This is a genomic window from Xanthomonas campestris pv. badrii (genome assembly GCF_012848175.1).
Lineage (GTDB): Bacteria > Pseudomonadota > Gammaproteobacteria > Xanthomonadales > Xanthomonadaceae > Xanthomonas > Xanthomonas campestris_C.
In genome coordinates, this window is sequence record NZ_CP051651.1 from 172666 (window position 1) to 230336 (window position 57671).

The 57671-nt window shown below is 67.2% G+C and carries 44 protein-coding genes (2 of these 44 only partly in view); 24 read left to right on the plus strand and 20 right to left on the minus strand.

The features are described 5' to 3' along the window. Positions 1-637: the 3' portion of a hypothetical protein gene (locus HG421_RS00775; RefSeq protein ID WP_429001930.1), read on the plus strand. The gene continues 158 nt to the left of window position 1, outside the view; 637 of the gene's 795 nt are visible here — the last part of the coding sequence; the start codon falls outside the window, past its left edge; its stop codon occupies positions 635-637. After that, on the plus strand, positions 634-999 hold the full coding sequence (locus tag HG421_RS00780; RefSeq protein ID WP_168968375.1) for a hypothetical protein: 366 nt from the start codon (positions 634-636) through the stop codon (positions 997-999). The genes HG421_RS00775 and HG421_RS00780 overlap by 4 nt, the downstream gene beginning before the upstream one ends. Positions 1000-1362: 363 nt before the next feature. Here HG421_RS00780 and accC read toward each other — a convergent pair whose 3' ends face one another. From accC to HG421_RS00810, 6 genes are all read right to left on the minus strand, one after another. Then, positions 1363-2730, minus strand: coding sequence for an acetyl-CoA carboxylase biotin carboxylase subunit (gene accC, locus HG421_RS00785; RefSeq protein ID WP_104621603.1), 1368 nt, complete (start codon positions 2728-2730; stop codon positions 1363-1365). Between the two features lie 136 nt (positions 2731-2866). Next, positions 2867-3358, minus strand: a complete 492-nt coding sequence (accB, locus tag HG421_RS00790) for an acetyl-CoA carboxylase biotin carboxyl carrier protein (RefSeq protein WP_168968376.1) — start codon at positions 3356-3358, stop codon at positions 2867-2869. A gap of 97 nt (positions 3359-3455) precedes the next feature. Then, positions 3456-3902, minus strand: coding sequence for a type II 3-dehydroquinate dehydratase (aroQ, locus tag HG421_RS00795; RefSeq protein ID WP_168968378.1), 447 nt, complete (start codon positions 3900-3902; stop codon positions 3456-3458). Between the two features lie 468 nt (positions 3903-4370). Beyond that, positions 4371-6689: a protein-disulfide reductase DsbD family protein gene (locus HG421_RS00800; RefSeq protein WP_168968380.1), complete on the minus strand. Its 2319-nt coding sequence runs from the start codon at positions 6687-6689 to the stop codon at positions 4371-4373. A 16-nt stretch (positions 6690-6705) separates the two neighbouring features. Then, positions 6706-7029, minus strand: coding sequence for a divalent-cation tolerance protein CutA (cutA, locus tag HG421_RS00805; protein WP_168968382.1), 324 nt, complete (start codon positions 7027-7029; stop codon positions 6706-6708). Positions 7030-7275: 246 nt separating this feature from the next. Next, the gene (locus HG421_RS00810) at positions 7276-9051 is read right to left on the minus strand and encodes an endonuclease (protein WP_168968384.1); all 1776 of its coding nucleotides are present in this window, start codon (positions 9049-9051) and stop codon (positions 7276-7278) included. 450 nt (positions 9052-9501) lie between these two features. Between HG421_RS00810 and HG421_RS00815 the strand changes: the two genes are divergently transcribed. Together HG421_RS00815 and groL are read left to right on the plus strand one after the other, a co-directional pair. Beyond that, positions 9502-9789, plus strand: a complete 288-nt coding sequence (locus HG421_RS00815; protein ID WP_003483210.1) for a co-chaperone GroES — start codon at positions 9502-9504, stop codon at positions 9787-9789. A gap of 145 nt (positions 9790-9934) precedes the next feature. Further along, positions 9935-11575 (plus strand): chaperonin GroEL, encoded by a 1641-nt coding sequence (groL, locus tag HG421_RS00820; protein WP_017155924.1) that lies wholly within the window; start codon positions 9935-9937, stop codon positions 11573-11575. Between the two features lie 120 nt (positions 11576-11695). Here groL and xopX read toward each other — a convergent pair whose 3' ends face one another. Beyond that, positions 11696-13819 (minus strand): XopX family type III secretion system effector, encoded by a 2124-nt coding sequence (gene xopX / locus HG421_RS00825; RefSeq protein WP_168968386.1) that lies wholly within the window; start codon positions 13817-13819, stop codon positions 11696-11698. A 500-nt stretch (positions 13820-14319) separates the two neighbouring features. On the opposite strand from xopX, the gene HG421_RS00830 reads away from it, so the two are divergent. Then, positions 14320-17133, plus strand: coding sequence for a TonB-dependent receptor plug domain-containing protein (locus tag HG421_RS00830; protein WP_169708048.1), 2814 nt, complete (start codon positions 14320-14322; stop codon positions 17131-17133). A gap of 59 nt (positions 17134-17192) precedes the next feature. Here the strand turns inward: HG421_RS00830 and yjjJ are convergent, their stop codons facing one another. Beyond that, on the minus strand, positions 17193-18578 hold the full coding sequence (gene yjjJ, locus HG421_RS00835) for a type II toxin-antitoxin system HipA family toxin YjjJ (RefSeq protein ID WP_168968388.1): 1386 nt from the start codon (positions 18576-18578) through the stop codon (positions 17193-17195). A 777-nt stretch (positions 18579-19355) separates the two neighbouring features. Here yjjJ and HG421_RS00840 point away from each other — a divergent pair. The 3 genes from HG421_RS00840 to HG421_RS00850 all read left to right on the plus strand — a co-directional run bounded on the left by HG421_RS00840 (position 19356) and on the right by HG421_RS00850 (position 25806). Continuing rightward, complete coding sequence (locus HG421_RS00840) at positions 19356-20429, plus strand: 3-deoxy-7-phosphoheptulonate synthase (RefSeq protein ID WP_168968390.1); 1074 nt, start codon at positions 19356-19358, stop codon at positions 20427-20429. 407 nt (positions 20430-20836) lie between these two features. Continuing rightward, on the plus strand, positions 20837-23014 hold the full coding sequence (locus HG421_RS00845) for a hypothetical protein (protein WP_168968392.1): 2178 nt from the start codon (positions 20837-20839) through the stop codon (positions 23012-23014). A 365-nt stretch (positions 23015-23379) separates the two neighbouring features. Then, a complete protein-coding gene (locus HG421_RS00850; RefSeq protein WP_168968394.1) occupies positions 23380-25806 on the plus strand; it encodes a hypothetical protein in 2427 nt (808 codons plus the stop codon). 228 nt (positions 25807-26034) lie between these two features. On the opposite strand, the gene HG421_RS00855 is transcribed toward HG421_RS00850, so the two are convergent. Together HG421_RS00855 and HG421_RS00860 are read right to left on the minus strand one after the other, a co-directional pair. Next, positions 26035-26958, minus strand: coding sequence for an SMP-30/gluconolactonase/LRE family protein (locus HG421_RS00855; protein WP_168968396.1), 924 nt, complete (start codon positions 26956-26958; stop codon positions 26035-26037). Next, a complete protein-coding gene (locus HG421_RS00860) occupies positions 26958-27473 on the minus strand; it encodes a hypothetical protein (RefSeq protein WP_168968398.1) in 516 nt (171 codons plus the stop codon). The genes HG421_RS00855 and HG421_RS00860 overlap by 1 nt, the downstream gene beginning before the upstream one ends. 396 nt (positions 27474-27869) lie before the next feature. Between HG421_RS00860 and glnE the strand changes: the two genes are divergently transcribed. After that, positions 27870-30695, plus strand: a complete 2826-nt coding sequence (gene glnE, locus HG421_RS00865) for a bifunctional [glutamate--ammonia ligase]-adenylyl-L-tyrosine phosphorylase/[glutamate--ammonia-ligase] adenylyltransferase (RefSeq protein WP_168968400.1) — start codon at positions 27870-27872, stop codon at positions 30693-30695. Positions 30696-30850: 155 nt separating this feature from the next. Here the strand turns inward: glnE and HG421_RS00870 are convergent, their stop codons facing one another. The 3 genes from HG421_RS00870 to HG421_RS00880 form a co-directional block, all read right to left on the minus strand. After that, a complete protein-coding gene (locus HG421_RS00870; RefSeq protein ID WP_168968402.1) occupies positions 30851-31408 on the minus strand; it encodes a VUT family protein in 558 nt (185 codons plus the stop codon). Positions 31409-31500: 92 nt separating this feature from the next. Next, complete coding sequence (locus HG421_RS00875) at positions 31501-32970, minus strand: nitrilase-related carbon-nitrogen hydrolase (RefSeq protein ID WP_168968404.1); 1470 nt, start codon at positions 32968-32970, stop codon at positions 31501-31503. A gap of 333 nt (positions 32971-33303) precedes the next feature. Next, positions 33304-34251 (minus strand): mitochondrial fission ELM1 family protein, encoded by a 948-nt coding sequence (locus HG421_RS00880; protein WP_168968406.1) that lies wholly within the window; start codon positions 34249-34251, stop codon positions 33304-33306. Positions 34252-34385: 134 nt separating this feature from the next. Between HG421_RS00880 and HG421_RS00885 the strand changes: the two genes are divergently transcribed. Together HG421_RS00885 and HG421_RS00890 are read left to right on the plus strand one after the other, a co-directional pair. Continuing rightward, positions 34386-34976, plus strand: a complete 591-nt coding sequence (locus tag HG421_RS00885; RefSeq protein WP_168968408.1) for a malonic semialdehyde reductase — start codon at positions 34386-34388, stop codon at positions 34974-34976. Between the two features lie 321 nt (positions 34977-35297). Beyond that, positions 35298-36029, plus strand: coding sequence for a YceI family protein (locus HG421_RS00890; protein ID WP_168968410.1), 732 nt, complete (start codon positions 35298-35300; stop codon positions 36027-36029). Between the two features lie 95 nt (positions 36030-36124). On the opposite strand, the gene HG421_RS00895 is transcribed toward HG421_RS00890, so the two are convergent. From HG421_RS00895 to HG421_RS00905, 3 genes are all read right to left on the minus strand, one after another. Next, on the minus strand, positions 36125-37429 hold the full coding sequence (locus HG421_RS00895) for an IS4 family transposase (RefSeq protein ID WP_168968412.1): 1305 nt from the start codon (positions 37427-37429) through the stop codon (positions 36125-36127). A gap of 416 nt (positions 37430-37845) precedes the next feature. After that, positions 37846-38634, minus strand: a complete 789-nt coding sequence (locus HG421_RS00900) for a siderophore-interacting protein (RefSeq protein WP_168968414.1) — start codon at positions 38632-38634, stop codon at positions 37846-37848. A 524-nt stretch (positions 38635-39158) separates the two neighbouring features. Next, complete coding sequence (locus HG421_RS00905) at positions 39159-39686, minus strand: PadR family transcriptional regulator (protein WP_168968416.1); 528 nt, start codon at positions 39684-39686, stop codon at positions 39159-39161. Between the two features lie 195 nt (positions 39687-39881). Here HG421_RS00905 and mdcA point away from each other — a divergent pair, with 195 nt between their 5' ends. The 9 genes from mdcA to HG421_RS00950 all read left to right on the plus strand — a co-directional run bounded on the left by mdcA (position 39882) and on the right by HG421_RS00950 (position 48732). Further along, on the plus strand, positions 39882-41528 hold the full coding sequence (mdcA, locus tag HG421_RS00910; protein ID WP_168968418.1) for a malonate decarboxylase subunit alpha: 1647 nt from the start codon (positions 39882-39884) through the stop codon (positions 41526-41528). A gap of 8 nt (positions 41529-41536) precedes the next feature. Then, a complete protein-coding gene (gene mdcC / locus HG421_RS00915) occupies positions 41537-41854 on the plus strand; it encodes a malonate decarboxylase acyl carrier protein (protein ID WP_168968420.1) in 318 nt (105 codons plus the stop codon). Between the two features lie 127 nt (positions 41855-41981). Next, positions 41982-42902, plus strand: coding sequence for a biotin-independent malonate decarboxylase subunit beta (locus tag HG421_RS00920; RefSeq protein ID WP_168968422.1), 921 nt, complete (start codon positions 41982-41984; stop codon positions 42900-42902). Then, positions 42893-43597, plus strand: a complete 705-nt coding sequence (gene mdcE, locus HG421_RS00925) for a biotin-independent malonate decarboxylase subunit gamma (protein WP_168968424.1) — start codon at positions 42893-42895, stop codon at positions 43595-43597. The genes HG421_RS00920 and mdcE overlap by 10 nt, the downstream gene beginning before the upstream one ends. Before the next feature lies 1 nt (position 43598). After that, positions 43599-44240 carry a malonate decarboxylase holo-[acyl-carrier-protein] synthase gene (gene mdcG / locus HG421_RS00930; RefSeq protein WP_168968426.1) on the plus strand — a complete coding sequence of 214 codons (642 nt, stop codon included), beginning with the start codon at positions 43599-43601 and terminating at the stop codon, positions 44238-44240. A 161-nt stretch (positions 44241-44401) separates the two neighbouring features. After that, the gene (gene mdcB / locus HG421_RS00935) at positions 44402-45385 is read left to right on the plus strand and encodes a triphosphoribosyl-dephospho-CoA synthase MdcB (RefSeq protein WP_429001931.1); all 984 of its coding nucleotides are present in this window, start codon (positions 44402-44404) and stop codon (positions 45383-45385) included. 184 nt (positions 45386-45569) lie between these two features. Next, entirely contained in the window at positions 45570-46490 is a 921-nt protein-coding gene (gene mdcH, locus HG421_RS00940; protein ID WP_168968428.1) for a malonate decarboxylase subunit epsilon, read from the plus strand. Between the two features lie 87 nt (positions 46491-46577). Continuing rightward, on the plus strand, positions 46578-47933 hold the full coding sequence (locus HG421_RS00945; protein WP_168968430.1) for an SLC13 family permease: 1356 nt from the start codon (positions 46578-46580) through the stop codon (positions 47931-47933). Positions 47934-48012: 79 nt separating this feature from the next. Next, positions 48013-48732, plus strand: coding sequence for a GntR family transcriptional regulator (locus tag HG421_RS00950; protein ID WP_064507493.1), 720 nt, complete (start codon positions 48013-48015; stop codon positions 48730-48732). Positions 48733-48971: 239 nt separating this feature from the next. Here the strand turns inward: HG421_RS00950 and HG421_RS00955 are convergent, their stop codons facing one another. The 4 genes from HG421_RS00955 to HG421_RS00970 form a co-directional block, all read right to left on the minus strand. Beyond that, the gene (locus HG421_RS00955) at positions 48972-49595 is read right to left on the minus strand and encodes an HAD hydrolase-like protein (protein ID WP_168968432.1); all 624 of its coding nucleotides are present in this window, start codon (positions 49593-49595) and stop codon (positions 48972-48974) included. A 95-nt stretch (positions 49596-49690) separates the two neighbouring features. Then, positions 49691-50110 (minus strand): STAS domain-containing protein, encoded by a 420-nt coding sequence (locus tag HG421_RS00960; RefSeq protein WP_168968434.1) that lies wholly within the window; start codon positions 50108-50110, stop codon positions 49691-49693. Then, a complete protein-coding gene (locus HG421_RS00965) occupies positions 50107-50538 on the minus strand; it encodes an ATP-binding protein (protein ID WP_168968436.1) in 432 nt (143 codons plus the stop codon). The genes HG421_RS00960 and HG421_RS00965 overlap by 4 nt, the downstream gene beginning before the upstream one ends. Then, complete coding sequence (locus HG421_RS00970; RefSeq protein WP_343204223.1) at positions 50535-52607, minus strand: SpoIIE family protein phosphatase; 2073 nt, start codon at positions 52605-52607, stop codon at positions 50535-50537. Before HG421_RS00970 ends, HG421_RS00965 begins: the two co-directional genes overlap by 4 nt. Before the next feature lie 185 nt (positions 52608-52792). Between HG421_RS00970 and HG421_RS00975 the strand changes: the two genes are divergently transcribed. The 4 genes from HG421_RS00975 to aceE form a co-directional block, all read left to right on the plus strand. Then, positions 52793-53392: a hypothetical protein gene (locus HG421_RS00975; protein WP_168968438.1), complete on the plus strand. Its 600-nt coding sequence runs from the start codon at positions 52793-52795 to the stop codon at positions 53390-53392. Continuing rightward, positions 53389-54711 (plus strand): XVIPCD domain-containing protein, encoded by a 1323-nt coding sequence (locus HG421_RS00980; RefSeq protein ID WP_168968440.1) that lies wholly within the window; start codon positions 53389-53391, stop codon positions 54709-54711. The genes HG421_RS00975 and HG421_RS00980 overlap by 4 nt, the downstream gene beginning before the upstream one ends. A 409-nt stretch (positions 54712-55120) precedes the next feature. Next, positions 55121-56134 carry an arabinogalactan endo-1,4-beta-galactosidase gene (locus tag HG421_RS00985; protein ID WP_168968442.1) on the plus strand — a complete coding sequence of 338 codons (1014 nt, stop codon included), beginning with the start codon at positions 55121-55123 and terminating at the stop codon, positions 56132-56134. A gap of 1490 nt (positions 56135-57624) precedes the next feature. Then, a protein-coding gene (gene aceE / locus HG421_RS00990) for a pyruvate dehydrogenase (acetyl-transferring), homodimeric type (protein WP_168968444.1) crosses the window boundary here: on the plus strand, positions 57625-57671 show its start. 2641 nt of this gene lie beyond the right edge of the window; the window shows 47 of its 2688 coding nt (coding positions 1-47); the start codon lies at positions 57625-57627; the stop codon falls past the right edge of the window.

Genomic DNA, 57671 nt, shown 5'->3' on the forward strand with positions numbered 1-57671 from the left:
GTGGCGCTTGAGCCGGGTGTACGACTATTGCGCGCCCTACGCCGCCAGCCCGGCCGGGTATGCCGCCGATAGCGCGTGGATCGCCGCGCACGCCACGCCAGGCGTGGCAGCCATGCACGCCGCGCGCGATCGGGTGGCGCAGCGGTGTGCCGGTTTTGCGCCCAGCGATGGGCTCGGCCCGCGCCTGGTGGCGCAACAGCGCCTGCGTGCCGCGCGCGGCGGCAGCCTGGCCGCCGAGGCGGCCTTGCTGGCCCTGGGCGAGCCGCTGCAGGCAACGCCGACCTACAAGCGCGCGCTGGTGCAGCGCGTGCTGGCCTCGCGCGACCCGGAGGCGTATCTGGCGCTGTCGCCTGCCATGGGCGCACGCGCCAGCGGCGACGACAGTCTGCAAGGGTATGTGGCTGGCGACCAGTTCGCCGAGCTCGCCTGGCAGGTGGCCGCATGCCGCCTGGGCCTGGACTGCAGCGCCGACAGCACGCTGGTCACCAGTTACTGCGCCAACGCGGGCATCTGCTCGCGCGAAGGCGCACAGGATTTTGTGTCGTTCGTATTCGATGCCGCGGTACCGCGGCAGGGAGCAGACAGGGTGGATGAGATGGTCGATACACTGGTATCCGGGCCGGGAGCGCAGTCATGAATTACCGTCGATGGGCGCACGGCGCCAAGTTCTGGTTGTGGGTGGCGCTGTTCGTGGCGTATTCGGCTGCGGCCGTGGGCATCGTGATGATCGATACCGCCGATCACCGCTATCAGCCCTTGTCGATCAGGTCCACCACCGTCGGCGCCGACGAACAGCAGCGCCGGCATGGCGCCAGCCAGGTGGCGGCGGTGTATCGCGCAGGCAGTGCGATGCCGTTCTCCACGCTGCCGGCGGGCTCCACCTTCCAGGTGGTGTGGCCGGATGGGTCCACCGAAACCATGACCGTGGTCGATCCGGCCTCGTCCAGCGGCATCGTGCCGGTGCCGGGCAGCCAGCAGGCGCCTGCGCCGCGGCGTTGAACGGTGCAGCGCGTCGCGCGTGGACACGGCCGCAGCCGCTGTATCTGCGGTCGCGCAGGCGGCAACGGTGGCTAGGTGCGGCTGCAGCGGTAGCCATTTCACGTGTGCAGACGACCGAGCGCCTGCACCTGGGATCCGGCGCTGGCGTGCGCCATCCGGGCGTCGAACCCTCGGACTCCGTGGGAGCGCAGCCGGGCGCGACCGGGCTTTATCGCCAGAGCCCGGCGGCGCCCTGGAGCGCTCCCACGCATGGACCGGCTGGCTGCAGGGCTGGCGGCGAAACGCGGTGTCGGCGCGATGCACCGGGGAGCAAACAAAAAAGCCCGGTTTCCCGGGCTTCGTTGCACGCCATGGCGCTTGTGATCAGGTCAACGCGATCGACTTGTTCTTGCGCTCGGCCAGGCGCTTCTCCAGGTAGTGGATGTTCTGCCCACCGGCCTGGAAGCCCTTGTCGCGCATGATGCGCTGCTGCAACGGGATGTTGGTCTTGATGCCGTCCACCACCATCTCGCTCAGTGCCACGCGCATGCGTGCGATGGCGGTCTCGCGGTCCGGGCCGTGCACGATCAGCTTGCCGATCATCGAGTCGTAGTTCGGTGGCACCTTGTAGCCGCTGTAGATGTGCGTATCCACGCGCACGCCCGGGCCGCCCGGTGGATGGAAGGCGGTGATCAGGCCCGGGTTGGGCATGAAGGTTTCCGGGTCTTCGGCATTGATGCGGCATTCGATCGCATGCCCGCGCAGCACGATGTCGCTCTGCTTGATGCTGAGCTTGTGGCCGGCGGCGATGCGCAGCTGCTCGCAGACCAGGTCGATGCCGGTGATGCGCTCGGTGACCGGGTGCTCCACCTGGATGCGGGTGTTCATTTCGATGAAGTAGAAACGCCCGTTCTCGAACAGGAATTCGAAGGTGCCGGCGCCGCGGTAGCCGATGCGGATGCAGGCATCCACGCAGACCTTGCCGATCTCATTGCGCAGTTCCTCGGTGATGCCCGGTGCCGGGGCTTCTTCCACCACCTTCTGGTGGCGGCGTTGCATCGAGCAATCGCGCTCGCCCAGGTGGATCGCACCGCCCTGGCCGTCGGCGAGCACCTGGATTTCCACGTGACGCGGATTTTCCAGGAACTTCTCCATGTAGACCTGATCGTTGCTGAAAGCGGCCTTGGCTTCGGACTTGGTGGTTTCGATCGCCGCCTTCAACGCCGCTTCCGAATGCACCACGCGCATGCCGCGTCCGCCGCCGCCGCCGGCGGCCTTGATGATCACCGGGTAGCCGATTTCGCGCGCGATCTTGGTGTTGGCCACGATGTCATCGCCCAGCGGACCGCCCGAGCCGGGCACGCACGGCACGCCGGCGGCCTTCATCGCGCGGATCGCTTCGACCTTGTCGCCCATCAGGCGGATGGTGTCGGCCTTGGGGCCGATGAAGATGAAGCCGGATTCTTCCACGCGCTCGGCAAAGTCGGCGTTTTCCGACAGGAAGCCGTAGCCGGGGTGGATGGCCTGCGCATCGGTGACCTCGGCCGCGGCGATCAACGCCGGGATATTGAGGTAGCTGTCGCTGGAGGCGGCCGGGCCGATGCACACCGACTCGTCGGCCATGGCCACGTGCTTGAGGTTGCGGTCGACCGTGGAATGCACCGCGACCGTGCGGATGCCGAGCGTATGACACGCGCGCAGGATGCGCAGCGCGATTTCGCCTCGGTTGGCGATGACGACTTTATCTAGCATGGGATGGGATTCCGAACGCAGGGGGTGTTCGGGACCGGGGACCGGGGACCGGGGACCCGGAAAAGCAGCTGTCGCGGTGATCAGCGTCGCTTTCGCTTTTCCGGGTCCCCGGTCCCGGGTCCCGGGTCCCGCCAAATCAGCCAATCACAAACAACGGCTGATCGAATTCCACCGGCTGGCCGGTTTCGCCGAGGATGGCGACGATGGTGCCGGCGGCATCGGCTTCGATCGGGTTGAACATCTTCATCGCTTCGATGATCGCCAGGGTGTCGCCGACCTTGACCTGCTGGCCCACGCTGACGAAGGCCGGCTTGTCCGGGGACGGGGAGGTGTAGAAGGTGCCGACCATCGGCGCGCGCAACACGTGGCCTTCCGGTAGCGCGGCGGCGTGCTTGGCGCCACCGGTGGAGGCCTCGGTGGGCGAATGCATCGGCATGCTGGCCGCCGCCGGGGCCTGCGCCTGCACGGCCGGCGCGGGTGCGTATTGCTGCACCGGTGCGCTCATCACCTGGGTGCCCTTGGGCACGCGGGCCAGACGCACGCTTTCTTCGCCTTCCTTGATCTCGATTTCGGCGAGATTGGATTCTTCGAGCAGGTCGATCAGTTTCTTGATTTTGCGGAGATCCATGAGGGCCTCTTGAGGTGAATCGGTGGAGAGTGCCGGCGGGTGCCGGCGGAATGGGGTCAGACCGTCGGCGCGGTGGCCGGCGTCGGGATGGCAGGGGTCATGCGTCGCGCTCCAGGCGCGCGATCACCGCTTCCAGCGCCAGCCGGTAGCTGTCGGCGCCGAAGCCGCAGATCACCCCGTCGGCCTTGTCGCTGAGATAGCTGTGGTGGCGGAACGGCTCGCGCGCATGCGGATTGGACAGGTGGATCTCCACGAACGGCAGATCCACGCCCAGCAGCGCATCGCGCAGCGCCACCGAGGTATGGGTAAAGGCGGCCGGGTTGATCAGGATGTAGGCGGTGCCGTCCTCGCGGGCGGCGTGGATACGCTCCACCAGCACGTGCTCGGCATTGGACTGCAGGCAGCTCAGCACATGCCCGGCCGCCTGCGCGCGGTCCACCAGGGCGGCGTCGATCTGCGCCAGCGTGGTGCGCCCGTAGACCTCCGGCTCGCGGGTGCCGAGCAGGTTGAGGTTGGGGCCATGCAGCAGCAGCAGGTGGGCCATGACATCCAGCATGGTGGAGAGGCCGGAAGTCTGCGCGATGTCGCCGATGCTGTCCAGATAGCAGAAGTTATAGCTGTTTTAAACGATCGATTGAATCGCGGCGGTGGTTGCCGGCGGCGTCAGGCGCGGCGGGCATTGCGACCTGACTGGTCAGGTTTGAGGGGCCTGACGGCCGCGACGGGTTGCGGCCACCGATCATGGCCTGTGTTCAGCATTGCCGTGTCGTTGCGCGACGATGCATGCCTCCAACGACTGAGTGGTCGATGTGCCGCCAGTGGATGGTCCACTGCAGCGTGTCGGCGTTGTGTGCGCGCGGCAGCAGTTCGGGTGTCGCCCGCTGATGTCGTGCAGTGCCATCGAGGTCGGAGCGCAGGGGCATCACCGCCTCCGGTGCAGATCACGCATATGGCCCGCGCTACCGCGCAGGCGCTGTGGCGCGCCGGATGCGGGCCCATTCCAACCGCTGCGTCAGCGCGCCGCGCGCAGCAGCGCATCCTCGGTGATCGCGCCGGTCAGCACGGTGGGCAGGATCGCCGGCGGGGCACCGGGGCCGTACACCACGTACAGCGGCACGCCCACGGCCTGGTGCTGGTCCAGGAAGGTGCTGATGGCCGGGTCGACATTGGTCCAGTCGCCTTTCATGTACACCGCATCCACGCGGCGCAGCGCGTCGCGGAATTCGGCGCTGCCCAGCACGTTCTTTTCGTTGGCCTTGCAGGTCACGCACCAGTCGGCGGTCATGTTGACGAACACCACGCGGTTGTCCGCGCGCAGGCGGTCCAGCAACTGCGGCGAGAACGCCACCACGCCGTCGCTGGCGGCGGTGGCGGCCGGCAGGCGCAGGCGGGTGACGCCGACCACCGGCACGATGGCCAGCAGCAGCATCACCGCGGCCAGACGCATGCCGGGGCGATGGCTGCGCCAGCGGCTGCGCTCGAAGCACCACAGGCCCAGTGCCAGCAAGGTGGCGCCCACCAGCATCAGCGCCACGGCGTCCACGCCGCGCTGCTTGCCCAGCACCCACAGCAGCCAGATCGCGGTGAGGTACATCGGGAACGCCAGCACCTGCTTGAGCGTTTCCATCCACGCGCCGGGCGTGGGCAGACGCCGGGCCAGCGAGGGGATGAAGCCGATCAGCAGGAACGGCAGCGCCAGGCCCAGGCCCAGCGCCAGGAACACCAGCATCGCCAGCAGTGCCGGCGCGGTGAACGCATACGCCAGTGCGGTGCCCATGAACGGGGCGATGCAGGGGCTGGCGACCACGCAGGCCAGCACGCCGGTGAAAAAATCGCCCAGCGGACCGTTGCGCGCGGCCAGGGACTGGCCGATGCCGCCCAGGTTGCTGCCCAGGGTGAACACGCCCGACAGGCTCAGGCCGACTGCGAACATCAGATAGGCCAGCGCGGCCACGAACCATGGCTGCTGCAATTGAAAACCCCAGCCGGCGGCCTGTCCGGCCGCGCGCAGCGCGATCACCAGCCCGCCAACAGCCGCAAAGGACACCAGCACGCCCAGCGAATACCAGATGGCATGGCTGCGCGCGTGGCTGCGGCTCTCGCCGCTGTGCGCCAGGCCCAGCACCTTCAGCGACAGGATCGGCAACACGCAGGGCATCAGGTTCAGCACCAGCCCGCCCAGCAGCGCCAGCGCCAGCATCGCCAGCAGGCCCTTGTCGGTATGCGGCGGCTGGGTGCGTTGCGGGTTGCCGGCCGAAGCGTCGGCCGTCGCACGCGTCGCGCCCTGCGTGGCCGGGGCCGGTTCGGCAGGCGTCTGCCCGGCGGCCAGCGGCGAAATCATCAGCGGCGCGGCCTGCGCCTGGTTCTGCGGCGACACCGTGCCGGCGGGCAGGTCCAGCGCCACGCGGCGGGTCATCGGCGGATAGCAGATGCCATCGGTCTGGCAGCCCTGGAAGGTGGCCACCAGGGTCACCCGTGCCGGGTCGGCGCGTTCGCGCAGCAGCGGCAGGGTGACTTCGGCCTGGTCGAAATACACCACCACATCGCCGAAGTGCTCGTCGCGGTGGGTCTTGCCCTGCGGCCAGCGCGGCAGGCCGGTGCGCACGCCGCTGCTGCCTTCTACCGCCAGCGAGGTGCGGTCGCGGTAGAGGTAGTAGCCTGGCGCCGGGGTGAAGCGCAGCAGCAGGCTGTTGCCGTCGCCGACGATGGCTTCGAACGTGAACGCCTGCTCGGCCGGCAGCGGCAGTGCCTCCATGCCGGCGGCCTGGCCGCTGGCGCCGAACAGCCGGGGGCCGGAGGGGTTGCGCGGCACCAGTGCGCCCAGGTTCTCGCGCCGCGGGGCGGTGGCAGATGCGCCGGATGCCGCGTTGGCGGGCAGGCTGACGCGGATCTCGCGGCGCTGCGGCGGGTAGCACACGCCGGCGTCGGCGCAGCCCTGGTACTGCACCTGCAGCACCGCGGTCTGCAGCGACGGCTCGGCCCTGCCGGCCAGGGTGGCCTGCAACTGCTTGCGGTAGGTCTGTACCTGGCCGAAGAACTCGTCGTGCTTGCTCTGGCCCTCCGGCAGCGCCAGTTCGCCGGCGGCAAAGCCCTGGCCGGATTTGACGCTGATGCGGTGGCGGTACAGGTAATAGCCCGGCGCGATCTTCCATTGCAGCGCAATGCTGTCGCGGCTGTCGGCCTGCGCGCTCAGCACGAAGGCCTGGTCCACCGGCAGCAGGTCGGCTTCGCTGACCGCCTGCGCGGCGGGCGCCACCAGCGCCAGCGACGCGGCAAACAGGGGGGCGGTCAACACGATGCGGCGGGCGATCCAGCGGGACAGGGACTTCATGGAGGTTGAGGATTCCTTAGCGGGTTTCGGCCCGGACCCAGTCGAGATAGGCCGGCAGCCCGGCGCTGGCTTGGACCGCCACCGCCTCCGGCAGTTCATACGGATGCAGCGCCTGCAGCCGCGCGATGGCGTCCGGCAGGCGGTCTTCCCAGGTCTTGATCAGCAACTGCACTTCGGTGCTGCGCTCGATCACCCCGTTCCAGCGATACAGCGACTGCACGCCGGGCAGCTGGGTGACGCAGGCGGCCAGGCGTTCGTCCAGCAGAGCATGGGCGATACGGTCGGCGCTGTCGGCATCCGGGCAGGTGCTGAGCAACAGATGGAGGCAAGAGGCAGTCATCGGACCCGGCAGTGTAATCCCCTGCCTGCGGGGGATCGACCGGGGGTTCCGGATCGCGGCATCCATTTCGCCCCCGGTTGGCGTGGCAGTGGGGGTGCGAAAAGCCAGCAGAAACTGAAGGTGATCACCCTGCAGTGATCGACCCGGGTGCCCGCACTGCCGGCGTGGCAGCACGTGGTCATCGCAAGAACGGCTCCGCAGGCACGGCGCACCGGCCCGACGCATCCCGCGCCGGGCCGGTATCGCTCAGTTGGCCAGCTGGCAACTGGCCGGCTTGGCCGAATTGAACAGGCCGGCGGTGGCCCATTCGGGGTGATCGACGAACGGGTTGCGGTTGCCCTGGAAGCTGAAGATCACCTGGTTGCGGGCGCGCTCGGCATCGTCCGGCGGATCGGCCTGGTGCCAGGCCAGCAGCGTGGACAGCAGGCCCATGTAGGCCGGCGAGGACGCGGTCTGCACGATCCGGCTGCGGTCGTCGGTGAGCTCCAGGTCCGGCTCGGACTGGCCGCTGGCCGCATCGGTACCGCCTTCGTAGCGGATCGCCATGTACATCACCGCGCGCGCCATATCGCCCTTGCGCCGGCCCCACACCTCGAAGCTGCCGCTGTTGCCGTCCGGCGTGCGGACCCAGTTGGAATTGCCCGGATAGCGCCCGCTGCCGCCGCCACTGCCGTCGTTGACCTCGGTCACCCGCTCGCCGCAGCTGCTGGTGCAGGTGGCATAGGGCTTGTTGCCGCGGTCGGCGTTGAAGGCGGTGTCGGTCAGGTACAGCATGTGGGTGTCGGTGTAGGGCGCGTACGGCAGGCCGCGGTCGCCGGTGGCGCTGCCGAAGCCCAGCGAGTTGGGCCAGGTGTGCTCGCGGTTGTAGGTGAGCCCGCTGCCGGTGCCGGCCCGGTCGCTGACCTTGGCATAGCTGCGGTTGCGGTAGGCGTCCAGGATGCGGCCGCTGTTGTTGGGGTCTTCGTCGGCCATCTCCAGGATGGTCCAGGTGCTGGTGCCGGTGCCGCTGTACGGGTAGACCGTGTGGCCGCGGATGGTGGCGTTGAGCGAGCAGCGCAGCTGGCTGGGGCTGGTGGTGTTCACCCGCGCGTAGTAGCCGGTGCCGCCGCCGGCGGCGGTGGCCACGGTGAAGGCGATGGATTGATTGGCCGCCGGGCTCAGCCCGCTGGCATCGCGGATGGCGCTGGCGGTGATCGCCAGGGTGCAACGCTCGCCGCCCACCAGCGCGGTATTGGTGGACAGGGTGAAGCGGGTGCCGCTGGTTGGATGGCTGAGCGCCACCGTGCCGGAGCTGGCGCAGCTCAGCGCAAAGGCGCCGCTGCCCAGCGTCACCGCCTCGCTGAAGCCCACTGCCAGATCGCCGGCGGCCGGGAAGCCGGTGGCGCCCTGGGTCGGGGTGGTGCTGGTGATCGTCGGTGCGGCGCCGGTTTCGCCACCACCGCCACTGCCGTTGAAGCTCTGGCCGCGGTTGCAGGCGCCGAAGGTCTGCGCCGCCGAGCCGGCCCAGCTGAAGTTGGCTGCCGCGCTGCCGGTGCCGGTGAGCTGCAGGGAACTGCCGACCGCACTGCTGTTGCTCTCGCTGACCGGCAGGTTCTGGCTGGTGACCCCGGCCGCCGCGCCGCCGCTGCCGGTGATGGTGCCTTCGTAGCTGAGGAACTGCACCAGCCGCCCGCTGGGATCCATCAGCGCCACGCCGTCGTTGGGGCCATTCTGCACGCCGTTGCTGGCGTAGCTCACCGTGGCGATGCGCACCTGGCTGCCACAGCTGACCAGGTTGCCGGCCGGTACCGCGGTGGTGGCATAGACCGTGGCCGCACCCGGGGTACTGCCGTTGTAGAGCTGGATGCGGTAGCCGCTCAGCGATTCGCCGGCGGTGGCCACCACTTCCACGCCTTCGCCGGTGTCGCCGGAGGCGCCCGCGTCGTCGTAATGCAGTTCGTTGATGAACACCGCGGCGTGGGCGGTGGGGACGGCCAGCGCAACGGCGCAGACCAGCGGAAGACGACGCAACGGCAACCTCATCGACAGCTCCTTGTGATCGGGAATGCGCTGCCGACTGTAGAGCCTGTGCATGACAACCGGTGGAACCTGGTTCCACTTCAGGGCAATGGTCACTCGGAGGGCAGGGTGCCACGGCGTGGCGAGATCCGGTGCAGCGCGCCAAGCCGCCCCGATCACCGGCGCCGGCTGCACGCCAGGCGAGCGCCCGCGCGTGGCTATGCCCGGCACGTCGCGGCGCATGCACCCGGCCCCATCCTTCATGCCTTGCCCGGCTGCACGGTGGCCCCCGCGTGTCGAGCGGATGAAAATTTTTTGCGCCCAGCCCTTGAAACCCGCCTGCCCAGCACAATCTCTGGCCCGCACCCGCTCTGTCGGGTTTTTTCCGCGCGCTGTGCTGGCAGTCGTCATGTACGAGTGCTAACATCGCCGATAATTTCCAGACCAATCAATCACTTAAGAGGGTCTTTCTCAATGAGCATCAAGCCGCTTCACGACCGCGTTGTAGTCAAGCCGATCGAAGCCGACGAAGTTTCCGCCGGCGGCATCGTGATCCCGGACTCCGCCAAGGAAAAGTCCACCAAGGGTGAAGTCGTCGCCATCGGCGCCGGCAAGCCGCTGGACAACGGCAGCCTGCGCGCGCCGGTGGTCAAGGTTGGCGACAAGGTCATCTACGGCCAGTACGCCGGCAGCAGCTACAAGTCCGAAGGCGTCGAGTACAAGGTGCTGCGCGAAGACGACATTCTGGCCGTCATCGGCTGATCAGGCGCTATGCGCCGGGAATCGGGAGTAGGGAATTGGGAATCGGTAGAGCGGCCAGCGCCCTCGCCATCCCGCCCCGCCCCGATCTCCGCCCTTGATTGACCGATTCCCCATTCCCCATTCTCAATTTCCGGAGTAACAACCAATGGCTGCTAAAGACATTCGTTTCGGTGAAGACGCACGTACCCGCATGGTTCGTGGCGTCAACGTGCTTGCCAATGCCGTGAAGGCCACCCTGGGCCCGAAGGGCCGCAACGTCGTGCTCGAGAAGAGCTTCGGCGCGCCGACCATCACCAAGGACGGCGTCTCCGTCGCCAAGGAAATCGAACTGGCCGACAAGTTCGAGAACATGGGCGCGCAGATGGTCAAGGAAGTCGCTTCCAAGACCAACGACAACGCTGGCGACGGCACCACCACCGCCACCGTGCTGGCCCAGGCGCTGATCCGCGAAGGCGCCAAGGCCGTGGCCGCCGGCATGAACCCGATGGACCTCAAGCGCGGTATCGACCAGGCCGTCAAGGCCGCCGTCGTCGAGCTGAAGAACATCTCCAAGCCCACCACCGACGACAAGGCGATCGCCCAGGTCGGCACCATCTCGGCCAACTCGGACGAATCGATCGGCAACATCATTGCCGAAGCGATGCAGAAGGTCGGCAAGGAAGGCGTGATCACCGTCGAAGAAGGCTCGGGCCTGGAAAACGAGCTGGACGTGGTCGAGGGCATGCAGTTCGATCGCGGCTACCTCTCCCCGTACTTCATCAACAACCAGCAGAGCCAGTCGGCCGACCTGGACGACCCGTTCATCCTGCTGCACGACAAGAAGATCTCCAACGTGCGTGACCTGCTGCCCGTGCTGGAAGGCGTGGCCAAGGCCGGCAAGCCGCTGCTGATCGTGGCTGAAGAAGTCGAAGGCGAAGCGCTGGCGACCCTGGTGGTCAACACCATCCGCGGCATCGTCAAGGTCGTGGCCGTCAAGGCACCGGGCTTCGGCGACCGTCGCAAGGCGATGCTGGAAGACATGGCCGTGCTGACCGGCGGCACCGTGATCTCCGAGGAAGTGGGCCTGGCGCTGGAAAAGGCCACCATCAAGGACCTGGGCCGCGCCAAGAAGGTGCAGGTCTCCAAGGAAAACACCACGATCATCGATGGCGCCGGCGACACTGCCGCGATCGAATCGCGCGTGGGCCAGATCAAGACCCAGATCGAGGACACCTCCTCCGATTACGACCGTGAGAAGCTGCAGGAGCGCGTGGCCAAGCTGGCCGGTGGCGTTGCAGTGATCAAGGTCGGCGCCTCGACCGAAATCGAAATGAAGGAAAAGAAGGCACGCGTCGAAGACGCCCTGCACGCCACCCGTGCAGCCGTCGAAGAAGGCGTGGTCCCGGGCGGCGGCGTGGCCCTGGTGCGTGCGCTGGTGGCCGTGGGCGAGCTCAAGGGCGCCAACGAAGACCAGACCCACGGCATCCAGATCGCCCTGCGCGCGATGGAAGCCCCGCTGCGCGAAATCGTGGCCAATGCCGGCGAAGAGCCGTCCGTGATCCTCAACAAGGTCAAGGAAGGCAGCGGCAACTACGGCTACAACGCCGCCAACGGCGAGTTCGGCGACATGGTGCAGTTCGGCATCCTGGACCCGACCAAGGTCACCCGTTCGGCGCTGCAGAACGCCGCCTCGATCGCCGGCCTGATGATCACCACCGAAGCCATGGTGGCCGATGCACCGAAGAAGGACGAGCCGGCGATGCCGGCCGGCGGTGGCATGGGCGGCATGGGCGGCATGGATTTCTGATCCACGCCACTTCGGCTGTTGCAGCAAAAAGGACCCCGCCGAAAGGCGGGGTTTTTTTATGCGCCTCACCCAGGCTTGGCGCATGCACGCGGCGGTTGCCGATGACCGGCGCTCGTCCCGTCAGGACGACGGCGCTGTGCTGGTTGCGGCCCGATCCGGCGACCGATGCGCGTGCGCAGGCGAGCGTTGCTCAGGCGAGTCACTGGCTGCGGCCAACGCGGCGGCATCGTTCGTCTCCTCGATATCGGCGATCTCGTCGATCTCGGTGATCGTGACGCTGCTGCTGGGCCTGGTCTGCGCCTGCGCGCCGGCGTCCTCGATCACCTGCAGGGCGATCTCGCCGACCCGCTGCGCGTACTCCTGTGCCTGGTCCGGCGACAGGCTTTGCACATAGCTGGCCGTGTCTTCCACGTTCTGGATGAGCTCCTCGGGCGAGGACGGCATGCGGGTTGCGAGCGTGGTGCCGTCGGGCCCTCTGAACACCCGCATGACTTGAGCGCCGCCCCAGTTCATCGCCAGCTCTGCGCCACGCGCCATCGGGCCCGGCATGGTCATCGACATCAGCGACATGATCGCGCCGGCGTAGTAGGGCGATGCCGACGAGGATTCGATCAGGCTCTTGTCTGCAAAGGTCTTGGACAGTTTCTCCACGCCCAGGGCCAGCGCCATCACCAGGCTGCCGGAGCACATGGCCTTGAAACGCTCCATTGCGTCCTGGCGGGTCGCATGTGCGTTGAGCGCCGACTGCATCATCACGGTCGTTACAAGGATGGAGTCGGCAACCAGATCGACCGTGCCGATCCGATCCGGTTGGATCAGGTAGACCGTCAGCCCGGTTACTCCGGCCGCAAGCGACGCCAGTGCCAGCTTGGGTGCAATGTCGTGGTTGGTGACCTGGCGCGGGATGGTGGCTGGCTGGTCCTGGTTCTGGTCCACTTGTAGCGCCGTGCTCAGTCGCTTGCTGCATTGGTCCAGCGTCTCCAGCAGGTGCGTGCACTGGGCATTGAGCGTACGGGTGAGCTCGTGCCCTTGGCTCGGGTCGGTGAACGCGCGACGTGCCTGTTGAAACGCTTCTCGGCCGTTCTCCAGAGCGGCGCAGATCTCGTTGAGTTGCGTACGCAGTTGCGCGCTGATCTGGCCGGGCGTCAGGCGTGCACGCAACCGCTGCGCCTGGCTCTGAAAACCGGCGCTTTCTGCAATGCCGGCGCCCAGATGCGACACCTTGTGTTGCAGTCGATTGCCGAGCACGTTCAGGCTGTTCCAGAGGAAGGGCGTGAGCACCATCGCCGCGCACGCGGTCGATGCGGCCGCGGCAAATCCCGGGTTGTTTTCCACTGCTTCGGCCTGGTGCCGCATGGACGGGTTGCCGAATTTCTTGGGCAGTTCGGTGGTGAGGAACAATCCGTTGAGCAAAATGGCGTAGAAGTGCATCTCGTTGGCGTCGCGCCCCAGCTGCCCGCCCATCAGCGGGAACGGAAGCCCGTCGGCGGTGGGGCGCAGCGCAGAGGCCGAAAGCGTCATCACGCCCTTGGTTGCCGCGGCGATGGAATAGGCGAAGGTCTTGGCCTGGTTGCCCAGAAACGGACTGGGGACGACCAGGGGCCACAGATTGACCAGGTTGGCCAGCGATTTCAGCGCCCGTCCGGCCGCAGGTGTGCCGTGCTCCAGCGGCTGCAGCGCGTCTTCCACGGCCTTGATGTCGCCGAGCAATTGCTGACGGAAGCGTGCTTCCAGACCGGTTGCCGCTTCGATGACATCGCGCAGCTGGGTGATCTGCTGGCGGCACGCGGCCAGACTGTGCGGCGCGTGCTGTTCCGGGTCGGTGTGACGCACCATCTGCAGGAATGCAGGATCGTCTGCATGGATCTGCAGCATGGTGCGCAGATCCGCCAGCGACCAGAGATTGGACGCCCCCTTCGATACCGCAGCGTAAGCCTGCTGAACGCCGCTTGCCAATGCCGCGTTTGCACGTGCGGCAAGTGTTGCGGCGGTGGACGGGCCGGAGGCGCGTTCGGGTGAATCGGCCTGCGTTTCAGCGGCGTGCGGCGCCACCGGCGAGGCGTCGTGCTCGGAGTCGGCGGTGGACGCGCGCGAACGGCTGCGCGGAGTGAGCGCCGACAGGCTGGGGTGGAGCGGTGTTTGCGTCGGCGACGTGGCGTCGGCGACCGGAGCGTTGTCGGTATGAGTGTCGTGCAATGGCGCCGGGGAAGAGGGGCCTGCGGTTTGCTGTTTCTTGATCTCCATGCTGGGTTTCCTTGATGGGAGGGAGCGGCCAGCGGGTACTGGCTGGCGCACATGCATCATTCGAACAAGCATGCCCGGCCGCATAATCCGATGCGAACTCCCGCGTTGCAGGAAGAACCAACCAGGCAGGACGGTGGTAACTTGTGATCGCATGACCCGTTGCCACCTGCGCAGGGTCGAGTGCGCTGGGTTCGCAGAAATCGTGGTGGAGGCAACCCCAGCCCGCCGCATCGTTGATCGCCGCCGCACTCCGTGACCACCTGTTGACACCGATGTCATCGCAGTCTTAGCCTCGCTGGGCAGGCGTTTGCGCCGAGCGGTCGGGGGGCCATCGGACAAGGGGCAGCGATGCATGCATCGCTGGCAGGCGTCGTTGCAGTGCACTGCCACGCCGGCTGCGTCCGGCTTCTCCCGGGGATCTTATGAACTGCCGCAGTCATCGCCTTGCCTTGTCGATTTCCGTGTCCCTCGCCATGACCGCCGCGTTCGCGCCGCCGCTCATGGCCCAGCAAACCGAACCGGACGCAGCGCGTGCCACGTCCACCCTGGATGCGGTCAGCGTCACCGGCTCGCGCATCAAACGCGCACAGGTCGAAGGCGCGCAGCCGGTGGTCACCATCTCCGCGCAGCAGATCCAGCAGGAAGGCTTCGCCACCGTCTACGACGTGCTCAACAGCATGAATCAGCAGGGCTCGGTGGAAGCCGACACGCAGTGGGGCTCGCACACGCCCAACGCCTCGCCGATCAACCTGCGCGACCTGGGACCGGGCCGCACGCTGCTGCTGGTCAACAGCCGCCGCGTGGCCGATTACCCGCTGCCCTATGGCGGCGAGAGCAACTTCTCCAATTACAGCAACATCCCCGCCGCTGCGGTAGAACGCATCGACATCCTCACTGGCGGCGCTTCGGCGATCTACGGCTCGGACGCGGTGGCTGGCGTGATCAACGTGATCCTCAAGCGCGACTACCAGGGCGACCAGCTGCGCCTGCGCGGCGGCACCGCCACCGAAGGTGGACGCGACAGCTTCGACGTGTCCTGGGCCGGCGGGCGCACCGGCGAGAACTGGAGCGTGACCTATGCGCTGCAGGCCACCCGGCGCGATCCGTTGAGCGGGCGCGATCGCCCCGAAATGGATGATTCGGACGACATGTCCTACTCCAACTGGACCGGGCAGAACCGCCGCTACGGCTTCAACCCGTTCACCGGCCTGAGCCTGGTCGATGCCAACACCAACGAGCGCCTCGCGCCGCCGGCCGGCACCTGCGCACGCTTCGGCGGCGAATTCATCGACGGCCAGCGCCTGAGCTACGACCAGAACACCGGTGCGCTCACCGACGCCGGCAGTTACTGCGGCATGGCGCGCGATTACGGCGACTGGGGCCTGGTCACCGGCAGCGAGGATTATTCGGCGTATCTGTACGGTACCTGGAAGTTCGGTCAGGCCACCGAGGCCTGGGCCACGCTGTCGGCCAACCGCAGCATCGGGCGCTGGACCTACGACCCGCCGTATGTGCTGCTCGGGCCGTTTCAGGATGCGCGCACCGGGCGTCAGCTGAATGCCATCCGCCAGCTCACCCGCCGCGAAGCCGGTGGCTGGGATCGCCTGGCCAACTACAACAAGGAGCAGTCCTGGGATCTGGGCGCCGGCCTGCGCGGGGTGTGGGCCGACCGCTTCGACTGGGAACTGAGCGTGGGCCGTTCGCGCTACACCGTGGACGAATACATCCGCACCGTGGATACCGCGCGCGCCACCGATTACTTTCTCGGCAGCCCGCTCGGTACCGGTGCCGATGGCAACCCGATCTACGCGGTCAACCAGGCGCGCTGGTACACGCCGTTGTCCGGTAACGAGTACGACGACCTGGTGGCCAAGTCGCATAACTCGGCCTATTCGTGGGTGAACCAGGCCGCTTTCAGCCTCAGTGGCGACGTGGTGCAGGGCTGGGCCGGGCCGATCCGCTTCGCCACCGTGGCCGAAGTCGCCAAGCAGGGCTATCAGCTCTCGCCCGACCCGTGCGCCAACGAGTGCTACCCGGTTGATGTGGTCGACAGTGGGGGCGGCGAGCGCCTGCGTAGTTCGGCCGGTCTGGAATTCCAGATCCCGCTGCTGTCCACGCTCAGCGCCAACATCGCCGGGCGCTACGACCGCTACAGCAACTATCGCTCGTCCGCGGCCATCCAGACCGAGGTGGGCGAACAGAGCGACACCACCTGGAGCGCCGGCCTGGAGTGGCGGCCGGTGGAGAGCCTGCTGGTGCGCAGCACCCTGGCCACCAGCTTCCGTGCACCGGACATGCACTACGTGCTGGGCGAACCCAGTTCCACCAACCAGACCGTGATCGACCAGTACCGCTGCATCACCTCCGGCGCGTACCAGACCGGCGGCTGCAACGACGAGAACAACAACATCTTCTACACCGTGGACGTGAACCGGCGTGGCACGCCGGACCTGCGCTCGGAAACCGGCCGCTCGTTCACCGGCGGGGTGGTGTGGGACATCGTGCAGGGGATGTCGCTGAGCGTGGACTACTACCGCATCCAGCTGGAGGACATGATCAAGGATCTGGACCGCGACGAGATCCTGTCGGCCGAAGCCGGCTGCCGCACCGGCACCACCATCAGCGGCGGTGCCTGGAACAACCCCGGCGGCGCCGGCTACTGCGACACCATCACCTCGCGCGTGACGCGCAATGCCGACGGCACCATCGCCAGCATCGAACGCGGCCCGATCAACCTGGCGCAGATGGAAACCTCCGGCATCGATGCGTCGTTGAAATACCGGCTGAGCACGGCCGGCTGGGGCAACTTCCAGCTGTCGCTGGACTACAACAATCTGCTCGCCTACCGCGAACAGATCTACCGTACCGACAGCGACGAGAACCGTCGCGACGAACGCGTGCGCAGCCGCGTGCGTGGCAGCGTGCATTGGGACAACGGCGGCGCCTGGGACTGGACCGTGTACTTCCGCCGGCTTGGCTCGATGCGCGCGGTCAACTGGGGCACCTGCGCCCGCTTCGATGACGGCTACCAGCCCAGCGCCTCCGACGAGTGCCTGGTCACCGACACCGGCAACGTGAATCTGGGCCAGACCAGCAAGCGCTACTTCGGCCGCGTGGGCCCGGCGATCTACTGGAACCTCAGCACCGGCTACAGGATCACCGACCACGCCAAGGTCAATTTCTACGTCAACAACGTGTTCAACGAAGTGGGCTACGAGAACAAGGAGCGCTTCTACGGCTACGGCTTCTACAACACCACCTTGTTCAACCCGATCGGCCGCGAAGTGGCGGCGGAGTATGTGTTCACGTTCTGAGTGAGGGTCATTGCAGCGGACACGCCACGGCATCGCTGCCGTGGCGTGTGGCAGAGCGATCAGGCAAGGCGCGATGCGGTGCGGCGCAAGCTTGCCAACGCGCGGGTGGCGATGCCGCGCATCTGATCGCTCAAGGCCGCGTCGTCCATGCAGCGCTGCCAGAACTGTTCTGCCATCTCCGCGGCGCGTCGCCATTGTGCGAATTGACCGACCGTGGGCGGTGGACTCTCGATGTCCCTTGGCACGATTTCGCCACTGGATGCCGGCCGCAGCGCCATCGGCAACATGTCGTACACCGGCGCGAGCCGCAGTGGCAACGTGTCGGCAAGCATCAGTGCTGCGTTGCCCAGATGCATGTCGGTATTGCCGATGAGCGTGCCGAACCAGCTGATCACCTCAAGACGCTCGGCATCTTCCGCGCTCAGCCAACCATCGCGTTTGAGCAGCGGTGCAAGCGCGCGCCATGTGCCGACCTCCGACTGCCCATAGAACGCGGCAAAGATCGCCATCAACGAGACAAAGCCGTGGCGGCCCAGCGTCGGGCTGCGATCGAAGCGCGTGGATTCGAGAAAGACGCGCTCGCCGGCCTGCAGCCGCTGCGTCGTTGCGGCTGCGATGCCACCGGCAAGTAGCACCTGGTTGGCCAGGTGCTCCATCTGCAGCAGGTCCGCCCAGCGCCGCCCGGCCGGCTGATCGATCCGGTCGGAGAACTTCACGATGACCGGACGATACATGCCATGTTCGCGCAGTACGGCAGTGAACTTCGGTTGCTCGCCTGCAGCGGACGAACCGACGTCCTCGCCGCGCAGTGCGGCATCGGCACGCTGGAGATACGCCTGCGGGCGGGCTTGGATATCGATGCACTCGGGCTGCTCGATCGACGACAGTGCGCGAGCCAGCGCATGCTCGCCAACGAGCAGGTCGCCGAGCTGGTCGTGACCATCGGACAGCAGCGCGACGAGTGTGTCACTGGGCGACCACAGCATGAGATTTTCCGGTAGCCGCAACGGCCCGGAGACGCGATGTGCCAGATTGCGCCCGAGAAATCCCTGCGGGCGTTGGTCATCCAGAAACCAGGGCAGCGACTCGAACACACCCAGCTGCATCGGCGGATGCAGGAGCACCGGGTTTTCCTGCAGCAGCTCCACGAAGAAGTGGTCGTGATGCAGTGCATGCAGCTGGCCCAGCGCCACAACGCGGGCATGGCTGTCGATGCGGTAGAGCGGCCACGCGCGCGCGCCCCGCACCTCGCCCGCGGCGGCATAGCGGGTGGCGCGCGCGCTGCCGTAGCGGCGCACCGCCGTTCCTGCGGCGGCAACCAGGCGGGAAAGGGTTGCCTTGCTCACGCCCAATCGCCCGGCAAGATCGGCGCCGCGCAACGGGCCGTTGACGCGCAGCGTGGCGACCAGGCGTTCTACTGCTTCGGACTGGGGCATGTCAATCACGAATGAAACGATTTGTGAAACGATATATCAGGTTTGTCCGTATAACAAATACATGAATTTTAAGGTAAATTTAAGAATCTAGGGATGCATCAAGCGTTGGGGGTGAAACGATATTACGGCGTTCCTGGGCTGAAAATAGTGCCCGTAGCGCACCTTGCACAGAGCCGGACGGCCCCAGCCACACTTGAGGACTGACACGTCGGCAGTGCAACACCGTTCATGTCACAGCTGCTGGACACTGTATCCGCCTCCGCTTGCCACGAAGCGCAGGCCCGAAACGCACCTTGGTGTGCCGGGTGAAGGCGCACCCTGCGCTTGGTGCGCGTGCCGTCAGGCGGATGAACCTCCATGCCAGCGCCTTGATCGCACCGCGCCAGTGGCGCGCCGCACTATCCCGCGACACTGCCGCTTCACGGAAGGCCATCGGCGGCCCAGCAGCGATCGGATTGCATTCCGTAGCCCTGATCAACCGTTGCTGCCGTGCCCCTGACGACTTGCCGCGCCACGCAAACATTGCGTCGATGCACATGGTCCGTTGCCGATGAAACAGTAGCATCGCGCAAAAACGCGTGGTATCAATGCATCCCATGAACGCACCCCGCAGCCAGTTTTATTTTTGGTACTACGGTTTTCCGATGCCGCTGGCGGAGGACGGATTGCGCTCACCCTGAAGAAATCTTCAGCAGCATTCCCGAAAAGCCGCCAGCGCACACTGGCGGCTTTTTTGTTGCCGCCTTGCCTGGCTTCCCTGATGCACTGCCGACCCGAGACAACGTTATGCCGCCTGTGACCGATGACCTGCGTATCCGCAAGATCGAAGCCCTTGCCCCTCCCTCGCAGCTGCTGGCGCTGCTGCCCTGCGACGAACGCGCCTCCGAGACCGTGACCCAGTCGCGGGCCGCGCTGCATGAGATCCTGCATGGCCGCGACGACCGCCTGGCAGTGGTGATCGGGCCCTGCTCGATCCACGACCCGGTGGCCGCGATGGACTACGCGCAACGTCTGCGCCCGTTGCGCGACCAGTTCGGCGATGCGCTGGAGATCGTGATGCGGGTGTACTTCGAAAAGCCGCGCACCACCATCGGCTGGAAGGGCCTGATCAACGATCCGGATCTGGACGGCAGTTTCCAGATCAACAAGGGCCTGCGCGTGGCGCGTGGCCTGCTGCGCGACATCAACAACCTGGGCCTGCCGGCCGGCGTCGAGTTTCTCGACATCATCTCGCCGCAGTACATCGCCGACCTGGTGGCCTGGGGCGCAATCGGCGCGCGCACGACCGAAAGCCAGGTGCATCGCGAAATGGCCTCGGGGCTGTCGTGCCCGGTGGGGTTCAAGAACGGCACCGGCGGCGACGTCAAGATTGCGGTGGACGCGGTGGGCGCGGCCTCGCATCCGCACCATTTCCTGGCCGTGACCAAGGACGGCCACACCGCGGTGGCGGCCACGGCCGGCAACCCGGATTGCCACGTGATCCTGCGCGGCGGCAAGGTGCCCAATTTCGATGCGGCCAGTGTGGAGGCGGCCAGCCAGGTGCTGAATAAATCCGGCCTGCCGGCGCGCCTGATGATCGATGCCAGCCACGCCAACAGCAGCAAGAATCCCGAGAACCAGCCCAAGGTGGTCCAGGACATCGCAGCGCAGCTGGAAGGCGGCGAAACGCGCATTGTCGGCGTCATGGTCGAAAGCCATCTGGTCGGCGGCCGCCAGGAACTGGTTCCCGGGTGCGAGCTGACTTACGGCCAGAGCATCACCGATGGCTGCATCGACTGGGACTCCTCGGTGCAGGTACTGCAACGGCTGGCGACGGCGGTGCGCACGCGTCGCGCACGCCGCATCGATGAGGCTGCGTGAGGCAAGGATGCCGGCCGAGTCGAAGGTGCTGGATGCGCCGATGCGGGCATGCGTGCGCTGAGCAGATGCGCGCCCGCCTGGCGGCCGCGCAGGCGGGCTGCCCGCCGTTCAAAAACACCGGGCCGACTGCAGTAGCCGGCCCGGCGGGTCGAACACACCACCCACGGTGACCTGTCGCTGCGGTGGCCAGGAGGAGGGCGCCGTCTGCACCGCGACCGAACAGGTGGCCACACCATCCGCCGCGCACATGACCTGCGCATGTCGTTACGTGGCGCAGGCGGACATGAAGTTCCAAAACGGTTAACCGCACGCCCTGCCCGTGCTCGCTGCGCGCCTGTGGCCGCATTCACGCTGCTGCGTCGGCGCACCCGCGATAGTGGTTGCAGACTCGTCTTGCACCCGTGCCCATGCCCTCTGTTCGCGATCGCTTCCAGCGCTGGCCCCGGCCGTGGCGTCTTGCAGTGGTCGTGGTGTTGGCGCTGTACGTGCTGTACCTGCTGGCCGGCAACATCTATCTCAATACCCCGTTGTTCGATGCCAGCACCAACCGGCAGCCGCACAAGTTCACCATGCAGACCGGCCCGGCACTGACGCTGTTCCCGGGCGAGGTGATGGCCTGGAACGTGCGCATGCGCGGGCAGGCCAACCGCACCGTGTACGTCTTCCACGCCGATCGGGCGCATGCGCGCATCGCATTGCTGGCCCTGTTCCGGCGCGAAGTGCGCCTGCCGTGGTTGCATGCCACCAATGTCAGCGCAGAAGTCGATCGCTCCGGCACCCCCATTGCGCCACCACCGCGCGGCAACCGGGGCTGGACGCTGCGTTTCGATGCGATCACCAGCAACAGCATCCGCAGTGCGCGCCTTGGCAAGTTGCTGATCGCCGGCAATGGACACGGCAAGGTCGGCTTTCTGAAGCAGCTCAAGGGCGGCCCATCGGAGCTGTTCGCCTCCGAAGCCGGCTTCGAGAACGCGGTGGTCAGCTACGACGGCGTACAGGTCTTCAATGGCGCCCAGCTGGACGCGCAGTTTCAGTTTCCGCGCCATTACCGCGACCAGGCCCCGGGCCTGCGCAAGCTCGGCATCACCCAGGCGCGGCTGCAGCTGAAAGCCAGCACGGTGGCGCTGAAGATCGATACCGGTGCACCGCATGTGGACATCCGCAGCGGGCCGTCGGCAGCGCGGGTGGAGGCCGACATCGCGCTGGCCAACGGTGCACTGCAGCCGGGCAGCCATGCGGTATGGCGGCTGCCGTTGATGGCCGGGGTGGGGGCCACCGACCGCGGCATGCTTGCGCTGCAACTGGACGTGGCACAGGACATCCGCGTGCAGGCGCGGCTGCCGCGCGATGAAGACACCGGGAGCGAGTTGCACGCCGACCTGCGCATCGCCGGCCGCAGCATTCCGTTCGAGCAGCCGGCGCAGCTGCTCCCGCGTCTGTCCGGCCAGGTACAGGGGCGCTGGAAGTTCGAATCGCTGAACTGGATCGCCGAGCTGTTCGTGCGCAAGCCCTGGTTCCAGCTGGAAGGCGGCGGGCTGGTCGAGGCCGACCTGCGCCTGGCGCAGGGGCGGCTGACCAGTGGCAGCAGCCTGGAGATTCCGCGGGTCGACGCGGTGGCGCAGGTGTTCGATACGCGTCTGGCGGGTGTCGCCAACGCACGTGGGCGCATCGACGACGCCGCCACGCCGCAGGCGCATCTGGACGTGCGCATTCCCACCTTCAAGGCCGCATCGCGCGATGCGCCGCGGCAGGTGTTGCTGGACGGCCGCGACCTGCAGCTGGCCATGCATGGCGACGCCGAGCTGGCGCGCCTGCGCGATACGCTGAAGGCGCAGCTGCGCTTCAGCGATGCGCAGGTGCCCGACCTGACCGTCTACAACCGCTATCTGCCGGGCAACAACCTGCGCCTGCTCGGGGGGCGCGGCAGCCTGACCGGCGATGTCGCGCTCAACGCCTCCGGCGATGTGGGCAGCGGTCATGCGCATCTGCGCGGCCAGGGCGCACATCTGGCGCTGGCCGGCGTGCAGATGCGCGGCGACGCCGAACTGCAGGCGCAGCTGCAGCGTGCCGACTTCAAGGACAAGTTCTTCGATCTCAGCGGTACCCGCGTACGCCTGCGCAACATGCGGGTGGGCGAAGACAGTGCCGATGCCGGCTGGTGGGGCGAGTTGCTGGTCGGTGCCGGCACCATCCAGGCCAGCGCGCCGTTCCAATTGGATGCAGATGCCGCGTTGCACATGCGCGATGCCGCACCGCTGTTGTCGGTGTTCGCACAACGCAGCGATTATCCGCGCTGGGTGGTGGGCTTGCTGGACTCGGGGCAACTCGACGCAACCGGACGGGTGCGCTGGCGCAAGCAGCAACTCACCGTCGACGATCTGCATGCCGAAAACCAGCGCCTGTCCTTGCGTGCCCGCCTGGCGCTCGACGACGCACAGCGGCGCGGCGATCTCTACCTGCGCTGGGGCGTGCTCGGTGCCGGCATCGAACTGGATGGCAAGCAACGCCAATGGCATCTGGCTGGCGCACGCGAGTGGTATGAGTCGCAGCCTGGCCTGTTGCCTGCGGTGTCCAGGAGCAAGTAGGGCACACGCTCGGCCGAAGGCTGCGCATGCTTCGCCTCAAGCGCGATGTGCGCAGGCGGTTGGCTGGCAGGTCGGTATGGGACTGATGTTTCGGTCCGATGGTGCAGCCTTGTGGCGGCATTGAAGATCATGCCGCGCCTTGCGCGTGATGCATGCGGATGCTGGCAACGCGCCGCGGGGGTACCTGTTGCATCGGTGGCTACGCGCTGTGTCGCCGATCGCAACCAGTAACCCTCCCGGCGCCATGGCCGCGGCCACGATGCAAACCGGGAGACCTCAAGGGGGAGCCCGCTGCGCACCGCACTCACGGCCCGCTTGCCACACTGCGCGGCGCCGCGTGCGCGGCCCTTGAGGAGCCTGCCGTCATGACGATGCCGCCTCGCGCCCGCTGGCGCGCCTTGCCGCGTGCCCTGCGCTGGCCATTGCTGGCCGTGATCGCGCTGTACGCAAGCTATCTGTTGCTGGGCAACCTGCTGCTCAATACTCCGCTGGGACCGGCTGCGCTCAATCGCAAGCCGGAGACATTCGCCATGCAGTGGGGACCGGCGCTGACCTGGTGGCCGGGTCGGCTGGTGCTGTGGGACGTCGCCCTGCAGGGGCGCTCCACGCGTCACCGCTGGACTGTCAGCGCCCAGCGCATGAGCGGGCAGATCCGGTTGTTGCCGCTGCTGCACCGCCAGCTGCTGGTGCCACAGTTGCAGGTGCATGGCGTGCGCGCCGCGCTGCAGGCCACAACGCTGCCAGCAGCTGTGGCAAACACGTCATCTGCCGGCGCCGCCGCCTCCACACAGCGGCCCGTCGCTACCGCAGGCGCAATATCGGAGAAATCCGCCGGGGAAGCGCGTGCCACCGTCACCGCCGCGCCACAGGCATCAGCTCCTGCTGCAACGCCAACCGCATCAGGCGGCACGACCTCCAATCAGGCAGATGGCGCTGCTTCGCAGTCAAATACAGCCGCTCGGCCGGGAACGCAGCCACCGGCGCCCAAGCAGCCTGTGGCTCGCGCATGGACGCTGCAGTTCGACCGCATCGATGCCGAGCAGGTGCAGGCGTTGTCGCTGCACCAGCTACACATCGAAGGGCAGGGGCAGTTGCAGTTGGGGGTGTTCAAGCAGCTGCGCGGTGGGCCGATGGAGCTGTTTCCCTCGCGCGCCAGCTTCGATAAGGCGCGCGTGCGTTGGGGCCAGAGCGAGATGCTGCGCAACGGGCAGCTCCGCCTGGAAGCCGGCATCGCCCGGCACAGGCCCGATCAGGCGCGTGGGGTGGCGTTGCTGCAGCTCACCGATGCCTTGCTGGCCGTGCATGGCGACACCGCGGCGCTGGATGTCACGCGCAATACGCAGGGCCGCCACCGCGTCGTGACCCGGCCGGGGAAGGGACGCGCAGACGGCGAGTTGCGCTGGGCGCGCGGTGCCCTGCAGCCGGGCAGCCAGTTGCACTGGCGCGCACCCTTGCACGACAGCACGCGCGCACCGGCAGCCTTGCTGGGCGAACTCACCGCACAGCTGCAGGTGGATGAAGACATGCGCCTGAAGATCGCCATGCCCGAGCCCGCCGATGCTGGACTCACCCTGGATGCGGATCTGCGCGTGCAGGGCAGGCAGGTGCCGCTGGGCGGTCTGCGCGCGTTGTTGCCGCGCACGTCCGGGCATGCCCGCCTGCATTGGCAGCTGGCCTCGCTCAGCTGGATTCCGGCGCTGTTTCCCGATGTGGATTGGCTCACCCTGGAAGGCGATGGCCTGGTCGATGCCGATCTGCGGATCGACCGTGGCCGCCTCGGTGCCGGCAGCCGCCTGCAGGTACCGCATGTGCGTGCGCAGGTCGGCGTGATGGGCCACGCGATCGCGGGCCAGGCCAGTGCCGATCTGCGCGTGGCCGCCGACGCCAACGGCCAGTTGCTACCCGCGCTCGCAATGCAAATGCAGCAGTTTTCGATTGCGCATACCGATGCGCCAACACGTCCATTCGTGCAAGGCCACGATCTGCGGTTGGACCTGCGCACGCGTGCCGATGCGCGCAACCTGGCCAGTCTGCGCGATGCCACGCGCGCGCATCTGACCTTTGCCAATGCACGTGTACCGGATCTGCGTGCCTACAACCGCTATCTGCCGCAACAGCAGTTGCGCTTCGATGGTGGCAACGGCGTGCTCAGTGGCGACCTGCAGATCGAACCGGGTGGACGGATCGGCACCGGTGGGTTACGCATCGGTGCGCGTGCGGCGCGCCTACAATTTGCAGGGCTTGCGATGCGTGGCGATGTGGATGCGGACCTGCGCCTGCAGCGCGGCGATCTGCGCGAGGAAACCTTGCGCCTGGATGCCAGCACCGTACAGCTGCGCAACGTCGGCTTCACCGGTCCGGATGGACAGCGCCGCGATGGATGGTGGGCGCGCATCGTGCTGGACGACACGCGCATGCAATGGCGGCAGCCGATCGGTGTGGATGGGCGGGTGCGCATCCAGGTACGCGACCTGGCATTTCTGATGGCGTTGTATACGCGCGACCGTTCCATTCCGAACTGGATGTTGCGGCTGGTGGATGCAGGCCAGGCGCAGGTGACTGGCCGCGTGCATTGGCAAGGCGAGGCGGTCATCGTCGATCGGCTGCAGGCGCGCAACGATCGCTTCCAGGTCGATGCGCGCCTGCGCCTGCAGGGCCGCCAGCGCAGCGGCAGCCTGCTTGCGCGCTGGGGCATGCTCAGTGCGGCGGTGGGCCTGCGCAACGACACGCCCGAATGGCACCTGCTGCGTGCGCCGGAGTGGTATCGGGCGCAGCCGGATCTGCTGCGGTGAATACCTGCAGCGCCAGCACCATGTGAAGAAAACCGAGCCAGTTCTGTACTGTCTGGTGTTGTTTTGCAGTGCAGCGTGCAAGTCGCATCCGGGGCGCGCACTATGATCCTGCATCCCGACGTGGGGGAGGGAGCAAAGCCCGCTGGCAGTTCGCTGCAAGCGGGCTTTTTATTGCCTGGCGTCTGCCGGGTCAAGCGTACGCAGTGCGGCCACGCCGCGTCTTTGGGCTTATTTTCCCTGCAATTGCAGCATCCACAGCGAACTGCCACCGGTGATGAAGAGCCGCTGCTGGGGTGGGTCGAACGTGCAGTTGGAGGCGGTCTGCGGAGTGGGCACCTGCCCGAGCAGGCGCCCGGCGGCATCGAAGATGCAAATGCCGGTGGCCGAGCTGCTCCACAGCCAGCCCTGATCATCCACGCAGAAGCCATCGGCAATGCCCTCGGGCACCACCGCAAAGCGGCGCGGATCGTGCAGTGCACCATCGTGCCAATCGAAGGCGGTGATCTCCGCTGTGCCGGGGCCATGCTCCGGCGTCTGCGAGATATACAACACCCGCTCATCTGGCGAAAACGCCAGCCCGTTGGGGTGGTCCAGCCGGGCCAGGCATTGCAACGGTCCGCCATCGGGCGGCAGCCGGTACACGCCGTGGAAATCGAGCTCCTGCTCGCCAGGACAGCCCTGGCTGGGCTTGAGCAGGCCGAACGGTGGGTCGGTGAACCAGAGCGCGCCGTCGCGCGCCACGGTCAGGTCGTTCGGCGAATTGAGCCGCTTGCCCTCGAAACGGCCCACCAGCAGATGCGCGCGGCCGTGCGCATCGCTGCGGGTGATCGCGCGGCGCCCATGTTCGCAATGCACCAGCCGCTGCTGCGCATCCACGGCATTGCCGTTGGTGAAGGCGGTGGCATCCAGCAACACGTCCACTGCGCCGTCTTCGCGCCAGCCCAGCACGCGGCGGCCGACGACATCGCTCCAGACCAGGGTGCGTTGCGCTTCCCACCAGGCCGGGCCTTCGGACCAGGTGGCCTGGTCGTACAAGGTGGACAGCCGTGCATCGCCCAGGCGCGTGGCCAGTGCCGCATCGTGCGCGCGTGGCGGTGCGCAGTGCGTTGGCTGCGCCGGGCCAGGTGCACGCACGCGGCAGTGCGCCTGCATCAACGCGGTGCCTCGTGACCGAACGGATGCGCAACCGCCGCGGCCGGCGCTTGCGCAAACTGCACGAGCATCTGCAGGCAAGGGGTGTCACCCAGCTGGCCGGAGCGGTGGCCGCGTGCATCGGCAGTGCCCTGGTCCTGGCCGAAGTGGATATCGCCAGGACCCATCTCCACACGCGTGCCGTCGCCGGTCTCGATGAACCAGCGGCCGCGCAACGGAATCACCCATTGCGGATGCGGGCTCTCATGCCAGTCGCCGACCCAGCCCACCGGCAGCACCGCGAACTGGATGCCGAGCACCTCGCCGGGAAAGGGCCGCAGCCATTGCGGCGCCGCACTGCCACCCACGCTCTTGCTGCCGAAGCCGGGCAATTGCGAGGGATTGAGCCGGCTGTTGCCGTCCGGGCCGGTCCACAGATGCAGGAACGGCAGGCTGGGCGGCAGATCGAGATCGTTGCCGTCGTTGTCCAGCGGGATCTGGGACGGCAGCAGCGCGGCAGGCAGGAGCGTGGGCATGGCAGGGCCTCGTGCGAAAAACGCAGTGCAACACGGGCATTGTCAGGGCGGCGTAAGCGATCTGTTCAATGCAGCGAAAACGCGCCTGGCGCTGCGACCTTGCGTGTGATCTACGTGCATTCCGCGTTGCAGGCGGCCAAGGCGTTCTGGTGCCGGGACTGCCCTATCGTCTGCCGTGCATGCAGGAAGGGCCATGGGCAGTCTGCGCTGGCATCGGCCGCAGGTGTCGCGCACTGCACGGTGCAGGCGAGCATGCTTCAACGCTCAGGCGTCTGGTTGCATTCCTGCATCCATCCATTGCGGGCGATGCTTGCAGACGGTCAAACGTCCACGCAGTGGTGTAGACGTGCTGCTGCAGGGCGTGCTGCTGCAGGGTGGGGATGCCAGAATCGGCACATGTCGCTTCCCATCGCATCCGCCTCTGCTGCGTTGACCGCCCTGATCGAACGGGCCGTGGCGCGTGTCCGCCAGGCGCTGCCCGCCGGGCAGCCGCAGCCCGATGAGGCTGTCGGCCAGCAGCTGGCGCAGCTCGCGCTCGCCAGCGACTTCGCGCTGGAGACCCTGGCGCGTCAGCCGGCGCTGCTTGCGCATCTGGCACAGGCCGACCCGCCACCATTGCCGCTGCCCGTCCTGGACCCGGCGCAACCGCAGCAGTGGCCGGTGCAGCTGCGTCGCTACCGCGCCGCCGCGTCCACCCGGCTGGTGTGGCGCGATGTCTTCGGCCTGGACGGCGTGGAGGCCACCCTGGCCGGCACCACCAGCCTGGCAGAAACCTGCCTGCAGATCGGCCTGCAGGCGCTGGAGCAGCAGTTCGCCAGCCGCCATGGGCAGGTGATTGCCGACGACGGCAGCGTGCAGCGGCTGGTGGTGTTCGGCCTGGGCAAGCTGGGCGGCGGCGAGCTGAATTTTTCGTCGGACGTGGACCTGGTGTACGCCTACCCGCAGGGCGGCCAGTCCGACGGACCACGCCCGCTGGCGGCGGAGGAATATTTCGCGCGGCTGGGTCAGCAACTGGCCAAGCTGCTGGACGAAACCACCGCCGAGGGCTTCAGTCACCGCGTGGACCTGCGCCTGCGTCCATTCGGCAGTGCCGGGCGCGTGGCCTTGTCGTTTACCGGCATGGACCAGTATTTCCAGCGCGAAGGCCGCGATTGGGAGCGCTATGCCTGGCTCAAGGCGCGCGCGGTGGCGGGCGATATCGCCGCCGGCGAGGCCTGGCTGGAGAGCTTGCGGCCCTTCGTCTACCGCCGCTATCTGGATTTCACCGCGCTCGATGGCCTGCGCGAAATGAAGGCCGCCATCACCGCCGAGGTTGCGCGACACGACCGGCTGGACGACATCAAACGCGGGCCGGGCGGCATTCGCGAGATCGAATTCCTGGCGCAATCGCTGCAGTTGATCCGCGCCGGGCGCGAGCCGGCCCTGCGCGAGCGTCGGCTGCTGCCCGCGCTTAAGGCGCTGGTCGCTGCGGGCCAGATCGAACCCGATACCGGCGCGGCGCTGGCCGAGGCGTACCGGTTCCTGCGCCGGCTGGAAAACCGCCTGCAGATGCTGCGCGATGCACAGACCCATGCCCTGCCGCAGGCGCCGCTGGACTGCGAGCGCATCGCGCTGGGCCTGGGCTATGCGGATTGGCAGGCATTGCTGGACGCACTGGCACCGCATCGCGCGCAGGTGGCCGCCGAGTTCGCCGAACTGCTGGCACCACGCGTGCGCACCACCGCCCCCGATGCGCTGGCCGATTACTGGCGCGCGCTGCCCGATGGCGATGCCGCGCCGCTGCTGGGTATCGGGTTGCACGATCCGGGCAGCGCGCACCAGGTGCTGGGCGACTTTGCGCAGTCCTCCGGCGTGCGTGCCCTGTCCGACACCGCGCGTGCGCGGCTGGACCGCGTGGTGCCGGCGTTGCTGCATGCCGCCACCCGGGGCAGCCAGCCCGATGCGGCGGTACGGCGCATGCTGGGCCTGCTGCAGGCCACCTTGCGCCGCACCAGCTATCTGGCGCTGCTGGACGAACAGCCCAGCGCGCTTGCGCGGCTGGTGGACGTGCTCTCGCGCAGCGCGCTGCTGGCCGAGCGCCTGGCGGCCTATCCGCTGCTGCTGGACGAACTGCTGGACACCCGCATCGGCGGCGCGCTACCCGATCGTGCCGCGCTGCAGGCCGCCTGCGCCGACACCGTGCACATCGAGGACACCGAAGCGGCCCTGCGCGAGCTCAACGAACGCCGGCTGGCGCTGAGTTTCCGCATTGCGCTGGCCACGCTCGACGGCCGCCAGCAGGCGGTGGAAAGCACCCGCCAGCTGGCCTGGCTTGCCGAGGCAGTGGTGCAGACGGTGCTGCAGCTGGCGCGCAGGGAACTGTTGGCCGCGCACGGGCAGGTGCCGGGCGGCACATTCGCCATCGTGGGCTACGGCAGCCTGGGCGGGCTGGAGCTGGGGTTCGGCTCGGACCTGGATCTGGTGTTTCTTTACGACCACCCACGCGAGGTCGAACACTCCGACGGCAAGCGGCCGCTGGAAGCCGGGCGCTGGTTCGCGCGGTTGGCGCAAAAGGTGATGGCATTGCTCGCTGCCGAAACCGGCGCCGGCCGGCTGTACGACATCGATGTGCGGCTGCGTCCGGACGGCGGCAAGGGCGCGTTGGTGTCGTCTCTGGCCAGCTACCGCGAGTACCAGCGCGAGCGCGCGTGGACCTGGGAGCATCAGGCGCTGGTGCGTGCCCGCGCGGTCGCCGGCGATGCCGCGCTGTGCGATGCGTTCGCACAGGTGCGCCGCGACACGCTCACCCGCGTACGCGACGTCGCGCTGCTGCACGAGGACGTGCGCAAGATGCGCACGCGCATGCGCGCCGAACTGGATCGCAGCGATGCCGGGCGGCTGGATCTGAAGCAGGGCGCCGGCGGCCTGGTGGATCTGGAATTCCTGTTGCAGGCCGGTGTGCTGGGCCAGGCCGCGCAGCATCCGCCATTGCTGCAGGTGTGCGACACGCCCGCCTTGATCGATGCACTGGTGCAGGCGCAGTGGCTGCCCGGCGCCGCCGCGCAGGCGCTGCACGATGCGCATGCCACCCTGGTGGAGGCCGGGCTGGCCTGCACGCTGGACCGGCGCCCGCGCCTGATCGCGCCCACGCCGGCCATCCAGCACGCGCGCAGCAGCATCTTCAACGCTGCGCGTGCGCAGGGGCTGGAATTTCCCGCCGGCAAGGATGTGGCTGCGTTATAGGAGCGGGTTGTGGTCGGAAGGCTTTCCCGTCGATCTTCAGGCAGCTTTCCAGCCTGACAGGACCGGGCAACCGTTACGGCGGATGTTGCAGAGCGCCGCGAAGGATCGTGGGAGGCCGCGCGCCGGCAGTGACGCAAGCGCCGCTGCATCGCGTGTCAGGCATGCGGGCGCGGTGCACTGCGCCAGAGCAATGCGCGGAACGGCCCGAGCAGGAACACGCCCATGCCGAGCTTCACCGCCAGATCGCCCGCGGCCCAGCTCAGCCAGGGCAATGACGCACCGGCGAAGGCAATACTCCAGAAAATCGCGGTGTCCAGCGTGGCGCTGCAGGTGGTGGCCACGATCGGCGCGCGCCACCAATTGCCGTGCCGCAGCCGGTCGAACACGGTGATGTCGAGCAATTGCGCCGCGATGAACGCCGTGCACGAGGCAGCCGCGATGCGCGGCGTCGCCAGCCAAACCGACAGCAGCACCGCCAGTGCAAACCCGCACCAGGCCACCGTACGCGCGGCCCACGGCCCGAAGCGACGGTTGATCAGATTGCTGACCAGAAATGCCAGTGGATACGAGAATGCGCCCCAGGTCAGCCAGTCGTTGATCGGGTATTGCACCAGCATGTTGGACAGCAGCACCACCGCGCCCATCGCCAGCACCGCCCAGGTCAGAGCGCGGGCGGTGAGCGGTGCGAACTGCGGCGTGGGGGCAGTGGACATGCTGGTTGCGTGCAGGTGGTGCACCGATTATCCGCGTGCCGCTGCCGCCGGGCCAGCGCAGCGGCTGCGGTGAAGCGCGATGCCTGCGTTGCTCAGCGCGCAGATTCCGGCGGTGGAGACGCTCTGCGGCGATACGCCGCCGCAACCAGCAGCAGCGCCGCCAGCACGCACAACGCGCCGAACAGGTCGCCCACCCGGGTATACAGCGTGGCTCGTTGCGCGCCCACCGGGACGCTGACCAGTGCGCTGGCCCCGGGCATCGGTGCGCTGGCGGCCTGCAGCAGCACGCGGCCCTGCGCATCGCTGGCGATCAGCCAGCCTTCGCGCGCGCTGCGCACCACTGCATAGCCGTTTTCGACGCCGCGTAGCACCGTCATGTGCGCCGACATCCAGGCATCGTGATAGCCGAAGTCCCACGCCGGCACCAGCATCATCGCCGCGTTGCGCTGGCCATTGGCGCGTGCCAGCCGCGCGAACAACATGTCCTTGCAGATCGCCAGGCCAAACCGCGCATCGCCGATGGTCTGTAGCGCGTAGTGCGTGCCGGTGGCGTACTGCTGCGCGCGCTCCGGCGGTGCCAGGATGTGCTTGTCGTAGCTCAACACTTGCGTGCCCTGCGGATCGAACAGCCAGGCCAGATTGCGGGGATGTGCGCCGTGTTCGCCCACACCGACCACCAGCCAGAGCCGGTGCGTGCGCGCCAGCAACGCAAAATGCGCCTGCCAGCGCGCCAGCTCCGCCGTTGGCAGCACCGCGATCTTTTCCGGCAGCACCACCAGGTGTGCGCCTTGCGCGGCCAGCTCGCCGACCAGCACGTCGTAGCGGTTGCGGATCGGTTGCCAGTACGCCGGCGTGGCCGATGCGTTGATGGCCTCGTCGATGGAGGCCAGGCCGATCTTCATCGGCGTGCCCGTCGCCGGCGTCTGCAGCTGCCACAGGCCATAACCGCTGGCCGACGCCAACAGCAGCATGACGGTTCCCACCAGCAGCGCCGGGCGACGCACCCGGTGACCACGCCACAGCAGCAGCGCCAGCAGCGATGGCAGCAGGCACAGCACGAACAACAACCCGGACACGCCCGCCAATGAGGTGAGCTGCAGCAAGGGCAGCACCCCTGCCTGGCTATAGGCAGGGCTGCCCCAGTTGCCATCGGGCAGCAGCCGCGCCATCAGCAGATCCAGCGTGACCCACAGCAGCGGGTAGGCCAGCACACTCCAGCCATTGCGCAACCGCCGCACCAGGCGGCGCGTGCCCATCACCACCACATGCCACACCGCTGCCATGCCCAGCGTGGCGATCACGGCAGCCGGCAGCGGCATCACCACGGCGAAGTAGGCCGTGTAGTGCGTGGCGGCCAGCAGCGTGGCGATCGCCACCGCCAGCCGCGCCTGGCCGCTGCGTTCGATCGACAGGGCCAGCCATAGCAACGGCACCGGCGCCAGCCACGCCCACCACCATGCAGGCGTGAGACCGACCCCGAACCACAGCGCCGCACCGGCGGCGAGCGAGGCCGGCAACAGGCGTGACCACGGCATCGGCGCAGGCTGCACGATCGATTCCATCACCAGGGTGCGCGCAGTGTTCGCATGCCCGCCAACGCGGCGGCAGTGTCATCGGTCATGACGGCTTGCACGCGGGCGGCCTTGGCAGGGCGCGTCGCGTCGCGGAGTCACTGGCGATCGGTTGGCTGCGCGCGCTGACACCCAGGTGGTGCGGTGGTAGAGGCAAGACGTCAGGCGGTCACTCTGCGTGGCTGCACGTCGCGGGGCGGTGGCTGTGTTCTTTGCGGACGCGGTGATGAGTGAGGCCGTCAGGCACTGCCCATTGTCTGTCTGCTCCTTGGCCTCTTCGTCGACCAGCATCCTTGTGTTCGGCGCCATCGTCAGGCGTGTGGGTCAGGGCGACAGGCGCGCACGCACCTGCTCGGCGATGCGCGCGGTCTCGCGTACCGGGGGGATATCGGCTCCGGCGCCGAGAACTTCATCGGCGTCGTGTAACCGCTGGCGCTCCCGCAGTGCGTGTAGGTAGGAGCCCACGCGCCCGTTTGCCAGGTCGCCGAATGCCGCGGCCACCGGCACGCGCGTGGCGCAGGCTTCGGAGAGCAGGTTGACCGAATCGGCGGTGGCCACGATCGCGTCGGCCCAGCCCAGCAGGCCGGCATACGGGTTGGGGCCATCGCGCCCGTCGCACCACAGCAGATGCGGCAGGCCGGCGCAGGCGGCGCGCAGCGGGGCGATGGCGTTGGCTGGCGTGCGGCGCGAAAGGGTGACCAGCAGGCTGCCGCCCACCGCGCGCAGCTGCGCGCTCAAGCCTGCGCACAGCGCCGCCAGCGCCGGTGGCGTCCACGGCACCTGCGCGGTGGGCCCACCGACCAGCAGGGCCAGCCGCGGGCCGGGCAAGCCGCCCAGCGCGGGGAACGCGTCCCGCCCGGCCGCCAGCCAGGCATCGTCCACCGGATGCAGGCTGCCGAGCAGGGTGAGCACGTTCTCGCCGCGCAGCGCGTCGTGCTCGGGCACCACCAGCAGGTCCCAGTGGCGCGGATCCAGGCGCGGATCCAGGATCTGCACGCTGCGGCTGCCACCGGCGCGCAGCAGCCGGGTGGCCAGCGCTGCCTGCCGCCCGCAGCCAATGGCCAATGCAGGCGGCTGCTGCAGGTGCCGGGCGAACCCCGCGCCAAACGCCTGCTGCGCGCCGGGCAGCAGGCGCGGCGCGGCCCAGCGCCAGGGCGCGCGGGCATGCAGATGGATCGGCTCGAAGGCATCGGGGTGCAGCGCACGCGCCAGCGCTTCGGCCTGGCGCGCATTGCCGGCGCGGCCGTCGCTCAGCGCCCAGGTCAGCCCCATCGTTTCAGATCCGGCATAGATTTGTTTCAGATTGAACGCGTGTGGCGGCAATCGCGCCACTCTACACTGCGGGTCTTCACACTGGTGCCGACGTCGCAGCCTACCGTCGCACCGTCCCTTCTCCTGGAGTGCTCATGTCCGACTCGCTCAACGCCGCCGCACTGGATCAGCTGTTCCGCACCGCCCGCACGCAGAACGCGTTTGCCGACACGCCGGTCAGCCAGGACGTGCTGCGCGAGCTCTATGAGCTGGTCAAGTGGGGCCCCACGGCGGCCAATAGCGGCCCGGCGCGCTTCGTGTTCGTGACCAGCGCCGAAGGCAAGGCCAAGCTGAAACCGGCGCTGTCCGAAGGCAACGCCGCCAAGACCCTGGCCGCACCGGTGACGGTGATCGTGGCGCACGACGAAGACTTCCACGAAAAGCTGCCGTACCTGTTCCCGCATGCCGATGCCAAGAGCTGGTTCGACGGCCCGCGTGAAGGGCGCGCCGAATCGGCGTTCCGCAACGGCTCGCTACAGGGCGCCTATCTGATCCTGGCTGCGCGCGCGCTGGGTCTGGATGCCGGCCCGATGTCCGGCTTCGACAACGCCAAGGTGGACGCGGCGTTTTTTGCCGGCACGCCGATCAAGTCCAATTTCCTGATCAACCTCGGCTACGGCGACCCGGCCGGGCTGTTCCCGCGCTCGCCGCGCCTGAGCTTCGATGAAGCGGCGCGCTTTGAGTGACCTTCGGCAGTGCGCCGCGCCGCGCGTGATGCATCCGGTCTGACAGCAACGCTGCGGCGTGCCTGCCCGGAAGTGAGCGAGCGTCGTCATGGGAGCCACCCGGTGCCGTTTGCGATGTGTTGCTGCATGGCCGTATGTCGTCGATGCTCGAAAGCGGTGGATGTCACCTCCACTGCGCGTTCTGGGCCTGCCGTCCTTCGCCGTCTGCTCACTGCCGTGCAAGATAGGTTTGTTGTTTCCAGTGTCCTGCAGTCCTCGTCCGTCTGCATTTTTTGTCCCATCCGCGTTGATCCGACGCGTCTCTCATCACATGGAGTTCCAATGAAGACCACTCACAAGCTGTTGCTGCCGCTCGCCCTGACCCTGGCCATTGCCGCCTGCTCCAAGCCGGCCGACAACGCCGCCACTCCGGCCGCCGAGACCCCGGCCGCCACTGCGCCGACCGAGACCGCTGCTGCGCCGGCACCGGCCGCTGCCGAATCGACGGCCTCGACTGCACCGGCCGTGCAGGTCGCCTCCGGCACCTACACCCTGGACCCGAGCCACACCGACGTGATCGCGCAGTGGAGCCACTTCGGCTTCTCCAACCCGAGTGCGCACTTCGGCAATGTCGACGGCACCCTGGTGTACGACGCCGCCGACGTGACCAAGTCCACCGTGCAGGTCACCCTGCCGCTGTCCGGCTTGAACAGCTTCACCGCCAAGTTCGACGAACACCTGAAGAGCGGTGACTTCTTCGACGCGGCCAAGTTCCCGAGCGCCACCTTCAAGAGCACCAAGGTGGAGTCGGCCGGCAACAACAAGCTGACCGTCACCGGCGATCTGACCATCAAGGATCAGACCAAGCCGGTGGTGCTGGACGTCACCCTCAACGGTGCCGGCGAGCACCCGATGAAAAAGGTGCCGGCAGCTGGTTTCGATGCCACCACCACGATCAAGCGCAGCGACTTCGGCCTGGGCCAGTACGCCCCGAACGTCAGCGACGAAGTGAAGATCCGCATCACCACCGAAGCCCTGCAGGCCAAGGCGGGTGAGGCTGCCGCGGCGAAGTAAGCGCCGGCTGCCGACATGCCGGCGCGAGCAATCGCGCCGGTGCGTCATGCAATGGGTCAATGCGAAAGCCCGCCGATTGGCGCAATGCCAGTCAGTTAACGCTGATTGGCATTTTTCGTAGGAAACTTCGAAGTGCGGTTCTTGACGACTCTGGGGAAGCTTCGTTCGGTGCGGCGTGGTGGCAGCACGAAGTGCCTGGACTGTGCCAACAAGGCCGTCAGTTGCCTGGGCAGGGTGCCCGCCGAATCCAGGCTCGGGACCGCCAGCAGGTTGACGATGGCATAGCTGGCTGTGTGGAAGCTGATGCGCTGGGGCTCCACCTTGGCGTGAGCGGCCATCTCTCGCATCCAGCGCCGCAGCAGTGTGTAGGCGATCAGCACGCCCCACAGTTCCTGGCGCACCAGCGCGGGCTGCTTGCTGCGCAGTACCGGTTCGCCCTCCTGCAGCGATTGCTTGATCTCGCGGAATCCCAACTCGATCTCCCAGCGCTGGCGATAGAGCTCGGCCAAGGCATGGGCTGGATGCGTGTGGGGACACGGCAACGAGGTGATGAAGCGCCGTAGCCGCCCACCTACGCTGACCTCGATCAGGCGCGCCTGCCAGTGGCTGGGCAATTCCGGACGTGCCTTGCGCGCTTGTGGCGAGACCGGCATGCGGATGCGTGCATCGCCGGGCGCGAGTTGTTCGACGATCTCATGGCGCAGGTTGTCCCGGGCCCGCATCAGCCAGTGACGCTGCGTGCCCGCAGCCTGCCAGTCCAGCAGGAACGCGGCCGAGAAGTACGCTCGGTCAAATAGCGTCACCGAGTGGTCCTGGCCCTGCAGCTGCGCCGCCAGGCTCAGTTCACCGCAGTCCATGCCGCCGAGCTTGGCGTCGAGCAGCTCGTGGCTGTGGGTATCCATCAGGCAGGTGGCGCGAATCTGCGGCCAGGACAAGGGACCATGCTGGTTGCTGCAGCTGCCGAGGTCGGCTCGATTCTCCGCAGTGTCCGGTGCTGCCCAGACCACGCCGTCCACCGCCAGCACGCGCAGTGGCCGCTGCGTATCCACCGGTGTGCGGCTCCAGGCCCGGGTCAATAGACCGAACAGTTCGGCCAGGGGTTCTTCTCCCAGGCGCTGGCGGGCCTGCACGCTGGCACTCGGCGCGGGCAGCGCTTGTGCGTCCAGGCTCAGATCGAGCTGCTGCACCACCTGCCACAGTGGTCGGTCACGAAACAGCGCCAGTCCGATCACCAGCCACACGGCATGCTCGGCCGGCAGCTTGCGCCGCCGGATCGACGCCTTGCCGCTAGTCGCCAGCGCCTGCTCGATCCAGGCCGGCTCTATCAATGTGCTGAGTTGGTCGAGTCGATCAGGGACTCGCGGTAACGTCTCGCGCAGAGCGCTCGCAAACAGGCTCATCAAGCAAAAAAGGGAACGTGTTGAACACGTTCCCTTTTTACTGGATCAGCTCCCCTCGGGGCTTAACTGACTGGCATTGGCCGATTGGCGGGCTTTTGTTTGCGTGCGCAAAACGCGCTGTCACTCCTGGCCGCCGCCATGTAGGAGCGGCCCTGGTCACGAACGCGTTATCGACAGACTTGCCGATGCAGGCGGCTGTCTCGGCAAAGCCCCTCGCGCCCGGGTGCCTCTTACGCGGGGAGGCGGCACGCGATGATGCAGTGAGCACGCAAGCCCGTGTAGGAGCGGCCCTGGCCGCGAAGGCGTTATCGGCAGACTCGCCGACGCAGGCGGCTGTCCTCGGCAATGCCCTTCGCGCCCGGGTTCGCTCCTATGCAGGTAGGCGGCAAGCGAAGATGCAATGAGCACGCAAGCCATTACTCCGCTGTGGGGCTCGCCTTCCAATACCCCTTCGCGCGCACCCATTCCTTGTCCACGCCCATGTGATCTTCAATGAACTTGCGCATGGCACGGGCGCGCATCGATTCGGCACCGATCCAGTAGAACGTGTCGCCGTCGTGCGGCTCGTAGTCGCGCAGGCTGTCTTCCAGCAGTGTGCTGCTGGCTGCGTCGAAGCCATTGCGCTCCAGCCAGTACACATCCACGTCGGCGGCGCTCAGCAGTTCCTGGCGCTCGCCGGCGTCGGCCACTTCGATGAAGACCTCGGCGTGCATGTCCGCCGGCATGGCTTCCAGCCAGCGGCCGATCGCCGGCAGCGCGGTTTCATCGCCGATCAGCACGTAGTGATCGAAATCGTCGGCCACCAGAAACGAGCCGCGTGGGCCGCCGATGCACAGTGCATCGCCCGGTTGCGCCTGTGCCGCCCAGCTGGAGGCCACGCCGTCGCCATGCAGTACGAAGTCGATGCTGAGTTCGCCGGTTTGCGGATCGAACAGGCGCGGCGTGTAGTCGCGTCCGGGCGAGGGGAGGGCGCCTTCGTCATGGCGCGGGCCGTCGGCGGTCATCGTCGGCAGCACGAAGGCGCCCTCGGCATTGGGGAAGAACAGTTTGACGTGATCGTCCGGCGCCTCGCTCTGGAAACCGGCCAGTTCGCTGCCGCCGAACACGATGCGGCGCATCTGCGGCGTGACCGACTCGCAGCGCACCACCTGCACGGTACGCAGGCGCAGATCGCGGCGGATTTGGGTGTTGGTATGCAGTGCCATGAAGTGCAGTTCCTGGAGATACGTTGCAGATGCGTGGTTGTGGAGGTGGGAGCTTAGGAGCAACACTGACGAGGTAACAAACAGGCCAGTCACCAGCGACTGACAGCGGCTGTCAGCGATTCCTTCTCCCATTGGGACACTGTCCTCCTTTATGGGGGAGAAGCTGCCCCGTGGGGGCGGATGAGGGGGCGGGCGAAGCCGCGCGCAGTTGCAATACCGCGTGGCTTCGCCCGCCCCCTCACCCCAACCCCTCTCCCGAGGGGAGAGGGGCGTAATGCCCGGCGTCTGAATGCTGTGGTGATTTTGAAATTGCATTTTGATTAGGACAGACAACCAAGCCACTGCAAAAGGGACAAGATCGCAGGGGCAAACTCGCAAACGGCGCATCCACCGCCATTGCTGCACGCCACTCGCATTAGCAACGCAACCTGTCGCAGTGACGTAGCCGCAGTCACCTGTTTGTCGTCGCCAGGCACAGTCACGCTGGCATCGCCCTGACCTTGGATCCACCGCAGCGCACCCACTCAGCCGTCATCGCGCTCCATGCCGTCGGCGGCGGCGTTGAGTAATGCCGCAATGCGGGCAGTTTCTGCCTCGCTCCACTGCCCGTGCCGTGCGAACAGGCCGTGCTTGATACGGTGAATCGCATCGCGAATCGGTGCCGGGGTCTGTGCCTTGATCAATGCGCGTGCGCGCCGATGCGTGCGTGCCAGCGCCGCGTCGAGCGCATCGCGTTGCTGCGCGACATGCTCGCGGCCGGCGTCGGTGACCTGATAGCACTTGCGGCCGTCACCCAGCGAGGTCTGTACCCAGCCATCGGCTTCCAGCTGCGCCAGCGCGGGATAGATCGCGCCCGCACTTGGGGTGTACAGCCCTTTGAACAACGCGCCGATCTGCCGCATCAACTCGTAGCCATGGCGTGGTTGTTGTTCGATCAGTGCCAGCAGCAACAGGCGCAGATCGCCGTGTTCCAGCGGGCGCGCGCCGCCGCGCCCAGGTGCACTGTCGGCTAGCGCATCCAGCTCGGGTGGGCCGTGACGGCGGGAACGCATCGTTATTCGATATATCGAATCCTGCGGAAACGATATATCGAAGCGGCGGGCATCGCAAGCGCCCACCTGTCGTCTGGCTGACCGGCTGCAGTCATCGGCGCCGGCCATGCTGCAACGCGGCTAGACAGCGCCAAAATGCATAATTACGATGTAATTACTTCGACATTACGGGCTCGGCCCGGTGAGGCGAGAGCGATGAGTCGACAGTGGGACACCCAGGCCGAAAGCCGCCGCCAGCGCCTGCAGCGCGGCGCGGCGCTCGCGCCCCACGGGCGGGTGGTGGCGGCCGATGACGTGGTGGCGCTGCTGGAGGCGGTGATCGAACCCGGCGACCGGGTGTGCCTGGAGGGCAACAACCAGAAACAGGCCGACTTTCTTGCGCGTTGCCTGACCGAGGTGGACCCGGCCCGCGTGCACGACCTGCACATGGTGCAGTCGGTGCTGTCGCTGGCCGCGCATCTGGATGTGTTCGAACGCGGCATCGCCAGGCGGCTGGATTTTTCGTTCTCCGGCCCGCAGGCCGCGCGCCTGGCCGGGTTGGTGAGCGAAGGGCGCATCGAGATCGGTGCCATCCACACCTACCTGGAATTGTTCGGCCGTTACTTCATCGACCTCACGCCGCGCATTGCGCTGGTCACCGCGCAGGCCGCCGATCGCCACGGCAATCTCTATACCGGCCCCAATACCGAAGACACGCCGGTGATCGTGGAGGCCACGGCGTTCAAGGGCGGCATCGTGATCGCGCAGGTCAACGAAATCCTGGACACCTTGCCGCGCGTGGATATCCCTGCCGACTGGGTGGACTTCGTCACCCAGGCGCCCAAGCCCAATTACATCGAACCGCTGTTCACGCGCGACCCGGCGCAGATCTCCGAGATCCAGGTGCTGATGGCGATGATGGCCATCAAGGGCATCTACGCCGAGTACGGCGTGGAGCGCCTCAACCACGGCATCGGCTTCGATACCGCCGCCATCGAACTCTTGCTGCCCACCTATGCCCAATCGCTGGGGTTGAAGGGCAAGATCTGCCGGCATTGGGCGCTCAACCCACACCCGGCATTGATACCGGCGATCGAATCGGGCTTTGTCGAATCGGTGCATTCGTTCGGCTCGGAGCTGGGGATGGAGGCGTATATCGCCGCACGCCCGGATGTGTTCTTCGCCGGTGCCGACGGCAGCATGCGCTCCAACCGCGCACTGTCGCAGACTGCCGGCCTGTATGCCTGCGACATGTTCATCGGGTCCACCCTGCAGATCGATCTGCAGGGCAATAGCTCCACCGCCACGCGCGACCGCATTGCCGGCTTCGGTGGCGCGCCCAACATGGGGTCGGATGCGCGCGGCCGCCGGCATGCCAGCGCTGCCTGGCTCAAGGCCGGGCGCGAGGCCGCACGGCCCGGCGAAATGCCGCGCGGGCGCAAGCTGGTGGTGCAGATGGTGGAAACCTTCCGCGAGCACATGGCGCCGGCCTTCGTCGACACCCTCGATGCCTGGGAACTGGCCGAGCGCGCCAACTTGCCGCTGCCGCCGGTGATGATCTATGGCGACGACGTCAGCCATGTGCTCACCGAAGAAGGCATCGCCAACCTGTTGCTGTGCCGCACGCCGGAAGAACGTGAGCAGGCGATCCGCGGCGTGTCCGGTTACACCGCGGTGGGCCTGGCGCGCGACAAACGCATGGTGGAAAACCTGCGCGACCGCGGCGTGATCAAGCGCCCGGACGACCTGGGCATTCGCCCGCGCGATGCCACGCGCGATCTGCTTGCCGCGCGCACGGTCAAGGACCTGGTGCGCTGGTCCGGTGGGCTGTACGACCCGCCGAAACGTTTTCGCAACTGGTAGGGCAGAGCATGGAAACCCTTCGCTATCGTTTTGACGGCCAGCGCGGTGCGGGCACCGGTCTGGAGCATGCGCTGGTGGGCGTGGTCGCCTCCGGCAACCTGGAAGTGCTGGTCGAGCGCGTGCCGCTGGATGGCGCGATGGAGATCGAGATCCTCACCGCCGCGCGTGGCTTCGGCACGATCTGGCAAGCGGTGCTGGACGACTTCGCCGCGCGCCAACCGCTGCGCGATGTGCGCATCAGCATCAACGATGTCGGCGCCACCCCGGCGGTGGTGAGCCTGCGCCTGGACCAGGCCATCGATGTGCTGCAAGGAGCCGAGGCATGAGCCGCATGCACCGCACAGATACACATACAGATATCTCAGTAGCAACGCACCCGGGCGCAACGGGCTTGCCCGGTATCGCCTCGCTCGCGCCCGGGTGCGCTCCTGACCAAGTCAGCCGGAGCCGCACATGAGCACCACCGTTCCCATGGCCGAGCGCAGCTATTACGAAGCCGACGCGCGCGAGCGTATCGACGGGTTGCTGGATGCCGGCAGCTTCAGCGAGTTCGTCGGCCCGCGCCGCCGCCTGGTCAGCCCGCATCTGGCGCAGCTCGACGTACCGGGCGCCTTCGATGATGGCGTCATCGTGGGGCAGGGCACGCTGCAGGGCCGCAACGTGCTGATCGCCGCGCAGCAGGGCGCCTTCATGGGCGGCGGCGTGGGCGAAGTGCACGGCGCCAAGCTCACCGGCCTGCTCGAACGCGCAAGCGCCACGCGTCCGGACGCGGTGCTGCTGCTGCTCGATACCGGCGGCGTACGCCTGCATGAGGCCAACGCCGGCCTGATCGCCATCTCCGAAGTCATGCGCGCCACCCTGGACACCCGCGCCGCGGGTATCCCGGTACTGGCGCTGATCGGCAGCGGCAACGGCGCGTTCGGTGGCATGGGCATCGTGGCGCGCTGCTGCAGCGCGGTGATCATGTCCGAAGAGGGTCGGCTGTCGCTGTCCGGCCCGGATGTGATCGAAACCGTGCGCGGCGTGGAGGAGTTCGACGCGCGCGACCGTGCCCTGGTGTGGCGCGTCACCGGCGGCAAACACCGCTATCTGCTCGGCGAAGCGCGCACCCTGGTGGCCGACCGAATCGCGGCCTTCGCCGATGCTGCGGCCAGCACGCTGGACACGCTGTCCGAACCGGACGGCGATGCCGCCTTGCAGGCGCTGGAGCGCGCGCATCAGCACTTGTGCGCGCGCATCGACGCGTACGGCGATTGCCGCGACGGCCTGGAGATCTGGACGCGGCAGGGCATCGCCAATGCACAGCGCCTGCCGCTGCTGGACACCGACGCCTTCCTTGCCGCCACCGCAGACCGGAGCACGCCATGGAACTGAGCCAGTTACTGGACCAGCTGTTTCCGCTCGGTCACGCCATCACCCGCAACGACGATGTCCTCACCGGCAGCGCCACCACCGCCGCGGGCGAGGTGACGGTGATCGGCACCGCCAACACGCTGGAAGTGGGCGTGGATCATGCCCTGGCGCTGGCCGCCACCGTGCTGGCCAGCACCCGCGCACATCCGCAACGCCCCATCGTGATGCTGGCCGACACCGCCGGGCAGCGGCTGGCGCGTCGCGACGAATTGCTCGGCATCAACGGCTATTTCGCGCATCTGGCGCGCGCGCTGGATCTTGCGCGCAAGCGCGGCGCGCGGCTGGTCACGCTGGTCTATGGCGAAGCGGTCAGCGGTGGATTCCTGTCCTTCGGCCTGATGGCCGACCGCATCCATGCCTTGCCGAGCGCACAGGTCCGCGTGATGGATCTGCGCGCGATGGCACGGGTCACCAAGCAGCCGGTGGAGACCTTGCAGGCGCTGAGCAAGCGTTCGCCGGTGTTTGCGCCGGGCGTGGAGAACTACGTGCGCATGGGCGCGGTGGACGCGCTGTGGGACGGCGATCTGGCGCAGGCGCTGCTGGAGGCGCTGGCTGCGCCTGTCGATGGCGACCAGCGTCGTGCACGCGGTGCGCAGCGCGGTGGCCGTACCCTCGCGCACGATGTCGCTGCTGCCGTGGCAGCGGGGCAGGCCTGACATGGCCGGCCGCCACGCCCTGGTGTGGTTGCGCCCTGCGGCGCAGTGGCAGGCGCTCACGCCCGGTGCGCAGCCGCGGCTGCAGCAATGGTTTGCTGCCGGCCTGCCGGCGGTAGTGGCGCGCCGCGACGGCAGGCAGGCACCGGGCAGCATGCGCCTGGGTGTGCCGTTGCCCCCTGCTGAGGACAAACAACGCCTGTCGTTGACTGTACGCGTTGACGATATTGCGCGCTGCACGGCGCCGCTCGCACTGGACGCCGTGCCCGCGCACGCCCCCGATACCGCGCAACCGGCCTTGCAGGCGCTGCTGACGCAATGCCAGGCCACTGGCTTGCGGCCGCGCGTGTTCGGCAGCTTCGCCTGGCAGGCGTTGACCGGCCTGGCCTATGTGCACGCGCACTCGGATCTGGATCTGCTGTGGAGCGTCGAAACACCCGAACAGGCGCATGCCGTAGTCGCGCTGCTGCAGCGCTGGGAACAGCGCCATGGGCAGCGCGCAGATGGCGAATTGTTGCTGCCCGACGACATGGCCGTGAGCTGGCGTGAATACGCTGGCAGTGCGCAGCAGGTGTTGGTGAAGTCCAGCAACAGCTGCCGCCTGCTGCCACGGGCTGCCCTGTTCCCGGTCTGGAGTGCGGCATGAAGACGCAGGCGAAGCGCAGGCATGACGTCGAAAGTACCGCCGTGCAGCGTGACGCTGCGCAGCCGAAGACGTTGCTGCCGAGGCTGCACCTTGCAGAACACGCGATGAGTGAAGCGTCGCAGGCGTCGACATTCGTTGCCGCATGCAGTGGACATGAGCTTGTGTATGCCGATGACCGAAATCGGCCCGTCGCAGCGCAAACTGCCGCAGCGTCGGTGCAGCTGAGTAACAACGCATCGCCAGTGCAGCCGCGTGCGTTGCGCACCGTGGTGTGCGATCACGCAGCATTGCACCATCCGCCTTCGTCCTCCGGTCAGGTCCGCGCCAGTCCGCTGGCACATCGCCTGGGTCGGCTCGCGGTGGGCGCGCTGCATGCCGAGCTCGCATGCGCTCCCAAGCCGGGCCTGGTCACGCCGTTCGATAGCGGCAGCCACACCGACATGGACGCGTCCAGCTTCCTGCGCAGCCTGTTTGCATTGCGTGGCTATTTTGTCGCCATCGCCCAGGCCGGTATCGACAACGCGCCCCTCGCTCGCCTGCGCGATCTGGGCATCGCCGCCGAGGCCGCCATGCTGCGTGCCACGGGCGGCATCAACACGCACCGTGGCGCTATCTTCAGTCTTGGCCTGCTCACCGCACAGTCCGCGCGCCTGCACGTTGCACAGCGTCGGCCGCCGGTTGCCGATGCCGTCTGTCAGGGCGTGCAGGTCTGGCGCGAGGCCCTGCTGGCCGCGCCGCTGGATCCGCGCAGCAACGGCCAACGCATGCGTGCGCAGCACAAGGTCAGCGGTGTGCGCGAGCAGGCCGCGATGGGTTACCCGCTGCTGCGCGAAGTGGCGCTGCCGGCCTTGCGTGCCCGGCTTGCGACCGGCGCCACGCAGGAGGCCGCGCTCGCGCACACCCTGATGCAGTTGGTCGCACAGGTCGACGATCTGAACCTGCTGCATCGCGGTGGTGCCGATGGATTGGCGTATGCCAAGGCGCAGGCAGCCCGCTTTATTGCCGACGGCGGCACCATGCAGCCGAACTGGCGCGATCAGCTCGCTGCCATCGGCAGTGGCTTCGTCCAGCGGCGGCTCAGCCCCGGCGGCAGTGCCGATCTGTTGGCCTGCGCGTGGTTTCTGTATTGCCAAGAGCGCGCATGAGCAGAAATCCCCATCCGCGCCGTCTCAGTGCACGTGTCGTGGCAGAGCGTGCGAGCAGTCGTATCGCACCACCTACTGCTGTGCCGGGTGCCGTCCTTCTCCCGTCTACGGGAGAAGGTGCCCGAAGGGCGGATGAGGGCAGCTCTGGCAGACACCGTCCGACCACAGCGCACCGAGCAACGCCATGAGCCTGGCCATTCTCTGCCCCGGCCAAGGCGGCCAGCACCCGGAGATGTTCGCGCAGGTGGCGGATGCACCGGCTGCGGCTGAGGTCGTTGCGCTCGCGGACACGCTGCTGGGCACATCGTCCCAGCGTCTGGCATCCGATCCCGGCCGCTATGCCAATGCCATCGCCCAGCCGCTGGTGTGCGCAGCGACGCTGGCGCAGTGGCAGGCGCTACGCCAGCAATTGCCGGCGCCCTTGATGGCGCTGGGCTATAGCGTTGGCGAACTCGCCGCGCACGCCGTGGCCGGTAGCATGGAGATCGCCACCTGCCTGCAGCTGGCCGCCACCCGCGCCCGCCTGATGGATGCCGCCAGCCCCGCGCACGCCGGGCTGATGGCGGTGGTCGGCCTGCCGCTCACCACGCTTGAAGCGCTCTGCAACAGCCATGGCGCCGCACTTGCCATCATCAATGGCGACGACCATGCCGTGCTCGGTGGCCCACGCGCCGCGTTGCAGGCGCTGGGCGCTGACGCGCAAGCACGTGGTGCGCGCACCACCTTGCTGCCGGTCAGCGTGCCCGCGCATACGCCGTGGCTGCGCGAGGCAGCCGATGCGTTCGCAATCGAATTGAACAAGGTGGCAGTGCGCGCGCCAGCGCTGCGCGTGCTGGCCGGTATCGATGCGCGCGCGGTCACCACGCCGGCGCTGGTCATCGACAGCCTGTCGGCACAGATCGCGCAGACCGTGCGCTGGCGCGACGTGCTGGTGCAGGCCACCGAACGCGGTGCGCGCGTGTTTCTCGAACTCGGCCCGGGCAGCGCATTGGCGCGCATGGTGCGCGAGGTCGTACCGGAGTGCGAAGCACGCTCGGTCGATGAATTCCACAGCACCCACGGTGTCGTGGAGTGGGTCGCCGCCGCGTGCGAGCGCGCGGCATGAAGGACTGGCAGGTGGCATAGACGGCGTGACCCTTGGATGGCGGGTGGCCATCCGTGCTGTACGCGAATCAGGTGTCTGGGAGGGCGCATGACCCCGCAAATTGCAACGATTCTTGGCTTGGTTGTCATGTTCATCGTGGCCACCGCATTGCCCATCAACATGGGTGCGGTGGCCTTCGCGCTGGCGTTCATCGTCGGCGGGGTGTGGGTGGGTCTGGACGGCAAGGAGGTCTTGGCCGGCTTTCCCGGCGACCTGTTCCTGACCCTGGTCGGCATCACCTATCTGTTCGCCATCGCGCAGAAGAACGGCACGATCGATCTGCTCGTGCACTGGGCGGTGCGCGCGGTCCGCGGGCGCATCGTGGCCATCCCGTGGGTGATGTTCGTCGTCACCGGCCTGCTCACCGCCTTCGGTGCACTGGGGCCAGCGGCGGTGGCCATCATCGGCCCGGTCGCGTTGCGCTTTGCCAAGCAGTACCGCATCAATCCGTTGATGATGGGCCTGCTGGTGATCCATGGTGCGCAGGGCGGCGGCTTCTCGCCGATCAGCGTGTATGGCGGCATCACCAACAAGGTGGTGGAAAAGGCCGGGCTGGATGTCACCGAAATGGCGGTGTTTCTCACCAGCCTGGGCTTCAACCTGATGATGGCGATCATCTGCTTCTGCGCCTTCGGCGGGCTCAAGCTGATGCGCCGGCAGGAGATGTCGCTGGCCGATGCGCAGTACGTGCCGGTCACCGGCGATCAGGCCTCGCAACGCCGCTTCGCCATCGAAGGCCATGGTGCGCTGGTCGCTGCCGGTGGCGGTACCTTGTCCACCGATCCACTGGCCTTGGAGGCGGTGGCAATCACCCGCGACCGGGTCATCACCCTGGTCGGTCTGCTTGGCCTGGGTGTTGCGGCGCTGGTCTACAACCTCAATGTCGGCCTGGTGTCGATCACCGTCGCGGTGGCGTTGGCGCTGATCTCGCCGAATGCGCAGAAGGGTGCCGTGGACGGCATCAGCTGGTCCACGGTGCTGTTGATCAGCGGTGTGGTGACCTATGTGGCCGTGCTGGAAAAAGCCGGCGCGGTGGACTACATCGGCACCGGCGTCTCGCAGATCGGCATGCCGTTGCTCGGCGCGCTGCTGGTCTGCTACGTGGGCGGCATCGTGTCCGCATTCGCCTCGTCGGCAGCGGTCCTTGGCGCCACCATCCCGCTGGCGGTGCCGTTCCTGATGCAGGGCCATCTTGGCGCGGCCGGGGTGATCTGCGCGTTGGCCGTGTCGTCCACCATCGTCGATGTCAGCCCGTTTTCCACCAATGGTGCGCTGGTGGTGGCCTCGGCCGCCAAGGAAGAGCGCGACGGCCTGTTCCGCCGCTTCCTGGTCTACAGCGGGCTGGTGGTGGTGTTGGGGCCGCTGGCGGCGTGGCTGTTGTTCGTGGTGCCGGGTTGGCTGTGACGCCGGCGGCATCGGGCAGGGTCCGGGGGTGCGCCGGTAGAATGGGCGCCCCCGCTCCGCTACCGACGACCTGCCCACCATGACCCTCGCCCCTGATTCGCGCAGCGCCAAGAAGCGCGTACCGCTGTACGAGGAAGTGGCAGAGCGCCTGCGCCAGAAGATCTACGACTACGCATTGCCGCCGGGCGAATGGATCGACGAGCCAGCGCTGGCCGAAGAGCTCGGCATCAGCCGCACCCCCTTGCGCGAAAGCCTCAAGCTGCTCGCGGCCGAAGGCCTGGTGCAGTTGGACGCCGGCCGCGGCAGCCGGGTCACGCGGCTGACGCTGGAAGACCTCAACCAGCTGTTTCCAGTAATGGCGATGCTGGAAGGCCGCTGCGCACACGATGCGGTCAAGCGCATCGATGCGGCCGGTGTGCAGCGCCTGGAAGAGTTGCATGCGGCGATGGAGGCCTCGGCCGCCTCCGGCGATCTGGCCGAGTACTACCGCAACAATTATCTGATCCACGAAACGGTGCAGCACTACGCCGGCAATCCGTGGCTGATCCGCGTCACCCACGACCTGCACCGCATCCTCAAGATGCATCGCGGACGGCAATTGCTCACGCCGGGACGCATGGCGCAATCGCTGGCCGAGCATCGGCAACTGATGGAGTGCGTGCGGCGCGGCGATGCGGAAGGTGCCGAGCGCACCATGCACGGGCATCTGCTGAGCCAGGGCCAGGCGCTGGCAGCCTACGTGGCGGCTGGCGGCATGTTGAATGTACCGGCGCCGTTGCCGCGCTCGGGCGGGGTGTAGTCGTCTGCTTAAGCGGGGCGGAAGGCACGCGCAAGGACACCCTGCGCGCGTACGTGCTGTCGAAACGGGCGTTCGCTTGGCGAGCGACCAACCGGATGCTTGCGGCGAAAGACGTAACGGCTAGACCGCTGCCGGACAGACCACAGCGCCGGCACGTCCAGCCCCAGCCGCCGCCGCCACGTCCTTCTCCCACCTGTGGGAGAAGGTGCCCGAAGGGCGGATGAGGGCTGCGCCTGGTGCTAGCGCATGCCCAAGGCAAGCAAGTCTTCCACACGCTCGATCAGCTGCGTTCCGGCCAATCCGGCAAATACCTCCGGATGCGCATAGCCCCAGGCGACCGCGGCGAATGGCAGGCCCAGCACCTGGGCCGCTTCCCAATCGGCGACCTGGTCGCCCACATAGATCGCCTGTGCCGCTGTGTGCGATGTGGCGCGCAGCACGCGGCGCAGGGCGCGCTGTTTGCCCAGCAGATGCGCGCCGCCTTCGATGAGGGCGAACTTCGTACTCAGCTCCTCGCCCAGCACGCGTTGCACGTTCTCTGCCGAGTTGGACGACACCACCGCCAGCCGCGTCCCCCCGGCGTGCAACGCACTGACCGTCTGCGCAATGCCGGGAAACAACGCCGCCGGCGGTGCGGCGCGCATCAGGCGGATGAAGTCGGCCGCCACCAGCGGAACCTTCCAGGCAGGCAATCCGGACTGCTTGATCAGCGCGCGCGTGCTCAACCTGCGCGCGGCGTCCACTTCATGCGTTTCGGCCGCGCGGAACCCGTGCCGCGCGGCCAGGTCGCGCTGTGTGCTCAGGAAGAAGCCGAACGAATCGGCCAGGGTGCCGTCGAAATCGAAAATGATCAGTGCAGGCATGGCAACGCGCAGGGCAGGGCGCCATAGCCTAACCAACCCGCCCCGCAGCGCCCACGCACACACGTCCCCACGTGTATGCGCAGGCGATGCAAGCGCTAGGCTTCGGCGAAGTGCGGCACGATCGGCGCGTCGCCCTGCGCGCTCTGTTCGATCACCTTGCGCTGCATCGCCGCCAGATAGGCGTCCAGCTCCTCGGTGGAGGCGAACACATCGCTCAGCGGCACTGCCTTGACCATGTCGAAGACCTTGCGGATCTGTGGTTGCGGGTGCGACACCAGCACCTTGCCCTGACGCGTGGCCAGCGCCTTGCGCGCCTTGAAGATGCTGCGAATGCCGGCGCTGGAGATGTATTCCAGTGCGGCCAGGTCCAGCACCAGGGTGGTGATGCGGGTGCCCAGCAACGGCGACAGCGCCGCGTCCAGGTCCTGGTAGGTATGGGTGTCCAGCCGCCCGGTCAGGATGACGCGTTGACGGGTGTCTTGTGGCGGGTCGATCTGAATGGCGAGCGTGGTCATGACAAAGCCTCGGGGACAGGGGCGTACGGGTGCAGCAGGGTGATGCGCACGATGTTGTATGCACCATCGCGGCGGTAATCGATGTGATCGGCGAACTGATGCACCAGAAACAACCCTAGCCCGCCGATCTGCCTATCGTCGAGCTCGCCGGTCACATCGGGCATGGCGGCGCCGCAGGGGTCGAAGGCGGTGCCAGAGTCGTGCATCTCCAGCACCAGCGCCTGCGGGTCGAGCTGCAGCTGCAGGCGCAGCGGTTGCTCCGCGCACTGGCCGTGGGTGAGCGCATTGCAACCGAGCTCTTCCACGATCAGCCGCACCTGGCCGATCCGTTCGGCATGCAGGCCTTCGCGCGTCAGCGAATCTTCCAGCGCGTCGTTGGCGCCGGCCAGTTGGGCCAGCGACGGGGCGATGGCCAGATCGAGCTTCATGGGGTCGTTGCCTTTCCGGGACGTTCCCGGCCAGCCTCTGCCACCCGTCCAGCATGCTCCTGCCGCAGCCGGATCGCCAGCAGGGTGATGTCGTCGTAGGGGTCGGCCTTGCCGGTGAAGTGGGCGATGTTGGCAATCACCGCCTTGCATTGCGCCGCCGCGCTGCGGCGTGGCCGCAATGCGCCGATCAGGCGCTCCAGCCCATAGCTGGCGCCATGCTCGTCCATCGCCTCGGTCACCCCGTCGGTATAGCCCAGCAGGGTCTGCCCAGCGCTCATGCGCCCCTGCAGCACCGGGTACGCCACCTGTGGCTCGATCCCCAGCGGGGCGCCGGTTTCCAGCGGCAACGGGTAGGCCTTGCCATCGATATCGATCAACAGCGGCGGCTCGTGCCCGGCGCTGGCCAGCCAGTAGTCGCCGCTCACCACATTGATCAGCCCGCACAGCACGGTGGCGAACATGCAGGTGTCGTTGTTTTCGGCCAGGCGGGTGGAAGCGGCGATCAGGATGCCGTCCGGGCGCGTGTGCCGGCGCGCGGCGATTTCCAGCACGCTCACCGCGCGCGCCATGAACAGCGCCGCCGGCACGCCCTTGTCGGAGACATCGCCCACCACGAACCACAACAGGCCCGGCTCGGTCTCGAAGAAATGGTAGAAATCGCCGCCCACCGCCTTGGCCGGCTCCAGCCAGGCGCAGGTTTCCAGGTGCGAGCTGGCACGGTCGAAGGTGCGCCCGGACGGCAGCATCGCCTGCTGGATCTCGCGCGCAATCTGCAACTCGCTGTGCATGCGCTCGCGCGCGGCGGTCATCTCGCCGATCTCGGCAATATGGTGGCGGATCGCATCGCGTGCGCTATCGAAGGCGCGCGCCATCACCCCCACTTCGTCATCGCGTTCGATGTGCCGCAACGGGTATTCGAATTCGCCGCGCCGGAAATGCTCGGCGGTGTCGGTCAACTCTTCGATCGGCCGTGTCAGCGAGCGGGTGATCCGCCGCATCAGCCACCACCACACCACCGCCCCCAGCAAGGCCGCTACCGCCACCCAGGTCGCCAGCCAGTTCAGGCCCGACAGTACATAGGCTTCGGAGGCAGACAACACGAAGGTCCAGCCACTATGCCCCACCGCCGCGCTATGGGTCAGAAAGCGCTCGCCATCGGGCGCGGTGTGCGAAAACGAGATCGGCTGGCCCGCTGCCACCGCGCGTTGCAACGGCCGCAGATCCGGCCGCGAGCGTGTGACATAACCGTCCAGCGTGCGACGCAGGTTGAGCGCCGGGTCCGGGCTGAGCACCAGCATGCCTTCGGGCGACAGCAGCATCGGCTGGATGCCGATATCGCGCGGCAGCTGGTCGATGATCTCGCGCAGATGCTGCAGCGGCAGGTCCACGCTCACCATGCCCACCGGCGCCGCGTCCGGCGCATCGCCGGGCCGCCGCAAGGGCAGGTTGTAGCTGGTGTACAGCGCGTTGCCGCCATTGCTGTTGAGATACGGCTCGGACCACCACGCCCGGCCATCGCGCTGGGTGCGCTGGTACCACGGCATCGCGCGGTAGTCGTAGCCCACCTCCAGCGCAGAGCGCTCCACGATGCGCGTGCCATCGCGGTGCACGTTCCAGACAAAACCGGCGTCGCTGGCCTTCTGCGTGCGTGGTTCGATGATCAGGCGCGCCGCACCGATATCCAGGTCGCCGCTGAGCGTGGCCAGCAGCAGTGCGCGCAAGTTGAATGGTTGCAGCCCCACCGCGCTGCTGCTGGCCGCCAGCGTGCGTCCGCTCACCTGTACCGAATCCAGCATCGCCGCCAGGCTGCGCGCCGTCTGTTCGGTCAGCCCGTCCACCTCAATACGTGCCGCCTCCACCAGCTCCGCGCGCGCACCCAGGTAGAACACCGTGCCCAGCACCGTGAGCAACACCACCAGCAGCGCGGTGGCGGCCAGCAGCACCCGCACGCGCAGGCTGTTGCGCCAGTGCACGCGCGGGGTGACCGGTACTGGCGGGGCGCTGGCCTCGGGGCGGGCGACGGAGATGACGATGACACGCGCTCCCTGGCGGCTGGTACTGCCGATCATGGCACTTTTGCCCCGCGCAGCAAGGTATGCAAGCGGCCTCGTCCTCATCTGCTCCTCATTGACCCTGCGGGCCCAGCCGCACTAGATTGGCGGCCCAACTGCCACGGAGGCCGGCCTTGCGCCAGATTCTTGTTCCGAGCCTGCTGGCCCTTTTTTGCACGGCCTGCAGCCCCCCGGAGACCAGCATGAACCAGACCTCATCCCCCGCCGCCGAGGCTGTCGCTAAAGCCGATGTCGATGCCGGCGGCCGCGGCCTGGCCAAGCTCAATCCCAGTCCGCGCAAAGCCTTCGAGGTCACCCTTACCTTGAAGGACGCACCGGGCGCCTTCGGCCTTGTGCAAGGTGCGGCGCAGTACGACGTCAGCAACGAAGCCGAGTGCGGCAAGATCCAGCCGGAGACCGGCACTGCGGGCCGCATCACCAGCCAGGAAGACTTTGCGCTGAAGAAGGTGTCCGATACCGAATATCGCGGCACCGTCTATCTGGATCTGATGCAGGACGAAGACTATTACGGCCGCGGCGTCTGCCATTGGGAATTCAGTGGCGCCAGCGTGCTGCTCAAGGCAACCGGTGCGGAAGAGGAAACCCGCTTCCTGTCGTTTATCGAAGCCAAGACGGTGACTGCGCAGCAGGCGTTGACGAAGTATTACTGGGCCAAGGGTTACCCGCGCTCGGAATCGAAGAGTTTTCCGGACACGGGCGAGCTCAGTGCCGAGCAATTCAAACCCGATATTCGCGATGAGCTGTTCACCATCACACTGGCTGCCAAGGAAGTTGCGCCATGACCGTCCCTTCTCAGCAATACGCAGGCTTGTCCGAGGATGTCTACAAGGATCGTGCCGTTGGACGGCGTGCGCCGGGGCAGGAAGAAATCGTCACGATCGAGGGGCAGCGTTACGCCGTTCTCGATCATGTCAACAACAAGGCCAACGGCTATCAGGGCACGATCTATCGGCGTGAAGGGACCGGCGAAATCGTGGTTGCGCATCGCGGCACCGAGGGCGCGGTCAACGACATTCTCACCGACGCATCCATGGTCACCTCGCGGACCAACCCGCAGGCCGCCGATGCACTGGCATTGACGAAGAGTGCTTTGGATATCGCCAAGGACGTTGGCAATCGAACCGGGCATCAGCCGCAAGTCACCGTCACCGGCCACTCTCTCGGCGGCGCGCTTGCGCAGATCTCCGCACACCACTACGACCTCAAGGGCGAGACCTTCAACGCCTATGGCGCAGCCAGCCTGAGTTACCGCATTCCCGAAGGCGGCAACAGCGTGATCAACCACGTGATGGCGTCAGACCCGGTCAGCGCGGCGTCACCGCACTTCGGGCAGGTACGCATCTACGCCAAGCCCGGCGAAATTTCCACCTTGAGTGCGACCGGTTACAGCAACAGCAAGGCCAATTTCCTGATTCCAGACGATCCGCTCGTGGCTGCGGGGGCATCGTTGGGTGCGCACAAGCTGGGCAATTTCCTGGGCGAGCAGTCCGCGCTGAAGGACCCCAACGCGCGCCCGCTCGCCGAACAGAACGCGCGGATGATCGACGAATACCGCAGCGATGTGAATGGGCTGCGCACCGGCACCACCATCCTGACGCGCAGTGCTCCCGGCCTTGGGCAGGATCTGATCGATGCCGTCCGCGGCCCACTCGCACCAGGCGAGCCGGCCAGGCGCGATGCGCGTGAGCATGGTAACGACCACACATCGTTGCGCATCGACCAGCCGGGGCACCTGGGCAACTCACTATTTCAGGACGCCCAGCGCGGTGTGCATGCGCAAGATGCCCGCGCCGGCCGCACCCCGGACCAGCACAGCGCGCAGCTGGCGGGCAGCCTGGCATCGGAGATGCACGCCGCTGGTGGCCAGCGCATCGATGCGGTGATGATGAGCCCGGACGCCGCGCGTACCTTCGCCGTGCAGGGGCGCGCCGAAGATCCCGGGCAGCTGCGCGTGAGCGTGGACACCATGACGGCCATCAATACCCCGCTCGAGCAGAGCAGCCAGCGTGTAGCCGACAATGCCGCACGTCAGTCGGTGGCGCTGGAGCAACAGCAGGCACAGACCCAGCAACAGCAGCAGGGTGCACGCGCAATGGGCTGAGGCAGCCGTAGCGATCGAGTTGGGTCGTCTTTGCAGTCCTCTGCCAGGTCGTCATGGTGTATTCCGGCCATTGCGTTCCGCCATCAGCTACAAGAGAACGCCGGCCAGCCCGGCGTTTTTTTTTATTCGATCGCGCAGTCATGCGCAGGTTTCCTGCTGCGCCCGCACAACCGTGTGGTGACGGAACTACTACCCGGCCAGCATTTTCCTATGCCGAGATATGCCGCAAGAGTGGCGCACCTATAGCGACCTCAAGCGCGTTGCGGCGCCGTGTTTGAATCGCCACCGGTTTGCGGCGAGGCAGGGCAGGCAGGATCCAGTGCTTGCAGCGCCGCAGACGCGTAATGGGATCTGGGAGGCCCCGCCCGGGCGCCATCTGGCGCGACATCCATCGATCAACGGAGCATTCATGAGCGTTTTTCAATCCGGCTACGGCCGCGTGCTGTTGGTGTTGCTGCTGTCTGTCCTCAGTGCCGGCGCCTACGCCCAGGGCATTGCCAAAGGCGCCGATGTCAGCTGGCTCAATCAACAGGCGGCGAACAACCCGCCGCAGGTGTTTCGCGATGCCTCAAACAAGACCACCGACTTCATCAAGCTGTTCAAGGATGTCGGCGGCAACGCCATTCGCCTGCGCGTATGGGTCAACCCCTCCGGCGGCTGGAACGATGGCCGCGACACTCTCGATAAGGCCAAGCGCGCCGCCGCGCAGGGCATGCGCATCATGATCGACTTCCACTACAGCGACAGCTGGGCCGACCCGGGCAAGCAGACCAAGCCGGCCGCCTGGGCCGGGCACAGCGTGGCCCAGCTCAACACCGATGTGTACAGCCATACCCAGGGCATCCTCAAATACCTCAAGGACAACGGCGTCACCGTCACCTGGGTGCAGGTGGGCAACGAGATCAACAGCGGCATGTTGTGGAACGAGGGCAAGACGCCCAACTTCGCCACCCTTGGCCAGTTCATCAACAGCGGCTACAACGCCACCAAGGCGGTGTACCCCAACGCCAAGGTCGTCGTGCATCTGGCCAATGGCTACGACAACGCCAACTTCCGCTGGTTCTTCGACAACCTGCGCTCGGCCGGCGGCAAGTGGGATGTCATCGGCATGTCGCATTACCCGCCCGTCGGCAGCTGGCAGGATTACAACAGCCGCCTGGACACCAACATGCGCGACATGATTGCGCGCTACGGCAGCGACGTGGTGGTGGCCGAGGTCGGCATGGATTGGCAGCAGGCCGCCACCACCCGCGCCATGCTCAGCAACCTGCTCAGCCGCAGCGACGCCATCAACAAGACCCACAGCAAGCAGGTGCTCGGCGTGTTCTATTGGGAGCCCAACGCCTACCCGGGCTGGCAGGGTTACACCATGGGCGCGGTCAACAACAACGGCCAATTGACCGAAGCGTTGCAGGCGTTCTGATTGGGGTTTGTTTGCCCGTTTTCCGCCCGCCGTCCCGATCCGTCCTGATGCGGGGGATCAAGCCCCTCTCCCCCCCGGGGCGAGCAGGCACGGCTTGCGCGCCACCGGCGCGCGTGCCTTGGAGCGCCCGCGCCGCAAGCGTGGGCCGGGGCGCGGAGCGGGGGTTGGGGTGAGGGTACGGGGCGAAGCCCTCTTGCACCCAAGACGCACGAGGCATCGCCCGTACCCTCATCCGCCCCTTTGGGGCACCTTCTCCCGGCGGGAGAAGGGAAGCAAGCACGGCACCCGACAGTCAGCGGTGAAAAGCCCCTCTCCTGCGGGAGAGGGGTTGGGGTGAGGGTACGGAGCGAAGCCCTCTTGCACCCAAGACGCACGAGGCTTCGCCCGCATCCTCATCCGCCCCTTTGGGGCACCTTCTCCCGGCGGGAGAAGGGAAGCAAGCACGGCACCCGACAGTCAGCGGCGAAAAGCCCCTCTCCTGCGGGAGAGGGGTTGGGGTGAGGGTGCGGGGCGAAGCCCTCTTGTACCCAAGACGCACGAGGCATCGCCCGTACCCTCATCCGCCCCTTTGGGGCACCTTCTCCCGGCGGGAGAAGGGAAGCAAGCACGGCACCCGACAGTCAGCGGCGAAAAGCCCCTCTCCTGCGGGAGAGGGGTTGGGGTGAGGGTACGGAGCGAAGCCCTCTTGCACCCAAGACGCACGAGGCTTCGCCCGCATCCTCATCCGCCCCTTTGGGGCACCTTCTCCCGGCGGGAGAAGGGAAGCAAGCACGGCACCCGACAGTCAGCGGCGAAAAGCCCCTCTCCTGCGGGAGAGGGGTTGGGGTGAGGGTACGGGGAGAAGCCCTCTTGCACCCAAGACGCACGAGGCATCGCCCGTACCCTCATCCGCCCCTTTGGGGCACCTTCTCCCGGCGGGAGAAGGGAAGCAAGCACGGCACCCGACAGTCAGCGGCGAAAAGCCCCTCTCCTGCGGGAGAGGGGTTGGGGTGAGGGTACGGGGCGAAGCCCTCTTGCACCCAAAACGCACGAGGCATCGCCCGTACCCTCATCCGCCCCTTTGCGGCACCCTCTCCCGGCGGGAGAAGGGAAGCAAGCACGGCACCCGACAGTCAGCGGCGAAAAGCCCCTCTCCTGCGGGAGAGGGGTTGGGGTGAGGGTACGGAGCGAAGCCCTCGTGTAATCACAACTGCACGAGGGCTTCACCCGCACCCTCATCCGCCGGGCGGAGCACCGTCTCCCCCAATGAAGCAGGACAATGTCCCGATGAAAGAAGTGCGCATGCGGCGGCTCCGCCGCATGCTGGCTCTCATCCTTTGGTCGTACACCGGCCGCGCCCGCTACGCCGGATCCTCGCACCCATGCATGACACCGTCCCATTCCATACGCCACCGTAGCGAGGAATGGCAAGAGGTGCGTGCGGTACACTTGGGGGTTCACGAATTCACGATGTCGACACACCCGCGGGGTGTGTCCCCCCGGGAGCGCTAATGAACTGGTTGAACGAAGTGCTGCACAACGATCCGAACCCGCTCGA

Coding starts and splice junctions, on each gene's coding strand:
- HG421_RS00780 (WP_168968375.1), top strand. CDS start 634: ATGAATTACCGTCGATGGGCGCACGGCGCCAAGTTCTGGTTGTGGGTG.
- accC (WP_104621603.1), bottom strand. CDS start 2,730: ATGCTAGATAAAGTCGTCATCGCCAACCGAGGCGAAATCGCGCTGCGC.
- accB (WP_168968376.1), bottom strand. CDS start 3,358: ATGGATCTCCGCAAAATCAAGAAACTGATCGACCTGCTCGAAGAATCC.
- aroQ (WP_168968378.1), bottom strand. CDS start 3,902: ATGGCCCACCTGCTGCTGCTGCATGGCCCCAACCTCAACCTGCTCGGC.
- HG421_RS00800 (WP_168968380.1), bottom strand. CDS start 6,689: ATGAAGTCCCTGTCCCGCTGGATCGCCCGCCGCATCGTGTTGACCGCC.
- cutA (WP_168968382.1), bottom strand. CDS start 7,029: ATGACTGCCTCTTGCCTCCATCTGTTGCTCAGCACCTGCCCGGATGCC.
- HG421_RS00810 (WP_168968384.1), bottom strand. CDS start 9,051: ATGAGGTTGCCGTTGCGTCGTCTTCCGCTGGTCTGCGCCGTTGCGCTG.
- HG421_RS00815 (WP_003483210.1), top strand. CDS start 9,502: ATGAGCATCAAGCCGCTTCACGACCGCGTTGTAGTCAAGCCGATCGAA.
- groL (WP_017155924.1), top strand. CDS start 9,935: ATGGCTGCTAAAGACATTCGTTTCGGTGAAGACGCACGTACCCGCATG.
- xopX (WP_168968386.1), bottom strand. CDS start 13,819: ATGGAGATCAAGAAACAGCAAACCGCAGGCCCCTCTTCCCCGGCGCCA.
- HG421_RS00830 (WP_169708048.1), top strand. CDS start 14,320: ATGGCCCAGCAAACCGAACCGGACGCAGCGCGTGCCACGTCCACCCTG.
- HG421_RS00840 (WP_168968390.1), top strand. CDS start 19,356: ATGCCGCCTGTGACCGATGACCTGCGTATCCGCAAGATCGAAGCCCTT.
- HG421_RS00845 (WP_168968392.1), top strand. CDS start 20,837: ATGCCCTCTGTTCGCGATCGCTTCCAGCGCTGGCCCCGGCCGTGGCGT.
- HG421_RS00850 (WP_168968394.1), top strand. CDS start 23,380: ATGACGATGCCGCCTCGCGCCCGCTGGCGCGCCTTGCCGCGTGCCCTG.
- HG421_RS00855 (WP_168968396.1), bottom strand. CDS start 26,958: ATGCAGGCGCACTGCCGCGTGCGTGCACCTGGCCCGGCGCAGCCAACG.
- HG421_RS00860 (WP_168968398.1), bottom strand. CDS start 27,473: ATGCCCACGCTCCTGCCTGCCGCGCTGCTGCCGTCCCAGATCCCGCTG.
- glnE (WP_168968400.1), top strand. CDS start 27,870: ATGTCGCTTCCCATCGCATCCGCCTCTGCTGCGTTGACCGCCCTGATC.
- HG421_RS00870 (WP_168968402.1), bottom strand. CDS start 31,408: ATGTCCACTGCCCCCACGCCGCAGTTCGCACCGCTCACCGCCCGCGCT.
- HG421_RS00875 (WP_168968404.1), bottom strand. CDS start 32,970: ATGGAATCGATCGTGCAGCCTGCGCCGATGCCGTGGTCACGCCTGTTG.
- HG421_RS00880 (WP_168968406.1), bottom strand. CDS start 34,251: ATGGGGCTGACCTGGGCGCTGAGCGACGGCCGCGCCGGCAATGCGCGC.
- HG421_RS00885 (WP_168968408.1), top strand. CDS start 34,386: ATGTCCGACTCGCTCAACGCCGCCGCACTGGATCAGCTGTTCCGCACC.
- HG421_RS00890 (WP_168968410.1), top strand. CDS start 35,298: ATGAAGACCACTCACAAGCTGTTGCTGCCGCTCGCCCTGACCCTGGCC.
- HG421_RS00895 (WP_168968412.1), bottom strand. CDS start 37,429: ATGAGCCTGTTTGCGAGCGCTCTGCGCGAGACGTTACCGCGAGTCCCT.
- HG421_RS00900 (WP_168968414.1), bottom strand. CDS start 38,634: ATGGCACTGCATACCAACACCCAAATCCGCCGCGATCTGCGCCTGCGT.
- HG421_RS00905 (WP_168968416.1), bottom strand. CDS start 39,686: ATGCGTTCCCGCCGTCACGGCCCACCCGAGCTGGATGCGCTAGCCGAC.
- mdcA (WP_168968418.1), top strand. CDS start 39,882: ATGAGTCGACAGTGGGACACCCAGGCCGAAAGCCGCCGCCAGCGCCTG.
- mdcC (WP_168968420.1), top strand. CDS start 41,537: ATGGAAACCCTTCGCTATCGTTTTGACGGCCAGCGCGGTGCGGGCACC.
- HG421_RS00920 (WP_168968422.1), top strand. CDS start 41,982: ATGAGCACCACCGTTCCCATGGCCGAGCGCAGCTATTACGAAGCCGAC.
- mdcE (WP_168968424.1), top strand. CDS start 42,893: ATGGAACTGAGCCAGTTACTGGACCAGCTGTTTCCGCTCGGTCACGCC.
- mdcG (WP_168968426.1), top strand. CDS start 43,599: ATGGCCGGCCGCCACGCCCTGGTGTGGTTGCGCCCTGCGGCGCAGTGG.
- mdcH (WP_168968428.1), top strand. CDS start 45,570: ATGAGCCTGGCCATTCTCTGCCCCGGCCAAGGCGGCCAGCACCCGGAG.
- HG421_RS00945 (WP_168968430.1), top strand. CDS start 46,578: ATGACCCCGCAAATTGCAACGATTCTTGGCTTGGTTGTCATGTTCATC.
- HG421_RS00950 (WP_064507493.1), top strand. CDS start 48,013: ATGACCCTCGCCCCTGATTCGCGCAGCGCCAAGAAGCGCGTACCGCTG.
- HG421_RS00955 (WP_168968432.1), bottom strand. CDS start 49,595: ATGCCTGCACTGATCATTTTCGATTTCGACGGCACCCTGGCCGATTCG.
- HG421_RS00960 (WP_168968434.1), bottom strand. CDS start 50,110: ATGACCACGCTCGCCATTCAGATCGACCCGCCACAAGACACCCGTCAA.
- HG421_RS00965 (WP_168968436.1), bottom strand. CDS start 50,538: ATGAAGCTCGATCTGGCCATCGCCCCGTCGCTGGCCCAACTGGCCGGC.
- HG421_RS00970 (WP_343204223.1), bottom strand. CDS start 52,607: ATGATCGGCAGTACCAGCCGCCAGGGAGCGCGTGTCATCGTCATCTCC.
- HG421_RS00975 (WP_168968438.1), top strand. CDS start 52,793: ATGAACCAGACCTCATCCCCCGCCGCCGAGGCTGTCGCTAAAGCCGAT.
- HG421_RS00980 (WP_168968440.1), top strand. CDS start 53,389: ATGACCGTCCCTTCTCAGCAATACGCAGGCTTGTCCGAGGATGTCTAC.
- HG421_RS00985 (WP_168968442.1), top strand. CDS start 55,121: ATGAGCGTTTTTCAATCCGGCTACGGCCGCGTGCTGTTGGTGTTGCTG.